General features: G+C 59.0%; 44 protein-coding genes (1 of these 44 cut by a window edge). 21 read left to right on the plus strand and 23 right to left on the minus strand.

What is annotated here, in order from left to right; genetic code table 11:
* The 10 genes from CRD18_RS01175 to CRD18_RS01215 form a co-directional block, all read right to left on the minus strand.
* Positions 1-586 carry the 5' end (the start) of an ABC transporter ATP-binding protein gene (locus tag CRD18_RS01175; RefSeq protein ID WP_070602388.1) on the minus strand. Its footprint begins 806 nt before the window's first position, so only the first 586 of its 1,392 coding nucleotides appear in the window; the start codon lies at positions 584-586; its stop codon lies beyond the left edge, outside the window.
* Entirely contained in the window at positions 583-1,269 is a 687-nt protein-coding gene (locus CRD18_RS01180) for an energy-coupling factor transporter transmembrane protein EcfT (protein ID WP_070437217.1), read from the minus strand. Before CRD18_RS01180 ends, CRD18_RS01175 begins: the two co-directional genes overlap by 4 nt.
* Positions 1,262-1,858: an MptD family putative ECF transporter S component gene (locus CRD18_RS01185; RefSeq protein ID WP_070437219.1), complete on the minus strand. Its 597-nt coding sequence runs from the start codon at positions 1,856-1,858 to the stop codon at positions 1,262-1,264. Before CRD18_RS01185 ends, CRD18_RS01180 begins: the two co-directional genes overlap by 8 nt.
* A 34-nt stretch (positions 1,859-1,892) precedes the next feature.
* A complete protein-coding gene (locus tag CRD18_RS01190) occupies positions 1,893-3,641 on the minus strand; it encodes an ABC transporter ATP-binding protein (protein WP_070437222.1) in 1,749 nt (582 codons plus the stop codon).
* Positions 3,638-5,425, minus strand: a complete 1,788-nt coding sequence (locus CRD18_RS01195) for an ABC transporter ATP-binding protein (protein WP_070437316.1) — start codon at positions 5,423-5,425, stop codon at positions 3,638-3,640. The genes CRD18_RS01190 and CRD18_RS01195 overlap by 4 nt, the downstream gene beginning before the upstream one ends.
* Before the next feature lie 84 nt (positions 5,426-5,509).
* Positions 5,510-5,977 (minus strand): zinc ribbon domain-containing protein, encoded by a 468-nt coding sequence (locus tag CRD18_RS11070; protein ID WP_224433374.1) that lies wholly within the window; start codon positions 5,975-5,977, stop codon positions 5,510-5,512.
* Positions 5,978-5,992: 15 nt separating this feature from the next.
* Positions 5,993-6,382, minus strand: a complete 390-nt coding sequence (locus CRD18_RS11080) for a recombinase family protein (protein ID WP_070429408.1) — start codon at positions 6,380-6,382, stop codon at positions 5,993-5,995.
* Between the two features lie 91 nt (positions 6,383-6,473).
* Complete coding sequence (locus CRD18_RS01205; protein ID WP_187406443.1) at positions 6,474-7,145, minus strand: response regulator transcription factor; 672 nt, start codon at positions 7,143-7,145, stop codon at positions 6,474-6,476.
* Positions 7,142-8,311 carry a sensor histidine kinase gene (locus tag CRD18_RS01210; RefSeq protein WP_070437227.1) on the minus strand — a complete coding sequence of 390 codons (1,170 nt, stop codon included), beginning with the start codon at positions 8,309-8,311 and terminating at the stop codon, positions 7,142-7,144. The genes CRD18_RS01205 and CRD18_RS01210 overlap by 4 nt, the downstream gene beginning before the upstream one ends.
* Before the next feature lie 56 nt (positions 8,312-8,367).
* The gene (locus CRD18_RS01215) at positions 8,368-9,699 is read right to left on the minus strand and encodes an MFS transporter (protein WP_083280580.1); all 1,332 of its coding nucleotides are present in this window, start codon (positions 9,697-9,699) and stop codon (positions 8,368-8,370) included.
* 186 nt (positions 9,700-9,885) lie between these two features.
* Here CRD18_RS01215 and CRD18_RS01220 point away from each other — a divergent pair, with 186 nt between their 5' ends.
* The 3 genes from CRD18_RS01220 (at position 9,886) to CRD18_RS01230 (ending at position 14,376) form a co-directional block, all read left to right on the plus strand.
* Positions 9,886-10,365: a universal stress protein gene (locus CRD18_RS01220; protein WP_147719434.1), complete on the plus strand. Its 480-nt coding sequence runs from the start codon at positions 9,886-9,888 to the stop codon at positions 10,363-10,365.
* Positions 10,366-10,561: 196 nt separating this feature from the next.
* On the plus strand, positions 10,562-10,756 hold the full coding sequence (locus tag CRD18_RS01225) for a DUF2613 domain-containing protein (RefSeq protein WP_005510537.1): 195 nt from the start codon (positions 10,562-10,564) through the stop codon (positions 10,754-10,756).
* 29 nt (positions 10,757-10,785) lie between these two features.
* Complete coding sequence (locus CRD18_RS01230) at positions 10,786-14,376, plus strand: DUF3367 domain-containing protein (RefSeq protein ID WP_187406444.1); 3,591 nt, start codon at positions 10,786-10,788, stop codon at positions 14,374-14,376.
* A gap of 6 nt (positions 14,377-14,382) precedes the next feature.
* On the opposite strand, the gene CRD18_RS01235 is transcribed toward CRD18_RS01230, so the two are convergent.
* Complete coding sequence (locus CRD18_RS01235; RefSeq protein ID WP_049171762.1) at positions 14,383-15,663, minus strand: acyltransferase; 1,281 nt, start codon at positions 15,661-15,663, stop codon at positions 14,383-14,385.
* 196 nt (positions 15,664-15,859) lie between these two features.
* Here CRD18_RS01235 and CRD18_RS01240 point away from each other — a divergent pair, with 196 nt between their 5' ends.
* Both CRD18_RS01240 and CRD18_RS01245 read left to right on the plus strand, forming a co-directional pair.
* A complete protein-coding gene (locus CRD18_RS01240; protein ID WP_048734381.1) occupies positions 15,860-17,020 on the plus strand; it encodes a DUF3068 domain-containing protein in 1,161 nt (386 codons plus the stop codon).
* An 81-nt stretch (positions 17,021-17,101) separates the two neighbouring features.
* Positions 17,102-18,934, plus strand: coding sequence for a hypothetical protein (locus tag CRD18_RS01245; RefSeq protein WP_070549972.1), 1,833 nt, complete (start codon positions 17,102-17,104; stop codon positions 18,932-18,934).
* On the opposite strand, the gene CRD18_RS01250 is transcribed toward CRD18_RS01245, so the two are convergent.
* On the minus strand, positions 18,914-20,092 hold the full coding sequence (locus CRD18_RS01250) for a glycosyltransferase family 4 protein (RefSeq protein ID WP_069358925.1): 1,179 nt from the start codon (positions 20,090-20,092) through the stop codon (positions 18,914-18,916). The two genes, CRD18_RS01245 and CRD18_RS01250, sit on opposite strands and share 21 nt — an antisense overlap.
* A 93-nt stretch (positions 20,093-20,185) precedes the next feature.
* Here CRD18_RS01250 and CRD18_RS01255 point away from each other — a divergent pair, with 93 nt between their 5' ends.
* The 13 genes from CRD18_RS01255 to CRD18_RS01315 all read left to right on the plus strand — a co-directional run bounded on the left by CRD18_RS01255 (position 20,186) and on the right by CRD18_RS01315 (position 39,537).
* Positions 20,186-21,049, plus strand: a complete 864-nt coding sequence (locus CRD18_RS01255; protein WP_242451349.1) for a bifunctional 2-polyprenyl-6-hydroxyphenol methylase/3-demethylubiquinol 3-O-methyltransferase UbiG — start codon at positions 20,186-20,188, stop codon at positions 21,047-21,049.
* Between the two features lie 98 nt (positions 21,050-21,147).
* Positions 21,148-22,725 (plus strand): type I restriction-modification system subunit M, encoded by a 1,578-nt coding sequence (locus CRD18_RS01260; protein WP_187406445.1) that lies wholly within the window; start codon positions 21,148-21,150, stop codon positions 22,723-22,725.
* The gene (locus tag CRD18_RS01265) at positions 22,718-23,767 is read left to right on the plus strand and encodes a virulence RhuM family protein (RefSeq protein ID WP_187406446.1); all 1,050 of its coding nucleotides are present in this window, start codon (positions 22,718-22,720) and stop codon (positions 23,765-23,767) included. Before CRD18_RS01260 ends, CRD18_RS01265 begins: the two co-directional genes overlap by 8 nt.
* Complete coding sequence (locus tag CRD18_RS01270; protein WP_197977001.1) at positions 23,764-24,336, plus strand: restriction endonuclease subunit S; 573 nt, start codon at positions 23,764-23,766, stop codon at positions 24,334-24,336. The genes CRD18_RS01265 and CRD18_RS01270 overlap by 4 nt, the downstream gene beginning before the upstream one ends.
* A gap of 14 nt (positions 24,337-24,350) precedes the next feature.
* Positions 24,351-24,860: a restriction endonuclease subunit S gene (locus CRD18_RS01275; protein WP_083301603.1), complete on the plus strand. Its 510-nt coding sequence runs from the start codon at positions 24,351-24,353 to the stop codon at positions 24,858-24,860.
* Positions 24,857-28,066 carry a type I restriction endonuclease subunit R gene (locus CRD18_RS01280; RefSeq protein WP_049193179.1) on the plus strand — a complete coding sequence of 1,070 codons (3,210 nt, stop codon included), beginning with the start codon at positions 24,857-24,859 and terminating at the stop codon, positions 28,064-28,066. The genes CRD18_RS01275 and CRD18_RS01280 overlap by 4 nt, the downstream gene beginning before the upstream one ends.
* Before the next feature lie 283 nt (positions 28,067-28,349).
* A complete protein-coding gene (locus CRD18_RS01285) occupies positions 28,350-29,585 on the plus strand; it encodes an acetyl-CoA C-acetyltransferase (RefSeq protein WP_070841187.1) in 1,236 nt (411 codons plus the stop codon).
* 74 nt (positions 29,586-29,659) lie between these two features.
* Positions 29,660-31,891 carry a 3-hydroxyacyl-CoA dehydrogenase NAD-binding domain-containing protein gene (locus CRD18_RS01290; RefSeq protein ID WP_147766159.1) on the plus strand — a complete coding sequence of 744 codons (2,232 nt, stop codon included), beginning with the start codon at positions 29,660-29,662 and terminating at the stop codon, positions 31,889-31,891.
* A gap of 140 nt (positions 31,892-32,031) precedes the next feature.
* On the plus strand, positions 32,032-33,678 hold the full coding sequence (locus tag CRD18_RS01295; RefSeq protein WP_187406447.1) for a protein adenylyltransferase SelO family protein: 1,647 nt from the start codon (positions 32,032-32,034) through the stop codon (positions 33,676-33,678).
* A gap of 512 nt (positions 33,679-34,190) precedes the next feature.
* On the plus strand, positions 34,191-35,936 hold the full coding sequence (locus CRD18_RS01300) for an ABC transporter substrate-binding protein (protein ID WP_187406448.1): 1,746 nt from the start codon (positions 34,191-34,193) through the stop codon (positions 35,934-35,936).
* Positions 35,937-35,940: 4 nt separating this feature from the next.
* Positions 35,941-36,867, plus strand: coding sequence for an ABC transporter permease (locus CRD18_RS01305; protein ID WP_016421610.1), 927 nt, complete (start codon positions 35,941-35,943; stop codon positions 36,865-36,867).
* Positions 36,860-37,858 carry an ABC transporter permease gene (locus CRD18_RS01310; RefSeq protein WP_049171781.1) on the plus strand — a complete coding sequence of 333 codons (999 nt, stop codon included), beginning with the start codon at positions 36,860-36,862 and terminating at the stop codon, positions 37,856-37,858. Before CRD18_RS01305 ends, CRD18_RS01310 begins: the two co-directional genes overlap by 8 nt.
* Positions 37,855-39,537, plus strand: coding sequence for an ABC transporter ATP-binding protein (locus CRD18_RS01315; protein ID WP_187406449.1), 1,683 nt, complete (start codon positions 37,855-37,857; stop codon positions 39,535-39,537). Before CRD18_RS01310 ends, CRD18_RS01315 begins: the two co-directional genes overlap by 4 nt.
* A gap of 338 nt (positions 39,538-39,875) precedes the next feature.
* On the opposite strand, the gene CRD18_RS01320 is transcribed toward CRD18_RS01315, so the two are convergent.
* Positions 39,876-40,547, minus strand: a complete 672-nt coding sequence (locus CRD18_RS01320) for a YdhK family protein (protein ID WP_187406450.1) — start codon at positions 40,545-40,547, stop codon at positions 39,876-39,878.
* Between the two features lie 76 nt (positions 40,548-40,623).
* Positions 40,624-42,108: a YeeE/YedE thiosulfate transporter family protein gene (locus tag CRD18_RS01325; RefSeq protein ID WP_187406451.1), complete on the minus strand. Its 1,485-nt coding sequence runs from the start codon at positions 42,106-42,108 to the stop codon at positions 40,624-40,626.
* 224 nt (positions 42,109-42,332) lie between these two features.
* Between CRD18_RS01325 and CRD18_RS01330 the strand changes: the two genes are divergently transcribed.
* Entirely contained in the window at positions 42,333-43,325 is a 993-nt protein-coding gene (locus CRD18_RS01330) for a hypothetical protein (RefSeq protein WP_070429895.1), read from the plus strand.
* Here the strand turns inward: CRD18_RS01330 and CRD18_RS01335 are convergent.
* The 3 genes from CRD18_RS01335 to betT all read right to left on the minus strand — a co-directional run bounded on the left by CRD18_RS01335 (position 43,312) and on the right by betT (position 47,971).
* Entirely contained in the window at positions 43,312-44,079 is a 768-nt protein-coding gene (locus CRD18_RS01335) for a phosphatidylcholine/phosphatidylserine synthase (RefSeq protein ID WP_242458652.1), read from the minus strand. The genes CRD18_RS01330 and CRD18_RS01335 overlap by 14 nt on opposite strands.
* Positions 44,080-44,221: 142 nt before the next feature.
* Entirely contained in the window at positions 44,222-45,790 is a 1,569-nt protein-coding gene (locus CRD18_RS01340; protein WP_070429897.1) for an aldehyde dehydrogenase family protein, read from the minus strand.
* Complete coding sequence (gene betT / locus CRD18_RS01345) at positions 45,791-47,971, minus strand: choline BCCT transporter BetT (RefSeq protein ID WP_070429898.1); 2,181 nt, start codon at positions 47,969-47,971, stop codon at positions 45,791-45,793.
* Positions 47,972-48,309: 338 nt separating this feature from the next.
* On the opposite strand from betT, the gene betA reads away from it, so the two are divergent.
* Together betA and CRD18_RS01355 are read left to right on the plus strand one after the other, a co-directional pair.
* Positions 48,310-50,049, plus strand: coding sequence for a choline dehydrogenase (gene betA, locus CRD18_RS01350; protein ID WP_187406452.1), 1,740 nt, complete (start codon positions 48,310-48,312; stop codon positions 50,047-50,049).
* Between the two features lie 110 nt (positions 50,050-50,159).
* Positions 50,160-51,266 carry a nitronate monooxygenase family protein gene (locus CRD18_RS01355; RefSeq protein WP_187406453.1) on the plus strand — a complete coding sequence of 369 codons (1,107 nt, stop codon included), beginning with the start codon at positions 50,160-50,162 and terminating at the stop codon, positions 51,264-51,266.
* A gap of 115 nt (positions 51,267-51,381) precedes the next feature.
* Here CRD18_RS01355 and CRD18_RS01360 read toward each other — a convergent pair whose 3' ends face one another.
* The 6 genes from CRD18_RS01360 to CRD18_RS01385 form a co-directional block, all read right to left on the minus strand.
* The gene (locus tag CRD18_RS01360) at positions 51,382-52,578 is read right to left on the minus strand and encodes a globin domain-containing protein (RefSeq protein ID WP_187406454.1); all 1,197 of its coding nucleotides are present in this window, start codon (positions 52,576-52,578) and stop codon (positions 51,382-51,384) included.
* Between the two features lie 192 nt (positions 52,579-52,770).
* The gene (locus tag CRD18_RS01365; RefSeq protein ID WP_187406455.1) at positions 52,771-53,244 is read right to left on the minus strand and encodes an Rrf2 family transcriptional regulator; all 474 of its coding nucleotides are present in this window, start codon (positions 53,242-53,244) and stop codon (positions 52,771-52,773) included.
* 112 nt (positions 53,245-53,356) lie between these two features.
* On the minus strand, positions 53,357-55,192 hold the full coding sequence (locus CRD18_RS01370; protein WP_187406456.1) for a phosphoenolpyruvate carboxykinase (GTP): 1,836 nt from the start codon (positions 55,190-55,192) through the stop codon (positions 53,357-53,359).
* A gap of 298 nt (positions 55,193-55,490) precedes the next feature.
* Positions 55,491-55,916, minus strand: a complete 426-nt coding sequence (locus CRD18_RS01375; RefSeq protein WP_070549951.1) for a DUF6802 family protein — start codon at positions 55,914-55,916, stop codon at positions 55,491-55,493.
* 34 nt (positions 55,917-55,950) lie between these two features.
* On the minus strand, positions 55,951-56,979 hold the full coding sequence (locus CRD18_RS01380) for a hypothetical protein (protein ID WP_187406457.1): 1,029 nt from the start codon (positions 56,977-56,979) through the stop codon (positions 55,951-55,953).
* Positions 56,961-57,503, minus strand: coding sequence for a hypothetical protein (locus tag CRD18_RS01385; RefSeq protein ID WP_049193159.1), 543 nt, complete (start codon positions 57,501-57,503; stop codon positions 56,961-56,963). The genes CRD18_RS01380 and CRD18_RS01385 overlap by 19 nt, the downstream gene beginning before the upstream one ends.
* Positions 57,504-57,671 lie beyond the last annotated feature (168 nt).

Consider the following 57,671-nt stretch of genomic DNA (forward strand, 5'->3'; position numbering starts at 1 on the left):
TGGTGTGTCCATCGGCTTTGAGCCTGGCGATGAGTGTGGCGAGTTGGTCGATAACGTCAGCGGACAAGTTCGCGGTTGGCTCGTCAAAGACGATCAGCGACGTGTTGTTGCACATGGCGACGGAGCAGGCCACGCGTTGCATCTGTCCGCCTGATAGTTGTGTGACGCGGGATTCCAGCAGGTCGGCGATACCTAACTCGGCTGCGACCTCGTCAATGCGGGCACAGATCTCCTGCGGGTCGCGGCCGAGATTTTCTGGGCCGAAGGCGAGTTCTTGGCGCACGTGGGTGGTGTAGAACTGGGTGCGCGGGTTTTGAAACACTGTCGAACAGTGGTGGGCAAGGCGTGGCAGGTCTGTTTGTGCCACGTCAATGTCGTCGACTGTGACGTTTCCGGTAAGGTCGCCGTCGTGGAAGTGCGGGATGAGCCCGTTAAATAGCCGTAGTGCGGTGGTTTTTCCTGACCCGGATGCGCCACACAGCAAGGTGACGGTTCCGGGTGTGATGGTGATGGTTGCGTCGTTGATTGAGGGGTGGTCTGCTCCTCGATAGGTGAAGGTGACCCTAGTTGCTTGGGCTATTGTCATAGGACGATTCTCCATATCGCGAAGCCGATAACGATGAGCAGAATGACTGCGTCGACCACTCGGAATTTCACGACTGTGACTGAGGTGGGCTTTGCGGTTCCGCCCAGTCCGCGCACGAGGGCGGCCGATGCCAGTTCGTCCCCGCTGCGTACCACGGTCGATAGCAGAGGGATTGTGAAGTATTGCGCCGCACGCAGTGAGAGCACGGACATGCCGCGTAGTTTCATGGCATCTGAGATCGCTTTAACTTCGTGGCCGATCACGGGCAGCACACGTAACGCGACTGAGATCGGGATCGTGAAACAGGTCGGGATTCGTGAGCTGGCGAGTGCTTTTTGCAAGGTGGCGGGTCGGATTACGCCGATCGCGTAGGCTCCCATTCCTGCGCTGACGCTGAATCGCCACATCCACTGCAGAAACAGCACGAGGAACGCGCTGGCTGTTGATTTCCAGACCAGGGGTATCACGAAGACGAGTGTGCCGAGAGCCGCAAACGTGGCCAGGTAGACGGCCACCCAGCTCGGGCGCACGAGCGTGTTGGGGTTGATCGTAGCGCTCGTCAGCATCACGGCGGCGAATCCGCCCAGAGTACACACGAACCACGGCGAGTAGGCACTGTAGATCGTGGTGGAGACGATGACGAGCGCTGCGATAATGGTGCGCGGGTCGGGAAGTTTAGACAAGACCGGCCCGTTCAAAGTGTTTGCGCGCGACCCTGGTTCCCAACAGACCAGCAAGCCAGCCCACGATGAGCATCACGCCGAAGAAGCCCAGCAGAATCGGAATCGTGACGACCTGTGCCATCTTGGCGGCATACTCGGCACCCATTTGTTCGGCGATCTGCGACATATATGCGTCTTGGTTCATAAATAGCGGAATCCACGGGGAAACATAGATCGGCAGAATAAACAGTGCATATGCCAGCGGGACACGAACTTTCACGCTCTTCGGCCCCTTGGTGATCACCAAGTCAGCGAGCAGGCCGAACACAGCGGCGATCGCAATTCCTCCCACCCAGTGGCCGGTCACGAAGAAGAGGATTTCGATGATAATCAGCATGATTGTCAACGCCCCCATCTTCGGAGTGCGGGCAGTAAACAGCGCAAAGACGATGCCGTTAACGAGGATAGAAAGCAAGAAGCCGGCATACATGGCAGCCGGAATGAACCCGAGCATTCCGAATGCAAACACGATGACGAACATCAAGGCAGTGAAGACGCCGATATTGATGAAGTCGCGCGCGTTGAGGCGCGAGGATGTGGGTGTGGACATAGTTTTTCCTTTTATGTGCTGATATGCGCTGTGTTTAGACGAGTTGCCATCCGCCTGCGTTGATGCGCTCTTGCCAGAAATCGCGGTATTGACCCGGCTGGTTGACCAGCTCGTCGTGGCACCCGCGCTGGGCGATACGCCCACCGTGGGAGAGCACAATAATTTGGTCAGCTTGTCGAATGGTTTCAAGTTTGTGGGCGATCACGATCAGCGTGGAGTGCTTGCGTAGCTCATTCATCGCCGCAACAATATTGGCTTCATTTTCCGCGTCCAATGCGCTGGTGGCCTCATCGAAAAGCACGATCGGGGCCTTCTTCACCAAGGCGCGAGCGATAGAGACGCGTTGCCGTTCCCCACCTGACAGTGCACGCCCGCCAGAACCCGCCAATGAATTCCAGCCATCTGGGAGGCGGTTGACGATTTCCGTCACGCCCGACAGGTCAGCGGCCCACCTGATTTCTTCATCGGTGGCTTCTGGGTTGCCAAGGCGAATGTTGGCTTCGAGAGTGTCGTTGAATAAGTAGACGTCTTGGAAGACAAGAGACACCTGGCGCATCAAATCTTCGGTGGTCTGCTCGCGCACGTCCACTCCGCCAACGCGCACGCTGCCGGACTGCACATCCCAGAAACGTGCAACCAACCGGGCGATCGTCGTCTTCCCGCACCCAGATGGACCAACCAGGGCACACATGCCACCTTGCGGGACATGGAAGGAAATATCACGGAGAACCGGGGTGTCCGGATCGTAGCCGAAGGTGACGTCCTCGAAACGAACATCACCAGGGGCGTTTATCGGTGTAGAGGCATCGGGTTCGGACAGTTCGGGGGCATCCATGACCTTGTCGACGTGGTTCATCTGCTGGCGGCGTTCTTCCAGCCCGGTCATGCAGCCACCGATGTCTTGGAGCATGGTGGTGAACCGCAGGCACATGCCGATTGTGACCACGGCGTTCAGCGCATTCATTTGCCCGCCGAGGGCGAGTTGGGCGGTCAGCCAGATCATCACCACAATGAGCGCTTGAACGAACATCCCATTAATCAGGTTCGCTAGTGTTTCGATCCACAATGCTTTGCGACCCTTGCGGTCAGCCTGTTTGAATGCCCGATCAAGGGCCGGGTAGTCGTCGGCGACATGGCAGGAGCGCAGCGCGCCTTGGCAGGTGGCGAATTCGACCATGCGAGCCGCCAGCTCCGATTCGGCTGGTTCGGAAACCTTCTTGCCCTTATCGAGAAGCACACGGGAAATATGGAGGAAGGCAAGCATGATCGGGAACGCGATCGTCAAGGTCAGTCCCAGCCGCCAATCCCAGAACCAGGTTCCCACAGTGATCACCAGCACGGCCGAGAGTTTTTGGACGAGAGAGAAAATGAAATGTGCCGCCGACTCGCCCAAGTTCATCATTTCCTGGGTGACCATGCGCGACAGCCGTCCAGAGCTACCCGAATCGAACACTCCCAACGGTAGGCGGGCTACTTTGTTACCTACTGCCTGGTGGACGTCGTGAATGAATCCAAGCGCGCCGATATAGCCGGTGCGCATGCCATAAAACTCCGTGCCCACGCCCAGCACCGCGAACACCGCCAAGGCGATGAGCCAGCCCCAAAACGACAGCCCCCACACCGGCATTCCGGTCGCCAAGGCGCTTGCTGCAGGGAGTAGCGCGAGCAGGGCAAAGCCGTGACACAGTCCTGAGACCGCACCCCACGCTTGACCAACCGAAAGGTCTCGCCACGAGGCGGGTTCCATCAAACGCTTAAAGCGTGGCAGCAATAGTTGATTCATCGTGTCATCTCCTCGCATGCACCTTGGGCAAGAAGTGCCTGATAGTGCGCATTACCCAACAACTCGTCGTGTTTACCGACCACAGCAATGCCCCCGCGTTCCATGACGACAATCTGATCCGCGCCCCTGATCGAGGCCAGTCGGTGGGCGATCACAATCACGGTTCTGCCTTTGGCAAGAGTCGAGAGAGCTTGTTGGATTTTCGATTCCGATTCCGGGTCCGCCATCGCCGTCGCCTCGTCCAGCACCAACACTGGGGCATCAACCATGAGCGCCCGGGCGATCGCGATACGGGCTGCCTGCCCGCCCGAAACGTGGGTGTCCTCCCCCAACACAGTGTCGTAACCATCTGGCAGGCTCATGATGAACTCGTCGATCTGCGCTGCTCTCGCCGCCTGCCGCACCTGATCCAAGGTTGCGTCTCGCGCGCCCAGGGCAATGTTGTTGTGGATGGTGTCGCGAATAAGCTGTGCATCTTGCAGGACGAATGCGACCGTCGAATACAACACATCCTGGGAAATGCTCTTTAGATCAACCCCGCCGATGGTGATCGTGCCAGCGTCCGGGTCATCAAAGCGGGCCATCAAACTCGCCAACGTCGACTTCCCCGCACCCGACGGGCCAACCAGCGCGGTCACCGTGCCTGCCGGAATGCTCAGGCTCACCTCGTCTAATGCCTGGGTGTCGTCATAGGCATACGACACACCCCGAATCTCGATATCATGACCGTGTGGTGTCTGTGGCGCATCGGGCTGACTCAACGCCGGTAGCTCCATGACATTCACCAGCCGTACTGCCGCTGAACCTGCGAGCTGATAAGACCAGGCGATGGTTGCGACTGCCATCAACGCTCCCGGCAGCACCAAGGCAATCAACGTCGTCGCTATCACCTCGTAGATGCTCACCCAACCGGCGTTCATCATCAACGCGCCACCGCCAAGGTTCACGATCAACAACACCGGGATCGACACCCACGAAAATGAGGCGACCGACATCGACACCAGCGGCATACACCACGCCCGGTAGAACTTAGAAAACTCGTTAGCTGCATCTAAATAGGCTTTATGTGCTTGGCCAACCTTGCCGAACGCTTTCACCACTGAGATACCGGCAACGAACTCGGCCATCGTTGCCGAAACCTGAGCAAGCTTGGTGTCCATTTCCGCGGTCTTCTCATTCATCCCACGCATCGACATGCCATACATGCCCACATAAACCGGAATCGTCGCAATCGACAGCAGAGCGAGCCGCCAATCCACCACGAACGCATAGGCCAACAAGGCGAGCGGGGAGACGATTGCGTTCAGTTTCTCGATCGGCCCGTGTGCGATCACTGTGTGCACCGTGGCCGTATCATCCTGAATGGTCTTGCGGATCTTCCCTTCGCCCTCGCGGGTAAACCACGACAGCGGAGCAGTCGACATTCGGGCGGCAATTTGCCGACGCATCTGATTACGCAACGACAGGTCAATAAAATGCGTCACGCCCAACGCAACAAAATACAAAGTCAACCGCGCCATGTAAGCAGAAACAAGGAGCATCACGATCCAGTTCACCCGCGCCGGGTCCACCCGGTCTTGCATCAGCGCAGCTCCCAGCTCCACCAAAGCCACATAGGGTGCGATAGCCAACACCCCAGAGGCGAACGTTAAGGCCTGCGCGATAAACAGTTTGCCTTTCACCGGCTGCGATAGCTGACGGATCGCGTTCTGGCCAGCGACTGATTTTTCCTTCGCCGACCCATACTCGCCTTCAACAACCCGATCCGTTGCACTTTCGTTCACGTAAGCACCATCCTTCTTAGGCATGCCTAACCTTACTATATTTCTGGGAGGTGTGTCTACTGTGCACGTCAACTGATACGAACATCACCCTTTCAGGGCAATCCTCACCTGTTCACCGGTGCGGAACACGAACCGGATCGCGTCCTCGGTGACAATGGCGTGGTCGATAAGTGCGCTCCATTGTGCGGGGTGAAACTCGCTCACAGGTTCCCCTGTCAGATCATTCAGGGTTGTGGTGATGGCGGCGTGCTTGGCGGTGTTCGCTGCGATATCTTTTTCCAGGCTTGTTCTACGTGCGAGCGTCTTACGGTAGGTAGTATCGAGTTCGGCGTACGCGGATTGGCAGGCGTCCTGGTCGAGCGCACACCGCTGGTTTTCCGCAATCAGCGCTTCGATCTGCTCGTCTTTCACCGTCGCGCTGCTGCAGGGATGTTCGTCTGTGTATTTATGGTTGCATTGCCAAACTGCGTCTTTGCATTTCGTGTTCGACGCCCACGTTTTACGCCCATACCACGCCCCACACCGAGCACATTCCAGCCGGGTGGAGAACAACCCGACTTTCGCTGACTATATGTTGCCATGCCTGGTGGCGAGTTCGTATTGCATCTGATCCCAGATACGCGGTTCGGTAATCGGCTCATGATTACCTGATACATAGTATTGGGGTACTTCGCCTTCGTTGACCTTCATCTTCTTAGTAAGGAAATCGGTGGTGAACGTCTTTTGCAGCAGGGCGTCGTCCTTGTATTTTTCGTTGGACAGGATGGAGCACACTGTCGAGGTTGACCACACTTCTTTCCCGCGCGGGGTGAGAATCTTGCGGGCAGCGAGCTCGGTTTTAATCTCACTGATCGCTATCCCATCAAGGAACAGCTGGTAGATCAACCGCACGGTCGGAGCCTGCGTCTCGTCGATGACGAGGCTTCCACCCTCGCCTTTCTTATATCCGAGTAGCACCAATTACCCATAATCCCCACGCCGACTCCCGTTTCGAAGGAGTCGGCGCGGGGGCTTTTGCGTGGGTATGGAGCTGATTCAGGGGCGCAACCTAAGCCGACGGCGACGACGACGGCGACGGCGACGGCGACGGTGCAGTGTATCTCAGCCACCGCAACACTGCTTTAACACGACGGTTGCTATCCTCCGGCTGGAAGCCGAGCTTTAAAAACACATTCGCCACATGCTTACTCACTGCACCAGCGGTCAGCACCAGGCGCTTTTCCATTTCCTTATTACTAAGCCCCTGCGCCATCAGGTCGAGCACTTCGCGCTCGCGCGGGGTCAGCGCGGCGATGCCGTCCTGCTTTGCAGTAAGCAGCGTTGCGACCACTTCAGGGTCAACCACGGTACCACCACCACGCACTTCTTCCAGTGCTGCGACGAAGTGGTCGACATCCGAGACGCGTTCCTTAAGCAGGTACCCAAAGCCACCATGCTGCAGCAGGCGATCCAGATAACTGGCCGCTACGTATTGACTGAGCACCACAACCGGCTGGTCAGGGTTGTCCTGGCGAAGTGTGGAGACCGCGAGCAGTCCGTCGTCACGCATGTTCGGCGGCATCCGGACATCGGTGACGATGACATCGAACGCTTGCCCTTCGGCGGTGGCGAGCAGCTGATCCGCATCGCCGACGGCGACGACCTCGTGCCCCAGCGCCCGCAGCAGGCCGGTTAGCCCCTCGCGCAGGAGTACGGAGTCCTCTGCCAGCAGTATTTTCATCGTGTCCTTCCTTGGCGAACGGGCAGTTCCAACCGCAATTCGGCACCACCGTCGGCGTTGGTGAGCGACACGGTGCCACCGAGCGCTGCCGCCCGTTCCCGCAGGCCTGCAATGCCGGTTCCATCGTCATGCTTTACGAGGTCTACAGCGTCCGCCCCCGATGGTGCTTCCAGGCCTACGCCATTGTCGCGCACGGTGACCGTAAGCGTACCGAGATGGGACACGAGCGCCTTCTTTGGAGCCTGAACCGCAAGAGTGATCTCGGCGCTGTCGGCGTGACCATGTTTGGTGGCATTGGTCAACGCTTCCGCTGCACAGTGGTACGCCAGCAACGCTGTGGTCTCATCGAGCGGGCCGAAGTCGGAGACACCATCTTCATGGACGGCTACCTGCATTCCGGAGTGCGCGGCCAGTTCCTCCACTGCTGCCACCAGACCGTTTTCAAACAGTACCGGCGGAGCAATGCCAAGCACCACCGAGCGCAGCTGTGCAAGCGCCTGCGTTGCATTGTTATCGGCGGCGGTGAGCGCCTCGGCTACCTCTTCTTCAGTCTTACCCATGCGAGCAGCGGCAATGTTGAGTTTCAAGGCGGTCAGGTGTTGCTGAGGGCCGTCGTGAAGCTCGCGTTCGATGCGGCGGCGCTCGCCTGAGAAGGAGTCAATGAGCACGTCGCGGGATTGGGTAACTTCTTCGCTGGATGGTGCGAGGATGACGCGGGAGAGCCAAATGGACAGCAGGCCGGCACCGAAGTTGATGGCGATGGTCAGCGCCAAAAAGAGGATGGCGAAAACCCAGGCAACAGCAATTTTCTGTGTTGGGTCCGTCAGAGTCCAGCTGAAAAACTGCACTTCATCAACCAGGAAAGGTGCAGCGAAGAGCACACCGACAGTGAAGCCGCCGCCGACCCACGCTGTGAAGGTGACAAAGCCAATGGCCAACTGGACGAGCAAGTTGACGAAGTTGCGGATGTCGAACCAACGATTGGTCACGCGGTTGGCAATCGGGGTGCCGGACCACGATGCCACCCAGCGAGAGAGCCAGTCGGCACCTCGGCCGATGAGCGGAATCCACGGCAGAAGCACAACAGAGGCAATCAAACCCGGAATGAACAGCAGTCCGAGAATAAAACTCCAGGCCAGCGCGATTAAATTCTTTTTCTTTGTCATAGGTTCAAAGCTAAGTTGGCCCGGGTTCAAATGCAGTGGAGCTAACTCCCCTAAATTCAGTCGAGCTGAATACGCCCCGGCTTCTTTTCACCGATACCTCGGTCGGCCAGTTCGTCATCAATGTACGTTGGCCGACCGACAGCCAGCCCAAGCACTGCAAGCACGACCGTAGTACCAAGCAGTACGACCAGAATAGGTGTCCACGTTTCCGTCGTTCCAGCGGCCACACCCACCAGGAATGGCCCGACTGCGGAGAAAATGTAGCCGATTGGCTGCACGAAGCCGGACAGCCGCGCGGTCAGCTCATGGCTGCGCGTGCGGCCCGGAATCAGCGCGATAGCCATGGGGAAACAAAAACCACCCACGCCCAGCAGGAACGCAGCCCCAATCGCGTATCCAACACCAGTTTCCGCCGCTCCCCGCTGGTCGATCAGAATCATCAACGCGTACCCGAGGAAGAAAAGGCAGCCGAGACCAAAGGCGACGTAGGACATGGTGCGGAGCCGTGCAATCAGCGGTGGCATCAGCAGACCGCCGATGATGCCCAGCCCTTGAACAATCATGGATGCCGCGGTAGCTACGCTGACGCTGATGCCTGCGTCGATAAGCATTTTCGGCATCCAGCCCATCAGCACGTAAGCGTTCATCGACTGCACGCCGAAGAAAACTGCCAGCGCAATGGCTGTCGGAGACTTCCAGATTGGCGTGTTTGCCGAGGAGCTGACCGAGGCCTTCGGATAGTCGAATCCGATGCGCGCACGCAGCGGCAACCACACAACGAGCTGAACAAAGGCGGTGATCGCCCATACGGCAATCGCCCAGCGCCACATATCGACGCCACCTGTGGACGCTTCGGGTGAATCGCTAATCAAAAACGCCGTCGCCGGCCCCAGTCCGCCCCCGAGGGCGAGCATGCTCGAGTACAACATCATCAGCACGACGGCATGACGGCCGCCATGCACCTTGATCCACGCAGGTAGCAGTACATTTCCCAGCGCAATACCCGCAACCGACAACGCCGTAAACAGAAGGAATAGCCAGATGCTGCTCACCCACGGGCGCACCGCAAGGCCGACGAATAGCAACGTCGCAGACAGTGTGAGTGCACCGCTTAAGCCCATTCGCTTGCCGACGGAAACCGCGGACAACCCAATCGCGAAAAATGCGAGCCCCGGAATCGCCGTAATCAGACCACCAAAGGCGGAGGAAGCGCCAAGGTCGGATAGGAGCTGATCAAGCACCGGACCAATTGACGCGATACTCGGGCGCAAATTCAGCGCCGCGACGATTACGGCGATAACAAGAACGGGAACGCTGAGCGCGATGGCATTCTTCGAGGACCCAGCAGCCTTTGGCTGTGGTTGCCCTGGTTTTTCTTCTATCGCCATAACAATGGACGTTACCGCTTCCTGCTAATGACTCTCTAGCCGACCCGAGCCCGCTGGTTCGGGGAAGCTTAAAAAACTAGCGTGCTGAATGTTGCTGTTGTCCTATCCTGGACTACAACGACATCTCTTTTTCTTTATCTATTGACAGTCTTTCGGCTATCTCTGACGTAAGGATTGAACTCAAAAATGGTTGAACCGATTTCTGATTCCATGCTCATTGCCTACGACGGCTCCGACGAAGCCAAGCGGGCGCTGGCCTATGCCGGAAAACTGCTGCGCGTTAAGAAGGCCTACATTCTGACTGCCTGGGAACCCCTGCAGCGCGCTGCAGCGCGCACTGCTGGCGCCTCTGGCATGATGCAGCCCGACTGGGATGCCACGACTGAAGACGGCGATCCGGCTCACGACGAGGCCGTCCGTATTTGCCGTGAGGGTGTACAGATTGCCGCTGAGGCTGGCTTCGTCGCGGAGCCCTACTTGGTAGAGACTGAAACTACTATCTGGTCGGCCATCGTCGATGCAGCTCACGACCTCGATGCGGACGTGATTATCTCCGGCACTCGTGGTGTGACTGGTTTGCGTGGTCTGTTCACCGCCTCGACCTCTGACGCGTTGCTGAAGAATGCTGGCCGCCCGGTCCTCGTCGTTCCGGGGGAAAAGGAATAATTTCTAGAAAATTTTTAAAAACTTACTTAGCTGATAGAAAATGGGTTAATCTCTCAACTAAGAAAACTCAATGACCGCTGAAACCGCTCAAAATTCAAGGCGGGGAGAGAATCCCAGCTGTTCCACTGGTTTACAGAAGTCACAGAGTGTAGTTTTATAAACAGTATTGACTTAATGCACACGAGGAGTCCTCAACATGGCATACGAAACTGATTCCGAGCAGCGTCGTAGCGTTGGCCCTGCCCTGGCCTCGGCGCTCATTGGCGCCCTTCTCGGTGGTGCCGCTATCTTCGGCATCGGCCAGGCTCTGACCGAAGACCGAATTCCGGAAGCACAGGCTGTTTCCACCGATGACGCTCTGCTTGGCGGTGTCGAGTACGGTCAGCGTTAAGTCTTTAACGCTAACCCTCCTTTAACGCTATGCCCACCTTTGTTCGAGCGCGTAAGCGCGTGCTTGTACCTTGGTGGGTTTTGCTGTGCCTGCTGGCATTCATCCAGTCCCCCGGCAAGACTGTCGCTGACACAAAGCACGACCTGACAGAAGACCCCATCGGGTTTTTGTCCGCCTCGCTCAACATGTGGTCAGACACCATGCCGCTGGGACAGCTTCAAAACCAGGCATATGGCTATCTCTTTCCACAGGGCGCATTCTTCGCCCTGTTCAGTTTGCTGCCCGATGTATTAGCGCCCGGCTGGATCATCCAGGCGCTGTGGTGGAGTCTTACTCTCTGCTTGGCTTTTACCGGCGCATATCGCGTGGCTGAAGCTATAAGCGTCGGCACGCATACCTCTCGCGTACTGGCGGCGTTGTTGTACTCGTTGTCGCCGCGGGTGATTACGACGTTGGGCGCGATTTCGTCCGAGACCTGGCCCGTAGCGCTGGCACCGTGGATTCTGCTTCCGCTCCTGCGGGTCGCGGCCCGGCGCGAGGAACTGCCCTGGCGCGCGACTGCCCGCGCCGTATTGCTGTCCGGTCTAGCGGTACTGTGCACTGGCGCGGTCAATGCGGTCAGTACAGCGGCGGCTTGCATCCCCGCAGGTCTAATGCTGCTCTTCTTCGCTTTTACGGGGCCTCGTCGCGGGCGTGCGTGGGCGATGCTCGGCGGTTGGCTGGCTGCGTGTGCAGCGGTCAGCATGTGGTGGATTGTGCCTCTACTACTGCTGGGCAAGTACTCGCCACCGTTTACGGACTACATTGAGTCCTCCGGCGTGACCACTCGTTGGTTGAGTCTCGGCGAAACGCTCCGCGGCTCCACTTCGTGGACCCCGTTTGTCTCTTTCGAGCGAGTCGGCGGAAATGCTCTGGTCGCGGAGCCCATCCTCATTTACGCCACTCTGGCTGTGGCGGCGATTGGTCTGCTTGGCTTGGTCATGCGCTCACTGCCGCTGCGTCGGATGTGGCTGATGATGCTGCTGATCGGGCTTGTCATCGTGGCGGCCTGGACGGAGCCATTCGGGCTGGTGTGGGAATCGGCTCGAGAGGTGCTCGATTCCACGCTCGCAGCAGTACGCAACCTGCACAAATTCGACACAATTGTGCGCCTGCCACTTGTTATCGGCTTCGCTCATGCGACAGCCCAGCTGCCATGGCCGTGGCGAGAGCCGGCGAACGAGCACAAGAACGAGACGGCGAGCGATTCAGCAGCCACTGGCTGGCAGCAGTGGCTGCACCCTGAGAAGCACCCGCGCGCTATCGCATCGATGCTGGTTCTGGTGGTTATCGCCAGTGCCACCGCACCTGCGTGGAGCGCCCGTCTCGCTCCGGCAGGCGGTTTTTCCGAGGTTCCGGGCTACTGGCACGAAGCGGCCGACTGGCTGAATGAGCAGGGCGAGGACACCCGCACGCTGGTGATGCCGTCATCTCCGTTTGCTGATCAGACATGGGGCAATACTCGCGACGAACCGCTCCAGCCGCTTGCCGACGTGCCCTGGGCCGTCCGCGATACCGTGCCGCTAGTACCCCCAGAGGCGATTCGCGGCCTCGATGGTCTGCGCAATTCGCTGACTCGGGGCCGCGAGGTACCGGCACTGGATGCCACCCTGCGCAACAATGGCATCGGCTATGTGCTGGTCCGCCACGACTTGAGAGTTACCTCGAGGGGCGATTCGCCGCGCGCCATCACCTCCACGCTGCAGGACTCCCCGACCATGGAAAAGGTGGCGGAGTTCACGGACGAGGACGGCCATACCGCTATCCAGATTTGGGGCGCGGGCCCGAAGGAGCTGCGCAATCACGCCCTTTCGCCGCGGTTGGTGGACACTACACAGGTGCCGCTGGTCGCCGGTGGTCCTGAAGTGCTCCCGCGGCTTGATGAGGTCGATTCCGATGCCCCGGTGCGCATCCTGTCCGGTAAGAACGCCGGCACTGTCACCGACACTCCCGCACGCCGCGGCCGCAACTATGGTGAAGTCGTCGGAGCGGAGTCGGCAATCCTGGCCGAAGACGAGGACTCATATGTCCGCAACCTCGTTCCGGACTACCCCGTCGCGGGACTGCCACTGACGCAGACAGCAACGGGTCGCGCCACAATTGAGGTTTCATCGTCGGCCTCTGAGCCATACAACGTCGGTGGCGCATCGGCTGACCACTCGGTCAACGCAATGCTCGACGGCGACACCTCTACCTGGTGGGAACCCCTGGCGGGCAAGAGTCAGGCTGAGTGGGTCAAGCTGTCGTGGAAGGAACCGACTGATAACGCAGTGCTCAACCTGACCGGTGCTCGCGTTCCGGCGCAACTGCGCATCCAGACCGATACGGCTTCCAGCTCCGTACAGTTGGTCCCGGGTGAGACGACCCGCATTCCGCTGCCCGGCGGCAAGACCACATCTGTGCTCATCACAGCAAAGATTGCTCCTGTGGGGTTTGCTATCTCCGAGCTAGGACTGGTGATTCCAAAGCGGGACACTGGCTTCGACGCATTCGAATCCAGCAACCCCGATTCCGATGAAGAAGCGGAACTTTCCGCCGAGGATATAGCGGAGGACCTCACGCCGGTTCGTGTCCCGGTGGTACCGAATTCCTCGTCGCTGGCTCAGCGTTGGGTCTTTGGCCAGGAGATTCACGAGGGCACGCTGGTGCGCCTGTTCACCGTTCCGAAGCCGGTAAAGGTGAAGGTCGATGCTGATACCTGCCGCAGCAGCATCGGAGACCCGTGGGCCAGCCTCCAGCGCGGTGACGATTCTGATCACCGCGAGCTGACCTGTGGTGAAGAGATTGAGCTCTCGCCGGGGCCATGGCGCATCGATGCCAAGTCCGATTGGGTATCGCTCACCTCGACTGACTACTTCGCACCGTCAGCTGAGCAGCAGAAAGCCACGCCAATCGACCTGAACAATCCTATTGACGCTGCCGACCACGATCGCATCGTGTGGCTGCCAATCTCTGTCAATGCTGGCCACGAGCTTCGTGTCGGAGGTGCCCCCATGAAGCCGGTAACGGTCTCTGGTTGGCAGCAGGGTTGGACAATTCCGGCTGGAATTGGTGGTGCAGTCGAGCTGACCTATCCACCGCAGCAGACCTGGCGTACTGGAATCCTCGCAGGCGGCGCACTCGCAGCTGTGTACGCACTGGTCGCTGTGGGGCTGGCTTTCGCTTGGCGACGATTCGCTCTCACCACCCCGATTCCCGCATCTTCGCTGGGCAATGACTTGCCGCGGGCGGCTATTGGCATTGCGGCTGCCGCGACAGTGACCCTGGTATCCAGCTGGCCTGGCGTGGTCGTTGCCCTCGTGGTGGTTGCCGCTACCCTTGGTGCGGTTTTCTGGGCACGGAAGCGTGGGGACGTCGTCAAACCATGGCTGAACGTGCGAAATGCACTAATTGTGGCGCTTGCTGCGATGATGTCGATTGCGGGCTTGGTGCTGGCGGCGAACCCATGGCCAAAGGATGACTACGCCGGTGCCGGCTGGCCGCTTCAGTTACTGCTGACGGCGGCGCTGACGATCGTGGCGTGCTGCTCGATGCTTTCCGGTGGCGGTGCTGATGACGACACCGACAACACCGCTGATTAAAAGCCGTTAGCGGTTGACCCAGACGCGTGCGAAGAAGCGGCGGGCAGGTTCCTCGACGAGCGCGTAGGAGGCGGCGGCCACCGGAATCGACAGTGCGACCGTGACAATGGTGACACTGAGCAGATGTCCGGTGAACAGCTTCACGCCAAGCAGCGGGAATGCAATGGAGAGCATCGCCACGTGCCAGAGGAAGATACCGTACGACCAGCGCCCTAGCGCCTGCATGATGGGGTGTTCAAGGAAGCGAGACTCCGGCGCTATCGTCCAGGGGCCGATGATGGCGGCACCGAAGACCAGACCGCACAGCAGGCGGCGGGTGAATTCCCAGTTGGTGAGCTCGACTAGCCCTTCGGGACCCAGGTAGGAAGCCAGAACCAGCGCACCAACGGCGATCGCCAGCCACAGCGAACGGCGGCGTGCCCAGCGCTGCATGGTCTCCACCTTCGCGCGGGCGGCATCGGTATCGACGCCCTGGAGCGATTCCAGCTCGGCGAGAATCATGCCAGCTGCGAACCAGGAAAAGTAGGCAATCGGCTGAATATGCGGGTTAACGCCTTCTGGGTACGGCAGTGGCAGGTAGGGCCAGCCGAAGCTCAAGATCGCAAGCAGGGAAATTGCCACTATGCGGCGCCCCTGCTGGCGATGCGGGTCCAACCGGCTAAGCCCAATGGCAAACAGCGGCAGCGAGATGTAGAACGCGACCTCCACCGACAACGACCACAGGTGCGTCAACCCACCGTGCAGCGAGCCGGAGAAATACACCTGTGTCAGCGTCAGATTTGTTAGCCAAATCTTGAGATCCGCGCCGCGCCCCACCGGCAGTGCGATGAGCACAATAAGCACTAGCACCCAGTACGCGGGCATAATGCGCGCGACGCGCTTCTTGTAGTACTTCGCCCAGCTCTTCTTCCGTCCGCCGTCGGCATCGGACAATGCTTTACGACGGGGAATTCCGCCGTAACCCGAGCGGTGAGAACGCCACAACAGGAATCCGGACAGCACGAAGAAAACGGCCACGAAGAAGTCGAAGCGGCCGAGGATGCGCTCCCACAGGGCTCCCACATCATGCCCGGTCTGGAATGCGACGTGCGTGCCGATGATGCCCATCGAAGCCACAGCTCGCAGGCCCTCCAGCGAAGGCAGGAAGCCTGGGCGGAATGTGGTGGCAGAGCTCGATGCAGTGCTGGATCCCGAGCTGGATACAGTGTTCGGCGTAGAGTTCGGCACAGAGCTCGACACTGTGTCTTGCCCAGCGTTTGGCGCTGCCGCATATGCCTTGGACGTCATAGTACTTTCTTACACGGATACCGGAATGAGTAAAATCACTTGTATTTTATTATGAAATAAGTCCTGTTCAGGCCGGTTTTTCCAAAACTCTTTTGTTTTCCCGACAAGTTATTTTTAAAAAACACACCACATAACTCCTAACTTCCTGCTAGGTTTTGCAGCAGAAAGTTACGTACAGTTAAAGGACTATCCGCTGATGAAGAGAACTCTCGGACATGCACTGATTATTATCGGTGCTGCATTGATTGTCATTGCCGTCCTTCTGCCAACCTTCCTGGTGCCTCGCCTCCGGGTCATCCCACTTGACACTGTGAGCGATACCATCACGGAGGTGCGCGACGGCACTCTGTTGGACTCCAGCCAGCTGGGCAAGAATGAGCCAACGCCAAACCGCAAGAATGACCCGCGCTGCAAGGCAGAGACGGACGAAGAGAAGCGCGATCTCCCGGTCCACTGCTTCATCAACGACAAGACTCCGATGCAGTCGAAGCGCCACGTTGAGATTGAGGAGCCGGCTGACGACAAGATTGCAACTCTCCAGGTCGGTACCACTCTGCTGCGCGATGACCGCGAAGAGCCGAAGAACCTCATCAATGCGACCCTCGACCGCATCACTGTTGACCGCAGCACTGCGTACCCGGTAGATGACCCGATCTCCAGCGTTGCTATTAACGCACCGCAGGGTGGTTCGGACACCAAGCCGCCGACGTTCACCCGTCCGGGCATCCAGTACCAGTTCCCGTTTGGTGCTGAGAAGAAGTCCTACCCGTACTACGACGTCCAGGCGATGCGTAACTTCGAGATTGACTTTGTCGGTGAGGAAACTCAGGATGGCGTCAAGGTCTACAAGTACTCCATGACCATTCCGCCGCAGAACCTCTACGAGTCCCTGACCGAGCACTTCACTCGCGACGGCCGCAAGCTCACCGAGGCTGACAAGTCCTCGCTGGCTTCCATGCGCCTGAGCTTCCCGGCTCACAAGTGGGGCCTGGAGGGTGACGACGACGTCGAGCTGGATCGTTACTACACCAACGTCCGTACTGTCCGCGTCGAGCCGACTTCTGGCGTGATCGTCAACGGTACTGAAGAGATGTTCATGTTCTACGCCAAGGACGACAAGGAAGCTGAAGAAATTGCTTCCAAGGCTGGCCGTGAAAAGGAAGCCAAGGAGCAGAACCGTACCGCGATGAAGTACACCGCTCAGTGGGACGAAGGCTCCAAGGGCCGCCAGATGGACCGCGCTAAGGAAGCACGTAAGTCGCTGACTATCGGCGGCACTGTCGCACCGTGGATCCTCGGTATCCTCGGCCTGGTTCTCATCGTGATTGGCTTCCGTGTTCGCAGCAAGTCCGCCTAAGACGCCAAACTACGGTGCCACAGGCTCTCGCTTACCCTAAGTTTCACTGAGGAAAGCGAAAAATAATTTAATATAGGGCACGTGACACAACGTTTCCGCACTACTCTGACCCAGTCGGCTCGCTCTCATTCGGAGCGAGTCGCCTGGGTTTTTGTGTTGTCGTGGATTCTCCTGCTGACCGCTGCCGTGTGCTGGCCGCTCTTTGTGCCCCACAAGGCCCCGGCCGATGGTCGCTTTGGGGCACCGATGTTTCTGCTGCGCGACATGGTCATCCCCAATCACCCACCGCTTACCGACGCGGCCCTGGGACTCGGCCCCGCTGCGGCACGAGCTGTTCCGCAGGACACCGCACTGTGGGCACTGGGCTACTTTGTGGATGCCAGCCATTGGGTGCGCTTCGGCATGGTGGGCGCCTGTTTGATTGGTGGTCTTGCAGCTGCTGAGCTCGCCCGCAGGTTCACTCGCCACGGCTCGGGCACCAGTAGCGCATCCGGTGCGGGCCTTGTACCCATGACTCCGAGCTTGGCCAGCCAGCTGATTGCACCGACGATGCTGCTCTGGAACCCGTTTGTGGTCGAGCGTTTGCTCCAGGGACAGTGGTCACTGGTCATCGCCGTATTGCTGCTTCCGGCAGTTGTTCTGGCAACGCAGATGGGTAGTGCCTTGTGGCGCACCAGCGCAATTGCCGCTGCGGGTCTCACGCCGACCGGTGCCCTTTTGGCTGGTATCACCGGCATTGTTACCGCTCGCAATAACCGCGACCGCGCTTGGATTGTGGCCACAACAGTAGCGGTCAGTTCACCGTGGCTAGTGGCATCTTTGCTGAACCCGAGTGCAGCTGGGTCCTCCGATGCGGCTGGCGCTGCCGCATTTGCGGCCAGAGCAGAGGCACACGTCGGCACGCTCGGCAGCCTGTTGGGATTGGGTGGCATCTGGAATAAGCAGGCTGTGCCACTGACGCGCGAGGTTGGTTTTTCGGCGATTATGGTGCTGGCACTCCTGGTGCTTATGGGCCTGGGATTCCGTCGTGCCTGGCATTCGCAAGAGCGCTGGCGGGGGCTGATTATCACTGGCGCCACGGCCATCATGCTCGTCGCTCTCGCCGCAACAACGCCGGGCATTTTGATGATGGGTTGGGCGCTGGAGCACATCCCGGGCGCGGGCCTGCTTCGTGATACGCAAAAGTGGATCGCGCTCGCCGTCCCCGCCTATGTCATCCTCGCCGCAAGCGGTGCGGAATACCTGGCACGCCGCGCTCGCGGGACCACCGCCAACATCGGCCAGTGGTTGGCTACTGGCGTCAGCGCGCTCATCATCATCGCCGCTGTCCCCACGCTGCCCGCCGATGTCGCTCCACTCCGCCCCATTCCGTCATGGGAAGGCTGGTCGGCGGTTTCCGGTGTGGTCGCGCTTGACGACGATCGCGTTGCGGTTCTACCTGCCGGTTCTTACCGCATTATTAATGGGCGTCCTGTCCTCGACCCGGCTACGAAGATTTTGCCCGCTCCGGTGGTGAGCTCTGGCGAACTGATTGTCTCTGGGCAGTCGGTGTCTGGCGAGGGAGCCACAACCGTTGAGCGCACGCTGCTCGGTGGTGCGAAGAGACACGAGGAGCTTGAGTCTGCGCTCCAGAGTCTTCGAGACCAAGGCGTTGGCTGGGTCCTAGTGGAGAATTCGCCCGGCAACTTCGGCGACTCCGCTGACATTGTGGCAGCGTTAGACCCCGTCTATGAAACACCTGACCTGCAGCTATACCATGTCCCCGGCGTTATCGAGCCGGCCACACAACCAAGCCAGGGGGCCTATGCAGCTGCGTGGACAGCCTTTGGAATCTGGACTCTTTGCCTACTCGCTGGGCTGCTGGCGGGGCTACTGACTGGAGTAATGGAAGCGCTACTGCCCCGCCGCAGGTAGCAACTTATCCAGTGTTGGGTTTTCCAAGACATTCAGAACTGCCTCACCGGTCTTGTCCCAGCCAAATTCCGCGGCACGGGCGACGCAGGCCTTGGACATTGCGCGATGCAGTTCGCCGTTATCGAGAATCTGTCGTGTCTTGGCAATCAGGTCAGCTTCATCGCTGGCCAGCAGGCCAGTTTCGCCGTCGTTGACCGAATCGCGCAAGCCCGCCGAGGAGCGATAACCGACCGTCGGCACGCCGTGCTGCGCTGATTCGATGACGGCGAGCCCCCAACCCTCCTTGCGAGAAGGCATCAGGTGCAGACACGCCTTGGAGAGGATGCGGTGTTTGTCCGCCTCGGTGACCTGCCCGTGGAAGACGACGTGGTCCGAAACGCCCTTGTCACGGGCATATTCCACGAGGTTGTCGTGCCACCACCCCGAGCCAATAACATCGAGAATCGCACCTGGACGATCTTGTACAAGATCTGCAAGCACATCGATGGCGTGCTCAATCTGCTTATGCGGAACCAATCGCGACAGCGTCACCAAATGCGGTGCTGGACCGTCGCACTCGGATAGGTCCGCCATGATTTCGGTCGACTGCAACTCCTCCGGAATCGGGTCCACACCATTGCGGATTACCGCGATGCGCCCCGGCGACACTCCAAGTTCTACCAGTTCAGCGGCACTTGGCTCGGAAACTGTGATGTAGCGGCAGCGGCGGTGAATCATCGGCGACAGACGCGACTCGATGAACCACCCAAGCTTGCTAATAATCGGCCCTGCCACTGGCCACTGTTCGCGGTGGCAGTGATGTGTTAGCAGCACCGTCGGTGCGCCGGAGAAAATCCGCGCGAAAAAGGGGACACCGTTTTGGGTGTCGACCACGACATCCGGCTTGCCGCCGAGCACCTTGGCAATTGGGCCCACGCCAAATCGCGCACCCAGCATCGCGGTCCAGGAGCGCACATAGACGGAGAAGTTTCCACCAGCGCGGGAGAACGTCACGCCATCACGACGCGAAAGGGCTGGTGCGTCTGGGTAACTGGCCGTGCGGAACACCACGGTGTGACCTTGGTCGGCAAGGTAACCTGCGACGCGCTCCAAATAGCGCTCACTACCTCCACCTTCGGGGTGACCAGTGTCGCGCCAACACAACAGTAAGATTTTCATAACAATATGAGCCTAACGCTCGGCGCGGCTTTCGTTGCCGCTTTAGCTCAAATCCATACTCCCAAACCCAACCAGTCCATTAGATTGTTTGACGTGACCAGCTTTCGCTTTCCCGCTTTTATCGTCCCGCCCGCTCTGAAAGAGCTACGCAGCTTTGCTACGCTGTCGCGCTCATTCGGGCTGCTCAACGACTTCAAATACGAGCAAACCGATCCCGATATCTTCTACGGGCACCTGGCCGAGGACACCATCGGTCTCCTAGAAGGCATCGCAGCTGGGGCGGATGGTGCGGCGGGGTCGGCGGACGCCGGGGAGACAACGGGCGCGTCGTCAAGCGTTACGACGAATACCGCACTGCGCGGCAAGCGCATTCTTGATGTCGGCGGCGGCCCTGGGTACTTTGGCCGCGCATTTGCCCAGCGTGGCGTGGAGTATTACACCTGCGAGCCAGACGTGGGTGAGATGGCGGCGGCGGGGATCAAGCTGGAGTCGTCCGTACGCGGATCGGGGCTGGAGCTGCCATTTCGCGATGACGCCTTTGACCTCACCTACTCGTCGAATGTCGCCGAGCACGTGCCCGAGCCGTGGACGATGGGCGAGGAAATGCTGCGCGTGACCAAGCCGGGCGGGCTGGTCGTGTACTCGTACACCATTTGGTACGGCCCGTTCGGCGGCCACGAGATGGGGATGACGCATTACCTGGGTGGCGACCGCGCGCGGCGCATGTATGAGAAGAAGCACGGCAAGCGACCGAAGAACTATTTTGGCGAGTCCCTGTTCAAGGTCGGTTGCGGTGAAGGATTGAAGTGGGCGCGCGCTGCCGCGGAGGCCGGCGACTGCGAGCTGCTGGCCGCTTTCCCTCGCTACCACCCGTGGTGGGCCTGGTGGATGGTGCACGTGCCGGTGCTGCGCGAGTTCGCGGTGTCGAACCTGGTGCTGGTGCTGCGGAAGCGGTAGGGGCCAGTTTCTCTCGGAGCGTGCTCCCCTGACTTCGTATCGTCTGCCACTAGACTGGGAGCTCAAGCATTTTTACTGATTGAGCGGGGATTTTCACTATGAGTGACGCAGACCGGGCACAGCTGCACAGGACTATTTGGAACATCGCCAACGACTTGCGTGGCAGCGTGGATGGTTGGGATTTTAAGTCTTATGTGCTCGGCATGATGTTCTACCGCTTTATCTCGGAGAAGCTCTCCGAGTACATCGATGACGGCGAACGCGCCGCTGGAAATAAGGACGCGGATTACGCTTCCCTTTCTGACAAGGATGCTGAGTGGGGACGCACCAGTATCGTCGAGGAAAAGGGCTACTTCATTTTGCCCTCTGAGTTATTTACCAATGTCTGCAAGCAGGCGGCTGACGAACATTACCGCGAGAATCTCAATGAGCGACTGCAGCAGGTGTTCAAAAATATCGAGGCATCTGCAAAAGGCACCGCTAGCGAAAGCGATCTTCAAGGGCTTTTCGACGACATCAACCTGGACAGCAACAAGCTCGGCAACTCGGTCATCGAACGCAATAACAAGATCTACGATCTGATGAAGCATATCGGCAATATGCCTCTCACGGTTAAAGCCGATGACAACTCCATCGACCTATTCGGTGATGCCTACGAATACTTGATGGGCATGTACGCCTCTCAGGCAGGCAAGTCCGGTGGCGAGTACTACACGCCGCAGGAAGTCTCTGAGCTGCTGACTCGAATCACTGTGGTGGGCAAGAAGAGTGTGAACAGGGTGTATGACCCGGCTGTTGGCTCCGGTTCACTGCTGTTGAAGTTCAAGAAGGTGCTGGGCGTGGGCGGTGTCCGCGAGGGCTACTACGGCCAGGAAATCAACCTGACCACGTATAACCTTGCGCGCATCAACATGTTTTTGCACGATGTGAACTTCGACAATTTCGACATTGCGCTGGGCAATACACTCACTGAACCTGCGCACTGGGATAACCAGCCGTTTGAGGCAATCGTGTCCAACCCGCCCTACTCCATCAAGTGGGAGGGCGATAACAATCCTCTGCTGATTAACGATCCGCGCTACGCACCGGCAGGCGTCCTTGCGCCGAAGTCAAAGGCTGACTTGGCTTTCACGATGCATATTCTCTCGTGGCTTGCGACGAATGGCACAGCCGCAATTGTTGAGTTCCCCGGTGTGCTTTACCGCGGCGGCGCGGAGAAGAAGATTCGCAAGTACCTGGTGGATAACAACTATGTCGATACGGTTATTCAGTTGCCGCCGGATCTTTTCTTCGGCACCACCATCGCAACCTGCATCATCGTGTTGAAGAAGTCGAAGAAGGACAATTCGGTCCTCTTCATTGACGCCTCCGCAGAGTTCGAGCGCAGTGGCAACAAGAACCGACTGAATGACAAGAACCAGAAGAAGATTCTGGATGCCTTCACTGCCCGAGAGGATGTGGAGTATTTCACCAAGCTGGTGCCCGCTGAGGAGATTGCGGATAACGACTACAACATCGCAGTTTCCTCCTACGTCGAACCCGAAGACACCCGCGAGGTCATTGACATCGTGGAGCTGAATAAGCAGATCGTTGGCATTGTGGAGCGCCAGCGCCAACTGCGCGAGGCCATCGATGAGATTGTGGCAGATCTTGAGGGAACCCGCACCGATGTCTGACATGAACGGTGACATGAGCATGGCGTCTGCGGGCGAGCTGGTGATGTTCCGCACGGACGACGGTGCTACTCGCATTGAGGTACGGCTTGTCGACGAAACCGTCTGGCTCACCCAGGCCCAAATGGTGGAGCTGTTTCAGTCGTCGAAGGCGAATGTCTCCGAACATATTAGGAATGTGTTTGCGGAAGGCGAGCTGCCCAGGTCAGAGGCAACTGTTCGGAAATTCCGAACAGTTCGACTCGAAGGCTCAAGGGAAGTTTCGCGCGAGCGGGAGCACTACAACCTCGACGTGATTATCTCCGTGGGATACCGAGTGAGGTCCCTGCGCGGTACTCAGTTCCGACAGTGGGCGCTAGGTGTCTTGCGCGAATACCTGATTAAGGGCTTCGCCATGGATGATGAGCGGCTGAAAGAAGGCGGCGGCGGAACGTATTGGCGTGAATTGCTGGAGCGTATCCGCGATATTCGCTCTAGTGAGAAGGTCATTCATCGCCAGGTTCTAGATTTGTACGCCACCAGCGTGGATTACGATCCACGGGCCGCTGTGAGTAAGCAGTTCTTTGCCACGGTCCAAAATAAGCTTCATTTTGGTGCTCACGGCCACACGGCAGCCGAGGTGGTTTTCGAGCGTTCGGATGCCACAAAGCCAAACATGGGGTTGACCAATTGGAAGGGCGAACGCATCACCAAGGCCGAGGTGGAGATTGCCAAGAATTTCCTTGCCGAGGACGAGCTAAAACGCCTAAATACCTTGGTTTCTGCCTACTTCGATGCGGCAGAATTCCGTGCGCAGATGCACCAGCCGACGTACATGGCGGACTGGATGGATCATCTCACCACAATGATTGCGGCCATGGGAGGCAAGTCCTTGGAGGGAGCAGGAACGGTTTCCCACCGCCAAGCGGTACAGAAGGCCCATGAGGAATACGAGAAGTACAAAACTGTGATGGATGCCCAACCGAGTGGTGTGGAACGGGACTATCTCAAGGAAATCACTGCAGTTCAGAAGCAGATCCAGCAACCACCGAAGGAGCAGAAGTGAACCAGATCGAAAAACTCATCGAGGAACTCTGCCCGGATGGTGTAACGCATCTGCCGCTCGAAGACTTTCTGACAATTAGAAATGGTAAAGACCATAAGCACCTGGAGGATGGGGAGATTCCTGTCTACGGCAGCGGAGGAATCATGCGCCATGTAAATCAGGCAGCTGCTTCGGGCCCTTCAGTTCTCATTCCGCGAAAGGGTTCCCTGGGCAATCTTTTCTACGTTGAGGGACCTTTTTGGGTAGTAGACACTATTTTCAGAACAGAGATTAATGAAGATATAGCGTTGCCTAAATTTGTGTTTTACGAACTTCAAACTCTCGGCCTGGGCGAAATGAATCAAGCTGGTGGAGTGCCAAGTCAAACTCAAAGCAAGCTAAAAAAACTTAGGATTCCTATTCCACCTCTACCTATACAACAAGAAATCGTAAAAATTCTCGATACCTTCCAATCGCTGGAAGCGGAGCTGGAAGCGGAGCTGGAAGCGAGGAAAAAGCAGTATGAGTTTTATCGTAATCAACTGCTGACGTTTACCGAGAGAGAGAGAGAGTCCAGCGGACAACGCTAGGGGACATATTCGGAATGAAGGCCGGCAAAGCGATACGACGAGACGAAATCAGTCCAGTGCGTACTGCTTCTCACCCATTTCCCGCCTTTGGCGGAAATGGAGTTCGCGGCTATGTTCGGGAGGCATCGCATCCAGAAAGGGCTGTGCTGATAGGCAGACAAGGGGCTCTTTGCGGAAATGTAAATTGGGCTCCTGAAGATTTCTACGCAACAGAACATGCGATTGTTATGAACGCCCATGATTCAGTCAACATTCGCTGGGCCTACCACATGCTCAAATTTCTTGACTTAAACCAATACGCAACAAAATCCGCCCAGCCAGGTTTATCTGTGCAGCGGCTGAAATCAGTTCCAATCCCCATCCCTCCTCTCGAAGAGCAGGAGCGCATCGTGAATATTCTCGACAAGTTCGATGCACTCGTGAACAACCTCACCTCCGGCCTGCCAGCCGAGATTGAAGCTCGCCGGCAGCAGTACGAGTACTACCGGAATCAACTACTGACTTTTAAGGAATTGGCAGCATGAACCAGGACGGCGTCGGCAAGCGACGAGTAACCAAGTACGACCCGATTGCTGTCGGTGAGCAAAGCACCGTCGTAGCGGAGTACAAGGCCGAGGAGCGCATCTCGGAGGACTACCAAACCGAGGCGCAACTGGAGCAGGAACTCATCGACATCCTCCAGTCGCAGGCCTACGACTACCTGCCCATCCACAGCGAAGCAGACCTCGTTGCCAACCTGCGCCGTCAACTCGAAACTCTCAACCACGTCACATTTAGCGACGCGGAATGGGAACGGTTCTATCGCACCTGCGTCACCAGCGCCAACGACGGAATCAAAGAGAAGACCCGTCGCATCCACGAAGACCACATTCAGGTTCTTACGCGTGACGACGGCACGAGCAAAAACATCCGACTGCTGGATAAAGCAAATGTCCATAACAACCGGCTGCAGGTCATTAACCAGTACGAGGTTGGAAAGGGCGAAGGCGGTGCGAAACACTCCAATCGTTACGACGTCACCATCCTGGTCAATGGCCTTCCCATGGTGCACATCGAACTCAAGCGCCGTGGCGTAGATTTGCGTGAAGCCTTTAACCAGATTAGGCGCTACCAGCGCGACTCTTTCTGGTCCGGTGACGGTTTGTTCGATTATGTGCAGCTGTTTGTCATCAGTAACGGCACGCTGACCAAGTACTACTCCAACACCACCCGTGAACTACACATCAAAGAAACGGGAGGAAAAGGCCGCCCGGCGCGCGGTGCTAAGAGCTTTGAATTCACATCGTGGTGGGCTGACGCAAACAACAAACCCATCCGGGATCTTGTTGGCTTCACTAAGACATTTCTGTCCAAGCACTCGCTTCTCAATATTCTGACTAAGTTCTGCGTCTTCACTGCTGCGGAAGAACTACTGGTGATGCGCCCATACCAGATCGTCGCCGCTGAGAAGATTCTGCAACGAGTTGAGATTTCCAATAACTATCGTGAACGCCTTGGCACCACGGAGGCTGGCGGCTACATCTGGCACACAACCGGTTCGGGGAAAACCCTCACCTCATTCAAAGCCGCACAGCTGGCTAGCAAACTTTCGCATGTAGATAAGGTTCTCTTCGTCGTCGACCGTAAAGACCTCGACTACCAAACCATGCGTGAGTACGACCGCTTCCAAAAGGGCGCTGCGAACTCCAACACCTCGACCGCCGTGCTGAAGAAGCAGCTGGAAGACGACGACGCATCCATCATCATCACCACAATTCAGAAGCTGTCGAACTTCATCGCAGGCAACAAACACCACGATGTCTACGGCAAGCACGTGGTCATCATCTTCGACGAATGCCACCGCTCCCAATTCGGTGACATGCACACTGCCATCACGAAGGCGTTCAAGAAATACAACCTCTTCGGTTTCACCGGAACGCCCATCTTCGCCGACAACTCCACCAGCGGAACCAAAGCCAACCTCAAAACCACCGAGCAGGCTTTCGGCAAACGACTCCACTCCTACACCATCGTTGACGCCATCAACGATAAGAATGTCCTGCCCTTCCGGATTGACTACGTCAACACCATCTCGGTTGGAAGCGTTAAGGACAAGGAAGTCGCAGGCATCGACACCGAAGGCGCACTCCTGGCGGAGCCACGCCTGAAAAACGTCGTCGACTACACGCTCGAACACTTCGCTCAGAAAACAAAGCGGGAAACCTTCTACGAACACCGCGTTGTCGAGAACGTATCCGCCTCAGCAAAGGCCCGGCACCGCGGTCGGATTAAGGAAATAAAGAAAGAACAACGAGTTCGTGGCTTCAACGCTATCTTCGCCACCGCTTCTGTTGAGGCTGCCTACACTTACTACAACCTCTTCAAAAAAGCGCAAGTATCACTGCCAGAAGCAGAGCGCCTGAAGATTGCCATGATTTACTCATTCGCACCAAATGAGGCCGAAAAGGATGAGTCACCGACGATTCCGTCGTCAAGCGAAAAGAAAAGCGATGCGGCAGCTACTGCCGTGGCCGACGAGGCAGGCCTGCTCCGTGAAGAAGGCATGGAGCCCGAGCAGCTACCCAAGGTTGCGCGCGATTACCTGGAAGCGGCGATTGCCGACTACAACGGGTATTTCAAGACCAACTACGACACCTCCGCCGAGAAATTCCAGAACTACTACAAAGACCTCTCCCTGCGAATGAAGAACAGGGAAGTCGATATGACCATCGTGGTCAACATGTTCCTCACCGGATTCGACGCCACTACCTTGAACACGCTGTTCGTGGACAAGAACCTGAAATACCACGGGTTGATTCAGGCATTCTCGCGTACCAACCGAATCCTCAATTCCGTCAAGACGTACGGCAACATTGTCTGCTTCCGAGACCTCGAAGACGCCACAAATCAGGCGCTGCGGCTCTTCGGCGATACCAAGGCGCAAAGCGTGGTACTGCTTAAGCCCTACGCTGAGTACTTTGCCGAATATGCCAAGCTAGTGAAGCGACTGCTCCAGGAATACCCGCTGGATAAGGTCATTGTTGGCGAGAAGGCGAAGAAGGAGTTCATCAAGCTCTTCGGCGCGATTCTGCGTGTCCAAAACATCCTGACTTCCTTCGACCAATTCGCTGATGACGCGCTGTTGACGCCGCGCCAGGAGCAGGATTACCGCAGTATCTACCTCGACCTTTTTGCGGAATTCCGTACTGAAAGCGACGGGGACCGGGAGTCCATCAATGACGATGTCGTCTTCGAGATGGAGCTAATCAAGCAGGTCGAGATCAATGTCGACTACATTCTCATGCTCGTCGAGCAATACCGTGAAACCCACGGCAGCGACGAGAGAGAAGAAATTCGTGCCCAGATTTCTCGTGCTGCAAACTCCAGCCCATCGCTGCGGAACAAGCGCGACCTGATTGAAGAGTTCGTCAGCACCGTGAGCCTGACACAGCCCGTTGATGAGCAGTGGGAGGAGTTCATCAGGACCAAACGCACGGAAGAACTCAATGCGATCATCACGGAAGAAAGACTGCGGATGCCCACTGCGCAATCTTTCATTGAAGAGGCGCTGACCACCGGCATTGTCAGCACGCTTGGCACCGGAATTGTTCGAGTTCTTCCACCAATGTCGCGGTTTACCCCAGGTAATGAGCGTGAAAAGGTCAAGACGCGGGTGCTGCAGCGCATCCAGGCCTTTGTCGAACGCTATCAGAACTTGGGGTTCGCCGAGGATGATGGAGAGGCGGCATGATGGTTGCGGGCGGACGTTTGCGGGGGCTGGAGGGGCTGACGGAGTGGCAGCTGGGCGGGCGTAACGGTTAGGCCTTCACATAGCAGACCGTTACCGCCTCACTTCCGCGACTCCACGCCCCAAACTACTTATGTAATTACCCCCGGTTTCTCCCATAACCCCAGGTGAGAGACTACGGCAAGTTAACTTTCTCCCCAGTACCCCTCAAATCACCCCCGGCAATCCGGCATTCGTTATAGAGTGACGCACGACACTTTACGACGAATCTGTGAGGTAAAAACACATGACTTCCGCCACCATTCAGCCGGGCGGCGAAGCCTTCATCTACGAGGCAATTCGCACCCCGCGCGGCAAGGGCAAGAAGGACGGCTCCCTCCACGAGGTACGCCCGGTATCACTTCTCGTCGGCCTCATCGACGAAATTCGCAACCGCTTCCCGGAGCTGGATGAAGAACGCATCAGCGACCTCATCGTTGGCTGCGTCAGCCCGGTCGGCGACCAGGGTGCGGACATTGCCCGCACCGCAGCACTCACCGCAGGTCTGCCGTACCGCACCGGCGGTGTCCAGATCAACCGCTTCTGCGCTTCAGGCCTCTCCGCCATCAACTTGGCTGCTCAGAAGGTCCGCTCCGGCATGGACGAGCTCGTCCTCGCCGGTGGCGTCGAATCCATGTCCCGCGTGCCAATGATGTCCGACGGCGGCGCAATGGCAATGGATGCACAGGTCTCGTTCGCAACTGACTTCGTCCCGCAGGGTATCTCCGCTGACCTAATTGCATCGCTTGACGGCTTTGACCGCGAGTCCCTCGACGAAATGGCAGCACTCTCCCACGCCCGTGCCGCAACGGCTTGGTCTGAGGGTCGCTTCGACCGCTCCGTCGTCCCGGTCAAGGACGCTAACGGCCTGACCATCCTCGACCGCGATGAGACCATCCGCGAGGGCGTCTCCGCAGAGTCCCTGGCCGGCCTGCGCGCAGCCTTCACCATGATGGGTGAGCAGGGTGGCTTCGACGCAGTTGCACTGAAGAAGTACCCGCAGCTCGAGCGCATCAACCACGTCCACCACGCAGGTAACTCCTCCGGCATCGTCGATGGCGCTGCACTGACCCTGGTTGGTTCTGAGAAGGCTGGCGCAGACATGGGGCTGACCCCGCGCGCACGCGTTGTCGCCACCGCCGTCAATGGTGTCGAACCGACCATCATGCTCACCGGTATCGAGCCAGCCGTCCGCGAGGCTCTGGCCAAGGCCAACCTGACGGTCGACGATATCGACGTGTGGGAAATCAACGAGGCGTTTGCCGCCGTCGTCAAGCATGCTCAGCAGAACCTGGGCATCGACTACGAGAAGCTCAACATCAACGGCGGCGCGATGGCCATGGGTCACCCGCTGGGGGCAACCGGTGCCATGATCACCGGCGCCGCAATCGATGAGCTGCACCGCACCGGTGGCCGCTACGCCCTCATTTCGCTCTGCGTGGCTGGCGGCATGGGTGTTGCAACCATCATCGAGCGCGTCTAAAGCAAACCGGAACGAAACTCACAGCGACAATTACCGCGGCCACACCGCGATAACCACAAAGGACTGACTGATTTATGAGCACAGATAACATGTTCCGGTGGGATCAGGACGACGCCGGAATCGTCACCCTCACCATGGATGACCCGAATGCACCGGTCAACACCATGAACAAGACTTTCCAGGACGACATCCGCGCCACCGTGGAGCGCCTGGAAAACGAAATTGGCGACGGCTCTGGGACCTCCATCAAGGGCATCATCATCACCTCTGCGAAGAAGACCTTCTTCGCAGGCGGCGACATCAAGCAGATGTCCAAGGCCACTGAAGACGATGCAGCTGACATGTTCGGCATGGTCGAGGACATGAAGGCCTCCCTGCGTCGCTTGGAGAAGCTCCCGGTGCCGATTGTTGCTGCCATCAATGGCGCAGCACTGGGCGGCGGCCTCGAGGTCGCGCTGGCTGCTAACCACCGCGTTGCTGCCGATGTCCGCGGTTCCAAGATTGGCCTGCCAGAGGTCACCCTCGGCCTGCTGCCGGGTGGCGGCGGCGTTTCCCGCGTCGTACGCATGCTGGGCATTCAGGACGCGCTGATGAAGGTCATTCTGACCGGCGCTCAGATGAACCCGGGCAAGGCTCTCGCAGCTGGCCTCGTTGACGAGGTTGTTGCTCCGGAGCAGCTCATCGAAACCGCTCGTGCATGGCTGACCAGCGAAGACGCCAAGGCCGCACAGCCGTGGGATGAGAAGGGCTTCAAGATCCCGGGCGGTGACCCGAAGACTCCTAAGTTCGCAATGAACCTGCCGTCCTTCCCGGCAAACCTGACCAAGCAGCTCAAGGGCTCCCCGATGAAGGCTCCGCGCCTTGCGATGCAGGCTGCCATCGAGGGCTCTCAGGTCGACATCGACACTGCACTGCGTATCGAGTCCCGCTACTTCACCGAGCTGGTCACCGGCACTCAGTCGAAGAACATGATGCAGGCGTTCTTCTTCGACCTCAATCATGCTCAGGGCGGCGGCTCCCGCCCGCTGCAGGCTGACGGCACCCCGTACCCGAAGCGCGAGTTCAAGAAGGTTGCCGTTGTCGGCGCCGGCATGATGGGCGCAGGTATCGCCTACGTGTGTGCAAAGGCTGGCATGGAAGTTGTCCTGAAGGACATTTCCCTGGAGAACGCCGAGCGCGGTAAGTCCTACTCTGAAGGTCTGGAGGCCAAGGCTCTCAAGCGCGGTCGCACCACTGAGGAGAAGTCCGCAGCGCTGCTGAACCGCATCAAGCCGACTGAGTCCTACGACGACCTGTCCGATGTCGACCTGGTCATCGAGGCCGTCTTCGAGAACACCGACCTCAAGCACAAGGTTCACGCCGAGATCGAGGCCGCAGTTCCGGAGACCTGCATCCTGGGCTCCAACACCTCCACCCTTCCGATCACCGAGCTGGCTTCCCACGTCAAGCGTGAGAAGGACTTCATCGGCCTGCACTTCTTCTCCCCGGTGGACAAGATGCAGCTGATCGAAATTATCTCCGGCGATAACACCGACCCGGCAATCCTGGCTGCTTCGCTGGACTTCGCTGTTGCGATCCGCAAGATTCCGATCGTCGTCACCGACTCCCGCGGTTTCTATACCTCCCGCGTCATCGGCACCGTTATCAACGAGGCTCTGCGCATGGTTGCCGAGGGCTACGACCCGGCCATCATCGAGGCCGCTGGTCGCCAGGCTGGTTACCCGGCACCGCAGCTCCAGCTTGCCGACGAGCTGAACCTCAAGCTCATGGAGAAGATCGCTGGCGAGACCCGCGCTGCCGCCGAGGCCGCAGGTCAGACCTTGGACGAGGGCGGCGTGCCGGCTCTGGTCGAGGCCATGCTGCACAAGTTCGAACGCCCGGGCAAGCTCGAGGGCAAGGGCTTCTACGAGTACGTCGACGGCAAGCGCTCCGGTCTCTGGCCGGGCCTGTTCAACGAGCTGCGCGAGGAGCTGAACATCACCCCGATCGCTCCGGAAGACACCGACCTGCAGGAGCTGGTCGACCGCATGCTCTTCATCGAGGCCATCGAGACTCAGAAGTGCGTCGACGAGGGCGTTCTGCTTCACGACGCCGACGGCAACATCGGCTCCATCTTCGGTATCGGCTACCCGGCCTGGACCGGTGGTACTCGCCAGTTCATCAAGAACTACGACGGCGCCACTGTCGTCGACCCGGCTGCAGCTCACCCAGAGCGCCGCGGTGTCGCAGGCTTCGTCGAGCGCGCCGAAGAGCTGGCCGCTAAGCACGGCGAGCGCTTCAACGCTCCGGAGTCCCTGAAGAAGTAGGACTACCCCGAGCGCACCCCGGTTGCTGGAATTGTTCCAGTAACCGGGGTTTTTCGCCTTCGAGGCCACGTCAACGGCGTAGCACCGCTGAACGCACCAGCGCGCCAACCCCAATTCGGCCTACCCGTTAAACTGCGCACATGGCTAGAAACGTCGCTGATCTGCCCACCGCACTGCCTGAACTCGCTATCGACCAGCAGGGGTTTGATGCCCCATCGCCGCAGCTGGTCATGCTTAACGACGAGCTCGCGACCCAACTCGGCCTCTCCCCGCAGTGGCTTCGCTCGGAGGCTGGCCTGAAGTTCCTCACTGGCCACGGCGCCGATCACGGAGTCGGCCAGGAAACCGATACCCCACTCGGCGCATACACAACCCCGATGGCCACGGCCTATGCCGGCCACCAGTTCGGCAACTTCGCAGGCCTACTCGGTGATGGTCGCGCGCTCTTGCTTGCCACAGTTGAGGTTGAACCGGGGCTGACTGGGCTGCACTGTCCGCCTAACCAGCCCGACTGCCCCAAAGAGACAACCCACAGCGACAACACCCAGGCCTACGAGATTCAGGCGAAAGGCACCGGCCCCACGCCCTTTTCCCGTGGCGGTGACGGCAAAGCCACGCTGACCTCCGCCCTGCGGGAGTACCTCATCAGCGAAGCCATGTATGCGCTCGGCATCCCCACCACCCGCGCGCTGGCGGTCATCAAAACCGGCGAAGAGATTTACCGCGGCTCGCAAACCCCATTCGACAACACCGACCCCACCACCGAACTTCAACCGGGCGGCATTGTCGTGCGCGTAGCATCCAGCCACCTGCGAGTCGGCACGTTCGAGCTGGTCGCACGCTCCGGAGCGGACACCGGAATCATGGACCGGCTCATCGACTTCGCCGCGCAGCGGCATGGCTACGAGGGTTCGGCGGAATCGGTTCTCCGGGACGTCGTCAAGCGGCAAGCCAATCTCGTTGCGGCGTGGCTGGCCTGCGGTTTTGTCCACGGCGTGATGAACACCGACAATGCCAGCATCGCGGGCGAGACCATCGACTTTGGGCCGTGTGCGTTTCTGGATGCGCACGATCCGCGGGCGGTGTTTAGCAGCATTGATCGCGGCGGTCGATACGCGTTCGGCGCGCAGCCAACAATCGCGGGGTGGAACATGTCGAAGCTCGCGGAGACTTTGCTACCGCATTTCGCAGGCACCCCGGAGGATGCCCTCGCACGCGCCCGCGACATCCTGGGAGAATTCGCCGACGAGTTCACCGATGCGCTCAGCCGCAGGTGGCTGCCCAAGTTGGGGATTCTCCCCTCGCTTTACGACGACCCGCTGGCCATCCCCTTGGTACAGCAGTGGCAGGCGTTGCTGGCGAAGTTTGGGCTCGACCACGCGAATGCTCATCGGGCGCTGATTGAGGCTCTGGCCGATGGTGATGGGCAGGATTTCACTGCGCTGACCGCGCTGACCAGGCTGTCTGATGATCCTGCGTTCCCCGCTGCTGCGACTGAGTGGGGGCAGTTGTGGCAGCGGACGCGGGAGGAGCTGGGAATCGACCAGACGACGGCCCTGGCACTTATGGAGGAAACAAACCCACTGTATATTCCGCGAAACTACCTGGTCACGGAAGCGTTAGCGAAGGCAGGGGCGACAGGAGAAGCAGGGGCGGGGGATTTGGCCTCCTACCGGCACCTGCTGGAGGCGGTAACCAACCCCTTTGAGTTGCAAGACGTCCCAGCGGGGTTCACTGAGCCGGCACCGCGGGAGTTGGGGGCTTTCCACTCGTACTGCGGGACTTAATGCGCTGGCTTGGCGGCGCTCCGGCGCCCCTCTACCAAGCCCCAAAGCCCACTTCACGACACGGGTGTCACCTCGTGCCAACTGTGGAGGTGGCATGAGGTGACATAGCTGTCGTGAAGTCGCGGATGGGGCCCGCGGACGGGGCCCGCGGACGGCCAAAACGCGGACGAAGCCTGGCTGAGCGCCAGCGTCGCGGAGAGCCAGAGGGCAACCCCTGCGGGGGTGCCAGGATGTTACAACGTTTCACCGCTGCACAGGATTAACTCCCCAATCGAGGGTAAAAGACGCCGTCAAATAGGGGATGGTTCGCCTGATCAATACTCATGTGTTTTTTGGACTTGTAAGGTTAGACACTGTATTGAACGGTCGTATCCAAACCTTAGAGTCCGTCACAACCAAAGGTTTCACCACCGCCATTGCTAAGCAGCTGGGAGGTGGGTATCTAAGTCGTTTGGAGTGAGCCGATCACCAAATTCATATCGCCTATCTGGCAGAATCTAGAAAGGCTCGCGATGCATAGACCCGTTGCCTCCGGCCCCTTCCACACCCGGCAGAAACTCCGGCGGAAGCTCCGACAGCGAGAGAAGTTCCGTGCCATAAAACTGCACGAAACAACGCCCCGCAGAAAAGGGCAGTTCACGCTGCATGTCCGCCAAATCCTGGTGGCTTTGCTGGCAATTGTCCTACCGGGCGCTGCACTTGCTGCCTGCAGCACTGACCAGCAACAGGTCGGCGCCGGGTTCATTGTGGTTCAGAACTCCGAACCGCAGTCGCCGCTGTACACCACTGACACCAATGAAACCGGTGGTGGCGATATCCTCCGCATGCTCTACTCAGGTCTGGTGCGCTACGACACCGACGGCTCCATGATTCTGGACCATGCGGCAGAAATTAAGCCCAACGAGGACTCGACCCATTTCGACATCACGCTAAAACCGGGCTGGACCTTCCACAACGGCGAACCAGTCACCGCGCAGAGCTACATCGATGCCTGGAATTACGCTGCCTACGGCCCGAACCTGCAGAAGCAGCAGTCCTTCTTCGCCAACGTGCAGGGTTTTGATGCTGTTTCGGGAGAAAAGGCCACGGAGAAAACACTCTCCGGCCTGAAAAAGGTCGATGACCTGAGGTTCACCGTGGATCTGACCAACCCAGATTCTTCCTTCCCGCTCAGCCTCGGCTATGTCGCGTTTATGCCGCTGCCGAAGGCCGCGTTCGAAGACAAGAAGGCTTTCGGTGAACACCCAATCGGCAATGGACCGTACAAGATGGCCGAAGGCCGCGCTTGGCTGCACAACAACCAGCTAACTGTGGTTCGCAATGATGACTTCGCCGGTGAGCACAAGGCCCGTAACAACGGCCTGGTATACCGCTTCTACTCGGACGTGGACACCGCATATGCAGACCTCCAGGCCGGCCGCCTGGACACGCTGCCACGCACAATTCCACCAACGGCTCTCGCCAGCTTCCAAACCGACTTCCCCGACTCCAGCGCAAATGTCCCGACCTCGTCTTCGCAGTACTTCGCAATTCCGCGAAATCTGCCAGGTTTTTCGGGTGAAGAGGGCAAGCTTCGTCGTCAAGCGATTTCTATGGCGATTGACCGGAAACTAATCACTGAGAAGATTTTCTTCGACACCCGCACCCCGGCGCGCGAGTTCAGCTCGTTGACGCTCGGCGACCTTGATCCGAACGTACCTGGCCAAGAGGTCCTGGAATACAACCCGAAGAAGGCCCGTCAACTGTGGGCCGAAGCCAACAAAATTGCGCCGTTTACCGGCTCGTTCGACATTGCCTACAACGCCGACGGCGGACACCAGCAGTGGGTCGAAGCGGTGACCAACATGATTGGCGAGACCCTCGGCATCGATTCCCACGGCAAGGCCTACCCGACGTTCAAGCAGCTGCGCGATGAAATCTCCAACGAGACCATCACCAGCGGCTACCGCACTGGTTGGGCAGCTGACTACCCATCTGTGGCCAACTACATGCTTCCGCAGTTCGTCACTGGTGGCTCCTCGAATGACTACCACTACTCCAATCCGGAGTTCGACAAGCTGATTCAGGAGGCTGCCTCGGCAAAGAGCGCAGAAGATGCCAAGCCGATTTATGTCAAGGCTCAGTCTGTGCTGATGGAGGACCTGCCAGCGATTCCGCTGTGGTACCCCAATGCTTCGGTGGCGTGGAACCCGAAGCTGCGCAATGCCGTAGTGATGTGGGACGGCATCTTGGACTACCCAATGATTGAGAAGGACTAGCACCATGGGTTGGTATATCGGAAAGAGACTCCTGCAGATGGTGCCGGTATTCTTCGGTGCCACACTGCTGATTTATGCAATGGTCTTCGCCATGCCAGGCGACCCCATTGCCGCACTGGCTGGCGATAAGCAGCTGCCACCGGAGCAGGTTGCAGCGCTACGCGCCCACTACCACCTGGATGAGCCTTTCCTCGTCCAGTACTGGGAGTACCTCAAGGGCCTGTTCACCCTGGATATGGGCGAGACCTTCTCCGGCCGCTCGGTCGGCGAGGAAATCGCGCTGGCTTTCCCTATTACGATTCGCCTGGCGCTGATGGCCGTTGCCATTGAGGCCATTTTCGGTATTGGCCTCGGCGTTATTGCCGGTATGCGCAAGGGCGGCTTCTTCGACTCCACCGTTCTGGTGATGTCCCTGCTGGTTATCGCAACTCCGACCTTCGTGCTCGGCTTCGTGGCCCGCTACCTCTTCGGTGTGCGCTGGGAGATCGTCTCCCCCACCGTTGGTAGCGATGCCTCCTTTACCTCCCTACTACTTCCGGCATTCGTGCTGGGTCTCGTCTCGGTTGCTTATGTTCTGCGACTGACGCGCTCCGAGGTCTCGTCGGCACGCCATGCTGACTTCGTACGCACTGCCCGCGCCAAGGGCTTGCCAACCTCTGAAGTCACCCGTCGCCACATCTTGCGCAACTCGCTAATTCCCGTTGTGACCTTCATCGGCGCTGATCTCGCGGCTCTGATGGGCGGCGCAATTGTCACCGAGGGCATCTTCAACGTGCCAGGTATCGGTGGCCTGATCTTCCACGCCGTCCAGATTGGTGAAGCTCCCACCGTGGTCAGCATCGTGACCATCCTGGTGGTTATTTACATGTTCGCCAACTTGCTCATCGACTTGCTCTACGCAGTCCTGGATCCGAGGATTCGTTATGCCTAAGCCAGATTCGACGCAGTTAGATTCGACTCAGCCAGAAAAGCAGGCCAACGCCGTGCATACCGGCACCGCGCAGGCCAACACCGCGCAGGCCCCCGCCGCACAGGCGACGAACCCCGACCACAAGCAGTTGCCGGATACCCCACCACTGGGGCTCTGGGGTTCGGCCTGGCAGAACCTGCGTTACCGCCCACTGTTCTGGGTTTCCGCATTCATTATTTTGCTCTCCATCGCAGTGGCCGCGTTCCCGTCACTGTTCACCTCTGTGGATCCGACGGCGGCAAACCTGCGTGACTCGCTGGCCCCGGCCCGCGACGGCCACCCGATGGGCTTCACTCAGCAGGGCTACGACGTCTACGCCCGTGTCATCTACGGTGCCCGCGCCTCGGTCATCGTCGGCATCGGCGTCACCCTGGCCGTGACCGTGGTGGGCATCATCCTCGGTGCCATCGCTGGCTATCTCGGCGGTTGGGTCGACGCGGTGCTCTCCCGCATCACGGACATGTTCTTTGCCATCCCCCTGATTCTCGCCGGCATCGTGCTGATGCAGCTGTTTACCGAACGCACCATCTGGTCCGTGGTCTTCGTGCTCGCTGCTTTCGGCTGGCCGCAGATGGCGCGCGTGGTGCGTTCCTCGGTGATCTCGGTGAAGAACGAGGAATACGTCACCGCCTCCAAGGCGCTCGGTCTGTCCAGCACTGGCATTCTCTTCCGCCATGTGCTGCCGAACTGCCTCGCCCCTGTCATCGTCATGGCCACGACCTCGCTGGGTATTTACATCGTCGCCGAGGCCACGCTGTCCTACCTGGGCATTGGCCTGCCGACGACCACCGTTTCCTGGGGCAACGACATCTCTGTCGCACAGCAGGTGCTCCGCCAGGCCCCGTCCAACCTGTTCTGGCCAGCACTCGCCCTGGCGATTACCGTTCTCGGCTTCATCCTCATGGGTGACGCTTTGAAGGATTCTCTCGACCCGAAGGAGCGTCGTCGATGAGCACCGACACCAATACTTCCGCAGCGCCCATTCTCACCTTGAAGGATGTCTGCATTGGCTTTCCGACGACCACAGCGTCCGGCCGCCGCAGTAAATCGTTGACCGATGTCGTGCATGACGTCGACCTTGAGGTTTTCCCCGGTGAGACGGTCGCCATTGTCGGCGAGTCCGGCTCGGGTAAGTCCACCACTGTCCACGCCGCGCTGGGGCTGCTGCCCGGTGATGGTGAAGTCACCGGTGGCACCATCACCTTCGATGGCCGTGACATCACACACCTGACCGACCGCGAGTTTGTTAGCATCCGCGGCAACGGCATCGGCCTGGTCCCCCAGGATCCGATGACCAATCTCAATCCAGTGTGGACCGTCGGTTCCCAGATTAAGGAGGCGCTGCGCGCCAACAACATCGCCACTGGCTCCGAGGCCCACAAAAAGGCGATTGAGCTGCTGGAACAGGCTGGCCTGCCGAACGCTAAAAAGCGTATCGACCAGTACCCGCACGAGTTCTCCGGTGGTATGCGCCAGCGCGCGCTTATCGCGATGGGCTTGGCCGCGCACCCAAAGCTGCTGATTGCCGATGAGCCCACTTCCGCTCTCGACGTGACCGTGGCGAAGAAGATCCTCGACCACCTCGACAAGCTCACTAGCGAACTCGGCACGTCCGTGGTGCTTATTACCCATGACCTCGGTTTGGCTGCCGAGCGCGCTGACCGACTCGTCGTTATGCAAGCAGGACGTGTCGTGGAGACCGGCCCTGCCCTGCAAGTTCTCACCCGCCCGCAGCATCCATACACCAAGCAGCTAATCGCGGCGGCTCCATCGCTGGCTGCCCGGCGCGGTGATCGCGTGGTGGCGGCGCCGACGACATCGGATGCGGACCAGAAGGAGATTCTGGTCGCGAAGAACTTGGTGCGCGACTTCGCCATCCGCGGCGACCGTCCGTGGCGCAAGGATTCCTTCCGCGCCGTCGATGACATCAGCTTTACGCTGCGTCGCGGTCGCACCATCGGAATCGTGGGCGAATCCGGTTCGGGCAAGTCCACTGTCGCCAACATGGCGCTGGGGCTGCTCGATCCGACCGAAGGCGAAGTGCTTTTCGACGGCAAACGCGTCCAGGGCCGGAATCGTAAAGAGGAGCTGGAGCTGCGGCGTCGCATTCAGCCGATTTTCCAGAACCCGTATGCGACGCTGGACCCGATGCGCACGGTGCATTCCTCCATCGAGGAGCCGCTGCGGATTCACAAGATTGGCACCAAGAAGGAGCGTGAGCAGCGCGTATTCGAGCTTCTCGACCGCGTCGCTCTTCCCGCGGAAATGGGGCGCCGCTTCCCCGGTGAGCTGTCGGGTGGTCAGCGTCAGCGTGTGGCGATTGCGCGTGCACTGGCCCTGAACCCTGAGGTTGTGGTCTGTGACGAGGCGGTGTCAGCACTCGACGTGGTGGTGCAGGCTCAGGTGCTCGAACTACTCGCCGAGCTGCAGGAAGAGATGGATTTGGCCTACCTCTTTATTACGCACGACCTCGCTGTGGTGCGGCAGGTGGCTGATGAGGTCATCGTGATGGAGCACGGCAAGATGGTTGAGCACCGCCCTACCGACGAGCTCTTCGACCACCCGGAGAAGGAGTACACCCAGCGGCTGCTGGACGCTATCCCGGGCGCTTCGCTGGATTTGGATCTGTAGCTGGGCGGTGCCGCGCCCCACTCCCCCCCCACACAGCACTTCACTCCACCCTCTGGGCTGGGGCAAATCGCACTTCACGACACCTATGTCACCTCGTGCCAGCTGTGGAGGTGGCATGAGGTGACACCTGTGTCGTGAAGTCGCGGGAGAGGCAGGCAGGAGAGCGGGAAGGCGGGAAGAGGAAAGCGCCCGGACGGTACCGCCCGGGCTCAGCAAGTCGTTTGGGAATACGAAAAACGGGCAGCGCGCCGGTATGCGCGCGACACCCGGTTTTGACTGATGGAGAGAAATCGCAGTGACCAGCTTCGAAGTAGCCGACTGATCAAACCGCCTACTAGTTAGTCCTCCGGTGCGAGCTCGCTTTCGGTAACCCACTTGTGGTTCTTCATGGTCATGCCATCTTCGTCGATATCAACCATGTAGACCGGCTCCTGCGTGGAGTAATCAACAGTGCCCTTGGCACCCTTCATGCCCGCCATGTGCTCGGCATTGATGGTGATCTCGGAGCCGTCGGCAAGCGGAGCCTCGACTGGGTTCTCCAGCTCCTCATGAACAACCCAACGGTGATCCTTCACCGGTTCACTGCCATCGGTCGGAGTGTAGGACACGGAGTACGTGGTGGTGTTGAAAACACCAACAACCTTGCCTTCTGCACCCTTCATGCCCGGCATGTGATCAGCCAGAACCTTCACTTCACTGCCGACCGGGAACTTCGCGTTGTCAGCCGGAGCCATTCCCTCGGGAGCCGGACCGCCATCGGCCGGGTGATCATGGCCAGCCATTGCATCGTCATCATGGTCGCCGTGCTCACCGTGGTCATCGGCATCGTCCATGTCATCCATGTCGTCCGTGTCCTCAGAGCTGGTTGCCGTTGCCGACGAGCTGGTCTCGCTAACAGTGCTGCTTGCTTCGGTATTAGTCGAATCATCGGAGGAGCAACCGGCCAGCGCAAGCACGCTGGCGGCACCTGCGGCTACAAGCGCATTAAGTGGTCGGATATTCTTTGCCATGGTCAAGCTCCTTTGTTGTTGATGTCAATCAATCTATGCCCTCACCCTACCGACGCTCCCCTAGCGCCACCAGGACTTATCGCCCTCGGCGGACGGAAATCGTCCAGCCGGCCTCACCGGTCTGCTCGAAGTTGGTGACCTCGTGTCCATCCTTCGCAGCCCAGCGCGGAATCGCATCCGTGGCCTGGGTGCAGTCGAATGGAATCACCAGCTCCTCGCCGACCTCAATCTTGTTGATTGCATCCTTGGCCTCGATCAGCGGGAATGGGCACACCGCGCCGACGGTGTCCAGCTCGTATCGCCCATCGCCCAGTGGCTTGAGCTTGCCGTCTTCCTGCTTGACGACGCTCCGGTCGAGCAACGCCACCGGAGCGACAGCAAAGGAACCGGCCAGCGGAGAGGCCTCGGTACCAGCGGCACCGGCACTGTCGCTACCCGGCAGGGACACAGGAGAAGTACCAGCCGAAGCGACCGGAGCAGTTGCCGATACCGCCGTGTCGTTGGTGGTGGAAGGGGCGCTCGGGACGTCGTTAAGCGAAGGCGCGGACGGCTTCAGCCAAAGCTTGGCGGCGATAGCGACACCTGCGGCGATGGACGCCAGTGCGAGCCAACCCTGGTAGCTGAACAGCGAAGTCTGGACCATGCCGTTGCCGACGGTGCAGCCGCCGGCCCACGCAGCGCCGACACCCATGAAGATGCCGCCGACGACCGAGCGAGCGCCCTGGGTGGCGTCCGGGACGCGGAGGCGGAATTCGCCAGAGGCCTTGGCTGCGATGAAGGAGCCAACGAGGATGCCGAGGACGAGGAGGACGCCCCAGTCGAAACGCTCGGTGTCACCAGTGACAACGTAGTTGGCAAGGTTGGAGGACGGAGTCGTGATGCCGAGGCCATCGTTGCGGCCGGTGGCGGCGGACAGTGGCCAAGCCAGAACGCCGAGCGCGCCGACGATAGCGGCGGTGGCGTACACGTGCCAGGGCTTCTCAGCCAGGATATGCGCGAGACCGGTCTTGCGTGGCGCCAGAGTTACCGGGCGCGGGCCGGAGAATTCTTCGCGCAGGAAGCGGACGGCGAAGTATGCCGTGACGGCGCTCAGCGCGATGACCAGTGGCCAAATGCTAATGCCGAGAGAGGCATGAATGCTGGTCAGGCCGACGGTGCGGTCCTTCAGGGAATTCTGCAGGCCACCCAGGAAGCCAGTCTTCATAGCAGCAGCGGATAGGGCGTAAAAGACCAGTGCGATCCAAGAGCCGATCAGGCCCTCACCGGAGCGGTACCAGGTACCCGAGGCACAGCCACCGGCCAGGACGATACCCAGCCCGAAGATAACGCCACCGACGATAACGGCCACCGGTGCCAGTTCGTTGTATTCGGGAGTAATCACGCCGGCGCTGGTCAGTGCGGCCAGGCCGATGGCGTGGACGGAAATAACAATCAGCAAGGCGACGAAGCCGCGCCAGCTGCGCTGAGTGAAGATATCGCGCAGGAAACCGGTGACGCAGAAACGTCCTCGCTGCATAACAAAGCCGAGCACGGCGCCCAGCGCTAGTCCTGAGATGAGCATGAAAGTAGTTCTCCTAAGTTTTGTGGACAGACCTGTCTATCTGGTGTTTAGGAAACTACTTTATACGCAGAGAAAAGTCCAAGTTTATTGCGTTTTTGCAGGATAACCGCACCCCCCCACTAGACAGACCGAACCGTATATAACACTGTCGCCCAGGAAGGATTCACCACTCCGAGTTCCACTTTGTGGCAGTGTGGAAAGTTGTGAGTGTAAAAAGTTTCGCGATGACCCCGATACAGCGATTCCTTGTGCTGCGCTCCATAATCGATCTGCCTTTTACCCGGACATTCGCCATCGACGCGGAGCAGGTCGTCGAAATCTCCGGCGTCGCTCGACTCAGCGAGCTCAACGCCAAAAATGCCGTAATAATCGACAGCTTGCGTTCACTCGCCCACACCAACACACAGGACTTTTACGCCATCGATGATGCCGCCGAGGCGCTGGGCACCGCGCTTCGCATGGCAGTGTCTTCCAGGCAGCTACTGTGGCTCAGCTCGCTTCCCAAAAGCGACGTGGACAAGGTGCGCGCAATCCTCGGTGATGACCTGGTGCACGTGGTGGGCCCAGCACTGGCCGTCGACAAGCTCAACGACGACATCCTGGAGGTTCCCGACGCACTGAAGCGCCGCGGCGAACCGCTTGTTCCCATTGCACTCTCGCCGACTGCGCTAGTGCACGCGTGGGCACATGGCACGCATGAGCAGCAAAAACTGCTGGCGTACCTGCTCGAAGGCACCAACACATTGGTGATGGAGAGCAAAAATCTGCATGCGCTGCGCAAAGTCGGGGCGAACCTCATTGAACGCAACCTGATCTGGCGGCTGCTCTACAACCCCAAGGTGCTCGCGTATCTGGTGGTGCTGATTTACTCATCTCTGCGCGCGCTACCAGTAGTTTTTGTCCCCGGCTTCCACGGCAATGTCTGGGTGCTCTGGACTATCGACATCATCACGGCAATCCCCTACACCTGGGGAATTGTGGAGATGTTCACCGGCAGCTCATTCTGGCGCCGAATGCTGGGACTGCTGGTCACACTGGTGACTTTTATCTCGCCGTATGTCTATTTCTGGTTCAACGGCCGCGACTATCCCGTGTGGGTCACCGCATTCGTCATCGCCATGATCGTGGGCGCCTTCGCCGTCGAATTCATCCGCTGGCTACGCGACCGCCTCATCCACACAATCCTGCACCAACTGCCCGCCGCTACCGGCCGGTAAACGAGCGACGCACACCACCGACAATCAGCCACGCACCGGCGGCAACGTTGACGGCCACCATCGCATGGCTCACCGTCAGGCTTAACGACGCCGCTTTCGTCACAATTGCGATAAGCAGGCCTGTCGTGACAATCCAGACAAACGTTGCAGCAATGTTGCCCACCTTGCCGCGTTGCACGCGGAACGGGTGCGTGTAGTGCAGCGGTACCAGCGTCATTGTGCTGAAGATAACGATTGCGGCGATACACACTGCCATCGGCGCATTCCACACCCATAGCAGGACTGCCACAATATTCCACGCCGCCGGGAAGCCCACAAAGTAGTAGTCCCCAGACTTGGCGGCTTCGTTGGCATAACAGAACATCGAGGAGACCAACACTACGATGGCCAGGAGAATCGCCAGCGGACGTGGCCCCAGCGGCAGGTACATAACCATGAACGCTGCAGGAATGGCCGTCCACGTGAGGTAGTCGACAATATTGTCCACCACCGCACCGTTAAACCAGGGCACGACTTCCTTGATGTGGTGCTTACGCGCCATGTTGCCATCGACACCGTCGACGACAAGCGCGATACCCAGCCAGAGCCACATCCATTCCGGCTTGCCGTCGAGAAGCGCCACTACCGCCAGCGTTGCCCACACCAAACCGGTCAGCGTGAACCCGTGAACCGCCCAGGCGATAGCATGCTGCCTCCGCGTGAAGGTCTGGGGAGCAGCAGAACTGGCAATGTCAGAGCTAGTAGAAGCGTTCACGGCAGATGTCCTTTAGAGAACAAAATGCGCACAACTGCAAACCTTTATCGCAGTTGTGCGCAGAGTCGATTTTTTCAATCGGTGAGTATAACGGCCGATGGGTCGTTTTCCCGTATTTTTGCTCGGGCTTGTGCCGAGTTATTTAACGACGATCCTCAAACCAACCGGTAACAGCCGGTGCTGTGTTCTCGTAGACCAGCTTGGCTTCGGTGTACTCCTCCAGGCCGGTCGGGCCCAGCTCGCGACCAATACCGGACTGACCAAAGCCACCCCACTCGGCCTGTGGCAGGTAGGGGCCAAAGTCGTTGATCCAGACGGTACCGTGACGCAGCTCGCGGGAAACGCGCTCAGAAACCTCGCGGTTGGATGTCCACACCGCACCGGCCAGGCCATATTCGGTGTCGTTGCCAATCTCGATGGCCTCGTCAACCGTGGTGAAGGTCTCCACCGTCACCACCGGGCCAAAGGCTTCGTCGTGAACGCAGTCCATTTCGCGGGTGACCTGGTCAATCACGGTTGGGAGGTAGAAGTAGCCGTCGGCAAGCGAGGCGGAACCGTCAGCGGTGGCGCCGGTGGCAACCTCGCCGCCAACGCGCACGCGAGCGCCCTGCTCACGCGCCCGATCGACGTATGCCGCGACCTTATCCAGGTGCTGCTTCGAAATCAGCGCACCGGTCTCGGCCTTCTCATCGAGTGGACCGCCGAGCTGGATGTGCCCGGCGCGCTCAACCAGATCGTCGACGAACTTCTCGGCGATGGACTCCTCCACAATCAAACGAGCGCCCGCCGAGCAGACCTGACCGGAATGCAGGAACGCAGCATTGAGGGCATTGTCCAAAGCAGCTTCGTAGTCAGCGTCGGCGAAGATGATGTTCGGGTTCTTGCCGCCGAGCTCAAGTGCGACCTTCTTCACGGACTTGGCTGCTTCACCAGCAATAATCTTGCCAGTGGCAAGACCACCGGTGAAGGAGACCATGTCCACCTTCGGATGAGAGGACAGCGGTGCGCCCGCTTCGGCGCCAGCGCCGGTGATGAGGTTGGCAACGCCCGCCGGAACACCCAGGTCATCGATAACGTGCATGAGCAGGATAGCCGTGTGCGGAGTCAGCTCCGCCGGCTTCAACACAAAGGTATTGCCCGTGGCCAGGCACGGTGCGACCTTCCATGCGGTCTGCAGCAGTGGGTAGTTCCACGGCGTGATCAGGCCACAGACACCGACGGGTTCACGCACAATGCGCGCGACGACGGTCGGGTCATCCGCATCCACGAGACGACCGGCATCATTGCCTGCAAGCTTCCCGAAGTACTCAAAGCAGGCGATGATGTCATCCATATCGGCTGCCGCCTCTGGCAGGCGCTTACCGGTATCCATGGCCTCTGCCCAGGCAAATTCGTCCTTGCGCTGCCTGATGGCAGCACCGATGTCGAGTACCAACTTGCTGCGCTCAGCTGTGCTCCAGGATGCCCAGGAACCTTCCCCGGTACGTCGGAAAGCGGCGTCGGCGGCGGCGATGGCGCGCTCGGTGTCGGTCGCATCTGCTTCCGCAACTTCGGCGATGAAAGAGCCATCGGCCGGGCACTCGATAGTGCGAGTGTTGCCAGCGGCTGCAGCGGACCAGGTGCGGTCGATAAACAGCGTGGCCGCGCCTTCGTGGGATTTGGCGGTCTCGGGTGCGAGGGCCTTATCAGTAGTTGAAGGCTTAAAGGTCATTTAGGAATCCTCCTTGGCGTAGTCATCAGACCATTCGCGGACAGGTTCGGCATTATCGGACAGATCTGAGGTGCCCGGGAGATCAGACTGCATGTGCAAAAACTCCAAGTGCCGTTCGTAGAGGTCGAGGACGTCGGAAATCAGCTGCTCTTGGGTGTAGCCATAGACGTCGTAGCCGAGCGAACCGGTAAGCGTGAAGACCTCGAGGCGGTAGTAGTAAATATCAGCATCACTGTCCAGGTGTACCAGGCCAGCAAAAGACGGCGTCAAGTGTTCAACCGGATAGACCTGGTAGCGGAAGCTCATCTCCTCGCCGAATCCGACCTGCAGGTCAATCTGGTCGATGCCGACTTCTTCTGCTGGTTCACGGTGCAGCGTCACTTCACCGCCACGTTCCCTGATAGCATCTGCCACCTGTTCAAGTGCGGGCTGCACCACTCGGTCGAGGTAGCGCATGACTGGCTTCTTGCCCGGGAAGGACATGGAGCGGGCAAGTCGATTGCGCCAGTCACCCTGTTGGCCATCCACGGCGCGGCCCGACATCGCCCCGTGGAGGGCTCGACGTGTCGAATCCTGTTGCAACAGCTCCAGTCGCAGCGACTTAAACAGGCCATACATCACCAGATAGATGACAAAGGCAAACGGCAGACCCATCACAATCGTTGCCGACTGCAGCGTCGGAATACCACCGACATAGAGCATGGAGATGGTCAGCACACCGACCACGACAGCCCAGAAAATACGGGTCCACTTCTTACCGTCCTGCTGTGTGTCGGTGATCTTCGAAGTGAAGTTACTCATCACCAGTGCCGCCGAGTCCGCCGAGGTGATGTAGAGCAACAGGCCAATCAGAGATGCGACTGCAGCCACCATCATCGGCGCCGGGTACTGCTCCAGCAACAGGTAGAAGGCACGCTCCGGGTAATCCAGTGCAGTCTGGCCAAACTCCGAATCGCCATTGATGACCAGGTCCAGCGCCGAGTTACCGAACACCGACACCCACATCAGGACGAAGAGGAATGGAATGGTCAGCGTGCCGACGACAAACTGGCGCAGGCTACGGCCACGGGAAATACGGGCCAGGAACAAACCGACGAACGGTGCCCAGGCCACCCACCAAGCCCAGAAGAACAGGGTCCAGGAATTCAACCATTCCTGCGCTCCGGAGAACGCGTAGGTATCCATAGTCATGGATGGGAACTTGGAGACGTACTCGCCGACGTTCATCACCAGGGCGTCAAACAGGAACGCCGTGCGACCAGTGACCAGGATGTAGAGCATCAAGCAGATGGCCAGGCCAACGTTGAGCTCCGAGAGACGGCGAATCCCCTTGTCAACACCGGAAACCGCGGAGGCGATAGCCACCGATACAGCCACGACGATCAGAGCGATCTGCCAGGACGTACTCTCATCCACCCCGAACAGCACGCGCAGGCCGTAATTCAGCTGGACGACGCCGATACCCAGCGAAGTTGCGACACCGAAAACGGTACCGAGCATCGCTGCGATTTCGACCGCTTCACCAGCGGGGCCGTGGATGCGCTTGCCAATGATTGGGTAGAGCGCCGAGCGAATGGTCAGTGGCATGTTCAAGCGGTAAGCGAAGTAGCCGAATGCCATGCCCATCAGCGCGTAGAGCGCCCAACCGGTCACACCATAGTGGAAGAGCGTGAACACCACTGCCTGACGCGCGGCTTCGATGGTCTCCGCATCTCCGATCGGCGGGCCATAGTACTGTGCCACCGGCTCTGCTACCGAGAAGAAGAGCAGGTCAATGCCGATACCTGCGGCAAAGAGCATAGAGGCCCAAGAAAACAGGCCGAACTGAGGTTTGGCGTGATCGGGGCCGAGCTTAATCTGCCCCGTTCGCGAGATGGCGATGTAGAGCATGAAGAGCACTGCCACCGTCGCGGTCACGATATAGAACCAACCGAAGTTCTTCGATACCCAGGCGACAATGCCGGCTAGGGTGTCCGCTGCATTGTCCGGGGCAAAAATAGCCCACAGGGCAATGGCGAGAATACCAACGCCTGAAATAATAAATACAGGCCAGTTGACCTCAGGCTCAGAGGTCACACTCGCTTGCGCTTGTTGTGGAGGGACCGACTGCGATCGCTGCATTTCTTGCGACGATCCAGATTTTTCCTCCGTTACCTTCTCAGTTGGCGGAGTATCAGACATAGGAAAATCCTTCAGATTCGGGAACTAACCCAGCATACCTAGTTTGAATAATCCCTCAAGTCTTAGAATCGATTCAGAAGAATTCCTTAACCCCAATATCAACACCATTACCTGCATCTTTATCTATTTTTCACGGCGTTTAAAATCATTTCAACTGGAATTGAATGCCAATTGTATGCCATTCTATATATGTGAAGAGGATTTGAGATACGCCTCCGGCCACTTATTCTACTATCAATATATAGGCCCCGCCTTTAAATATCGCTTGAGGCTTATCGCAGTCCTTGAAAACCATTCCGATACACATCGGTACACAACCTACGGAGGTACACCAGAACATGGGAGCTTTCCCGGCTGTCTTCAACTTCGGTAAAAAGAATGGCAACACCACAGTCGAACACCGCGACGTCGTCATCGTTGGTGCGGGCTCTGCTGGCTCTGTGCTGGCTAACCGGCTGTCCGCAGACCACACTCAGCAGGTGCTCGTACTCGAGGCCGGCCGCATGGACTCCCTCTGGGATCTCTACATTCACATGCCTTCGGCATTCTCCTTCCCAATCGGTAACAAGTACTACGACTGGAAGTACGAATCCGAGCCGGAACCGGAGATGAACGGTCGCCGCATCTACCACGCCCGCGGCAAGGTCGTCGGCGGTTCCTCCTCCATCAACGGCCAGATCTACCAGCGCGGTAACCCCATGGACTACGACAAGTGGGGCGACACCAAGGGGCTGGAGAACTGGGGCTGGAACCACGTTCTGCCTTACTTCAAGCGCATGGAAAATGCGCTGGGCTCCGACAAGGATGACCCGCGCCGTGGCCACGACGGTCCGCTGCGCATGAAGCGCGGTCCGGCCGATTCTCCGCTGTTCAAGGCCTTCTTCAAGTCTGTCCAGCAGGCCGGCTACAACTACACCCCGGACGTCAACGGCTACCGCCAGGAGGGCTTCGGTCCCTTCGACGCGAACATCGACAAGGGCCGTCGCCTCTCCGCTGCCCGCGCATACCTGCACCCAGCCCTGCAGCGTCCAAATCTGGAGCTCCGCACCCGCGCAGAAGCCACCCGCATCCTCTTCGAGGGCACCAAGGCCGTCGGCATCGAGTACACCTGGAAGGGTCGTACACACCAGGTGCGAGCAGACAAGGTCATCCTCTGCGGTGGCGCTTTCAACTCTCCGCAGCTGCTCGAGGTCTCCGGCGTTGGCGATGAGAAGATTCTGAATGCCGCCGGAGTGAACGTCGTCAAGCACCTGCCTGGTGTCGGCGAAAACCTGCAGGACCACCTGGAGGTCTACATTCAGTACAACGCCACCCAGCCGGTGTCTTCACAGCCGTACCTGGAGAAGTGGCGTTGGCCGTTCATTGGCCTGTGGTGGCTGCTCACCCACAAGGGCCCGGTGGCAACGTCGCACTTCGAGGGTGGCGGTTTCGCGCGCTCCAACGACAACGAGCCCTACCCGAACCTGATGTTCCACTTCCTGCCGCTGGCCATGCGTTACGACGGCACGAAGATCGATAGCCCGCACGGTTTCCAGTTCCACGTTGGTCCGATGTACTCGGATGCCCGTGGCCATGTCCACATCACCTCCTCGGACATCAAGGTCAAGCCGTCGATCCTGTTCAACTACCTGTCCACTGATCAGGACCGCCGTGAATGGGTCGAGGCTGTGAAGGTCTCCCGTAAGCTGCTGGACACTCCGGCAATGAAGGAGTACACCGACGGCGAGATTTCCCCGGGTGCAGATGTGCAGACCGACGAGGAAATCCTCGAGTGGGTCCGCAAGGATGCCGAGACCGCACTGCACCCATCCTGCACCTGCAAGATGGGCCCGGCCTCCGACGAGATGGCCGTGGTCGATCCGGAGACCATGCAGGTCCACGGCACCGAGGGCCTCTACGTGGTTGACGCTTCGGTCATGCCGGGCATCACCAACGGCAATATCTACGCACCGACCATGATGATTGCCGAAAAGGCCGCTGACCTCATCGCCGGCAAGACCCCGCTGGCACCGCAGGACATTCCGTTCTACCGCGCTGGCCAGGGTATGCCGCTGGATCCGCCGGAGAGCAACAAGTAGTTCTTGAGCTCTTGAGGCGGTAGCGCGGCGCCTATTGCGCAACGCCGTACGTCGGCACCGGCCGGGTTCTCCCACGCGGGGGAATCCGGCCTTAGTGTTACTCTCGCCCTATGAGCAGTACGACCCCGAAATCTCCCGAAAGCCTCCGACGCTCATCAATCATTCTGGCACCGATGGCCGGTGGCCCATCCACGCCCGAACTCGTCGCTGCCGTTTCCAATGCTGGCGGGCTTGGCACCCTTGCCGCCGGCTATCTCACTGTCGAAAAGCTCACTGAACAGGCACAGCAGACGTGCACACTGCTTGACGACGGCAAAGGTTTCGGCATCAACCTCTTCTGCCCCAACACGGCTGACGCCGGTGTCGGAACCTCAGAGGAGGAACTTGCTCAGTGGACCGCTTTTCGTAATCGTCTGGCGCCGGCTGCTGCCCACTTCGACATCGATTTGCCTGACACTCCGACCTGGTCAGATGACTATTTCCTGGCAAAAGCGGAGGCAATTTTGGCGGAAGATTTTCTGCCCAACCCCGATGCGCTGGAGTTCGTCTCCTTCACTTTTGGCTACCCAGATAAAGAGGTCATTGCTCAGGTAAAGGAATCTGGCCGCAGCGTGGTGCTCAATGCGACCTCAATTGAGGGCGTACGAGCGGCAGCTGCAGCTGGCGCTGATCGCATTGTCCTGCAAGGACTAGCTGCGGGTGGGCACCGCGCATTTGTGGAGGGGAAGGATTCGTCCGACAGCATTGGGGCCTCTGTAGAAGAGCTTGCCCAAGCAGTCACCGAAGCATGCGCAGTGACCGATGTACCTATCATCGCCGCTGGTGGGGTGGGTAACCGAGAGGACGTCGTCAAGCTTATGGAAGCCGGCGCGGTGGCTGTGCAAGTTGGCACACGGTTCCTCACCACCGCGGAGGCGGGTACGAAGGAGACGCACCGACGGGCACTGCGTGATTTGGTGGAGCGTGCCACCGTTTTGACTCACGTCTTTTCCGGTAAGCCTGCGCGTGCCATCGAGAACACGTTTACTCGGGAGTTTTCTAGGGTCGCGCCGGAGCTTTACCCGCAACTGCACTACTTGACCACACCGATTCGCGGCGCGGCGAATAAGGCCGGTGATCCTGAATATCTCAACTTATGGGCAGGTATTGCTTTTTCTCAGTGCGAGAACCAAACTGCGGGCGATGTTGTTGCGGAGCTTTCCGGCTCAGCCGAGTAATACGAAGTCACCGAAGCCACAAACAGCACAATGACCAGCCCCGGACATATTTCGCGGCTGGTCATTCGGTTTTATTTGTGACGACGGCTTTTATGGCGACGGCGCGGTTGTGGCGCTAAGCGTCTAGCAGCCAATCGTTCGGGCTGAACAGCTCGAAGTGAACGTTATCGCGAGCAACACCGCGATCGGCGAGCTGCTGGCGAATAGCCTGCAGGAAGCCATTGCCACCACAGAGGTAGTACTGAGCGCCCTCCGGCAGCTCCGTATCCGCCAGATTCATCAAATCCGGCTCGTACCACACCTGCTGGCGAGCATTGGCCAATGCGGCGACAGCATTGTTGCGCTCTGCGCGCAGGGCATCTGCGGTTTCTGCGCGGTCCGCGTGGAGAACGACGACATCACGCTTGGAATCGGCAGCCACCAGGGCATCCAGCATGCCGATCATCGGAGTTGCGCCAATACCTGCGGAAATGAGCACCACCGGGTCATCGGACTTGGTGTCCAACACCAGGTCGCCTGCAGGCAGAGAGATCTCGATGGCATCGCCCGGCTGCACCTTTTCCCACAGCTGTGTGGAAACTTCGCCAGCCGGCAGGTCCTCAGAGGCATCGACACGACGAACCGCGAATGTCAGAACACCTTCCTTGCCGCCGACCAGAGAGTATTGACGTAGCTGGCCGGCGCCGTCCGGCATGGTCTGACGCACGGAGATGTACTGTCCCGGGAGGTAGGAAACGGGGGTTTCGCCGTCAAGCTTGACGGAGAATACTGCGACATCATCACCGCGCTCTTCGCGAGAGACGACGTGAGCGGCGCGGAAAACATCACCTGCTTCGACACCGAGGTCGTCATAGAGCCCCTTCTCGAAGTTGATGAGAACACGCTGCATCTCCAGGTAGACGGCATCCCATGCGTCGCGGACAGCTCCCTGAAAGACCTCTGGGGTGAGGATTTCCTCGATGGCATCGAAGAAGTGCTTGTGCACGATTGGGTACTGCTCCGGCTTGATACCAACGGAAATGTGCTTGTGGCCGATGCGGGAAAGCAGTTCCTCCGGGGCAGGAGCGTCTGGGTCGACCAGGGTAGCTGCGAAGGTAGCGACGGATGCCGCCAGCGCCTTCTGCTGAGCCCCCTGCTTCTGGTTGCCGCGGTTAAAGGTATCGGCAATGAGTTCGGGGTGAGCAGCGAACATCCGGTTGTAGAAGTTCGGCGTGATTTTCTCGATGTTGGCACCGACGACGGGCAGGGTTTGGGTGACGACTTCGGCCTGCTCTGGAGTCAGACCGTTCTTGTTGACATTCAGGTTTGGCATGACTTCACACTATCACTATATTGCGCATTTTGTTTGCGCAATATAGTTTGTTGGCGCCAAAATTAGTCTTTGCAGTTGCGAATCAACCGCTTTTAGCTGCAGAAACGGCGCCACCGAAAGTTTTGACAGACAGGCTTCGACAGCACCACTCTCAGCTCTTTTCGAATCGAAATCAGGCCTTCAGCTCTACGCCTAAACCGGACGAATATTCAGCCGAGAACCCTCGGGCGCGCTAGCTCCCTCGGGAGTATCACCATCCGCACCATCAACCGGCTTGGCGGGAATGAGATCCGCAATCAACACCGGATCCAGTGCGGCGAAGAACGCCTCCTGCGCAGCCGCTAACTTGCCACGCAACAGGCACGTCGGCAGTAATGGGCAGTCAGTGCCGACACAATCGACGACCTCGTTGTTTTCCAGAGTGCGCAGCAGCTTGCCGACGGATTTTTCCGTAGCCGACTCGCGCAGATAGATGCCACCATTGCGCCCCTTGACCGCTTCCAAGAAGCCGAGCTCCACAAGTCGCGAGACGACCTTGGAAACATGCGCGCGAGACGCATTGAGAGACTCCGCCACCTCAGCAGCGGTGTACTTCCGTCCCGGCTCCCCCATCGCCATCAAAGTGATGACACGCAGGCTCAAATCAGAGAAAAGCGTTAATTGCATTGCGTGTCACCCTTCATCGTTGTACTGCACAAACCACCCCCTTGCCAGCCACTTCGGGCAACAAGGGGGTGGTTCTATGTTCTAGCTTTTAGCAAGGCTAGCTAGCAAGATCTTAGTCCTGCAGGCTCTTCTCGATACGAGCCTTCAGAGCCTCGAACTCGTCCCAGACTTCCTGCGGAACGCGGTCGCCGAGGAACTTCAGCCACTCCTCGTTGTCCGGCAGGTCACCCTGCCACTTAGCAGCCGGTGCCTTCAGGGCTTCCTTGACATCTTCAAAGTCGATGTCCAGGCCAGTCAGGTCCAGGTCCTCTGCCTTAGCGGTGTGACCAACAACGGTCTCCTTGGCGCCAACACGGCCCTCAATGCGGTCGATGATCCACTTGAGAACGCGAGAGTTGTCACCGAAGCCCGGCCACAGGAAGCGGCCGTCTTCGCCGCGGCGGAACCAGTTGACCAGGAAGACCTCTGGCATCTTGTCGCCGCCCTTGACACCCATGTCAATCCAGTGCTGCAGGTAGTCACCGACGTTGTAGCCAATGAACGGCAGCATTGCCATCGGGTCATGGCGCAGGGAACCGACCTTGGCCTCAGCGGAAGCAGCGGTCTGGCCGGAAGCCAGGGTTGCACCGATGAAGGTTGCGTGGTTCCAGGACAGTGCCTGGGTCACCAGCGGCACAGTGTCCGGGCGGCGACCACCGAACAGGATGGCGTCGATCGGGACACCCTGCGGATCGTCGTACTCCGGTGCGGCGACCGGGCACTGCGAAATCGGGGTGCAGTAACGGGAGTTCGGGTGCGAGGACAGCTCGTCGGAATCCGGAGTCCAGTCATTGCCCTTCCAGTCAATGAGGTGCTCCGGCTTGCCTTCCATGCCTTCCCACCAGACGTCACCATCGTCGGTCAGCGCGACGTTGGTGAACAGGGTGTTACCGGCCTCCATGGTCTTCATGGCGTTCGGGTTGGAGGAGTAGTTGGTGCCCGGTGCAACACCGAAGAAGCCGTTCTCCGGGTTGACAGCGTACAGGCGACCGTCCTCACCGAACTTCAGCCATGCAATGTCGTCGCCGACGACCTCGGCCTTCCAGCCCTCGATGGTCGGAGTCAGCATAGCCAGGTTGGTCTTACCACATGCAGACGGGAATGCAGCGGCGATGTGGTAGGTCTTGCCCTCCGGATTAGTGAGCTTCAGGATGAGCATGTGCTCAGCCATCCAGCCCTCTTCCTTGGCCATGACCGAAGCGATACGCAGTGCGTAGCACTTCTTGGCCAGGATGGCGTTTCCGCCGTAGCCGGAACCGTAGGACCAAATCTCCTTGGTCTCCGGGAACTGGGTGATGTACTTCTCATCGTTGCACGGCCATGCAACGTCCTCCTGGCCCTCCTCCAGCGGAGCGCCAACGGAGTGCAGAGCGTGGACGAAGTCTCCGTCCGGGCCAATCTTGTCCAGGGCATCCTGACCCATGCGGGTCATGATTCGCATAGAGAGAACCACGTACTCCGAGTCGGTCAGCTGAACACCCAGCTTCGGCTCCGGGTCGGTGATCGGACCCATGCAGAACGGAACGACGAACATGGTGCGGCCCTTCATGGAACCGCGGTAGTGCTCGGTCATTTCCTTCTTCAGCTCGACCGGATCCGCCCAGTTGTTGGTCGGGCCAGCGTCCTCTTCCTTTTCAGAAGCGATGAACGTGCGGGACTCCACACGAGCAACGTCCTTCGGGTTAGAGCGGGCAAGGAAAGAGTTCGGGCGCTTTTCCTCATTCAGCTTGATAAGAGTTCCCTTATCAACCAGGTCCTGGGTAAGGCGGTTCCACTCTTCTTCCGAGCCATCAGCAAAGACAACCTTGTCTGGCTGGGTCAGTTCTACGACCTCAGCAATCCAGCGCAGCAGTTCGGCGTTCTCGGTCGGGGCCTGGCCCTCGAGACCAGGAATAGAAGGTGCGGACATCAGTTCTCCTGACTCATTGATTCGCGTCTTAATTTAAGGCTACCGGGGGATACCGAAAGTTGCCGGGCCCCACATCGACAATCGGCTTGTTCCCGCATTTGCAAGCCGTTACATCACAGCTTTACAACAAATAATTTTCCTCGCCCCATTCTTGCGACCTGTTCATTTACGGCCATAACCAGTGAATAAGGCCAGCCTCACCACATAAATTTACAACCATTAACCCTTTGGGTGCAGTTACCCCCATTTGTAAGCAACCGAGACACGGGTACCCCCGCGCACCGTGGTTCCAAAGTCGTTAGTCCCAGCTGCCCCGAGCGGATTGCTCCCATGAGTACGCATCCCACTTCCCCGCGGCTGATGCCGGTTCCACTGCTGCTTCGCCCATCGCGTCAGCAGCCCTCACATCATCACTGCTCCAAGACTCCCAAGTGCCGTCAAAACGGACCGTCGTAACGTGATCCACCGTGCCGTCACCGTCCAGATCTGAATAGATTGACAACCCGGAATCGTCGGCAAGCGTAATTGACCCCTCGTCGTCGCCGAGGTCGTAGAGCTGCCCATCGACCTCCACAACCAGCCCGGCGCCACCAACGTCCACCGACTGCCCATCAATCGGTGTCGCCGCCTCCAAACCACACGGCGTAGCGGGCGAACGCGCCTCCACCCCGCCATCGGACGCGGGTTGATCGGAAAAGTACTGCAGTAAAGAAAACTCATCCATCGTGATATCCCCCTATTTCTCTTCGCTGTCACAGCTATCGTGCAGGCGTTCCGGTGTACTCCGCCAGCTGCTCTATTCGCCATCCCGGCCCCCGCGCACCAATGGCTTCGCGCACCGTCATCTCCACGGACTGTGTCCATTTTCGCCGCAGATGGGCAAGATAATTTGCCCGCCACTGCGCGGTGCGTTGGCGTGCGTTACGACGAATCGTTGCACCCACCGCCGCCACCGCAACACCGAGGCCTATTGCAAGTGCGACCAGCTGCGCCGCAAGCGTCGGCACCCCAATCCACATCAGCAATCCGTGGACGATCCGCACTGCGCCGACCGCCACGCCAAGCGATGCCACCGCCACCAGAGCGTCCATGGCATAACTGGGGCGAGCTGGGCTTGCTGGAGCGGGCACTGAGACTTCCACACGAAGACCCAATTCGTCGCCACACCGCTGTTGCAGCCGCGTCGCTGCGACCTCGGCACGACCCTGAAGTTCCGCCTGATCACCTGCGGGGCCGTCAGCCACTTCCTGGAGTGCATCCCGCACCGCGCTCTCAGCTGCCAACTGCATCTTCCGCTGCAATCGCGCCGCCGCCCCGGCTCCGCGCGATCGCTCCTGTGCCAGCTGAGCTCGCACATTTCGAGCCCGGCGCGCACTCAGTGTTTCCCCCGAGTTTCTGGGCGGGCCTTCTGCCAGCAGAACCAGGGTTCTGGCCATCCTCTCGTCCAGCGCTCCCATCGGGATTGTGCTGTCGATTTCCTGACGCCAGGCCTCGACATACTCACCATTGCCAATCAGGCCAACTGCAACGCGACCGGTGGCCTGGCTAATTGCTGCAACCGTGCTGACGCACTCCCGCGTGGGCTGCACCTCGCTGTCTGCAACATAGAGCACGACGGCGCTGCGTTTATCCACAAACTCCAGCCGACGTGGCGGCATCGCAGTGTCAACGATCTGCGAGAGGTCCGCGCGGTCCGCTGCATCCCCAGCTTTGGTGACAAGGAGCGGTGGCTGCTCAGACCCCTCCGCCGAGACCGGGCGTGGCTCAACTACGTCCGGTGTTGCCATAGCAACTCCTCCAGGCTGTCTCTAGCCGCGGGAAAGGCTGCCGCGATCTCAGTCAACTGCACTGCGAGTAGCCCGTCATCATCGCGTGATTCGTCTTCCGCACCGTAGCGTTCAGCAATCTTCCGCAACGCGGAGCTGAACAAAAAAGTGTGTTCAGCTGTCTCGTTTGTGGAGATGTCGCAATACTCGTCGGCAAGCGAATGGCGAATCGGTTGTTGCTCGATGACCAGCGCGACAGGGGCGGGCAGCTTGTCGGCCAGCTCCGCGTGACATTGCGAAAATGCCTCGCGCACAGCGGTTTCGCGCACGCCCCTGCGCAATCGCGCGCAGATTATCGGTGGCCGTTTCTCGCGCTCAAGCGCCTTGGCGACGCACACCTCCGCGCCGCTCGTGTTAGCGGTGTCCGAGTGCGCGGCCTGCCGTGATGACAGCCAGTCCACCACGGCAGCGCGCAACGACGACGATGTAGATCCCGTTGACGGCTGTGTTGTTTCCGTGACATCAGTTGCGGAAATAAGGTCCATTCGGCCTAGTCCCCTCCCATAAAGCCCCTGCGTGGTTTAGTTAAAACCTGCGTAACCCCCATACGGCCCGTGAGCCAGATTCCGCGCCCTGAAACGCTGCGCTAGGCAGACCCCAAGCGCCGCTTCAACCAACAAATAAGCGCGGCTTCGCGTTCAGCCTACAGCGGA

The sequence above is a fragment of the Corynebacterium sp. LK31 genome, assembly GCF_014335015.1.
In the GTDB taxonomy this organism is placed as follows: domain Bacteria; phylum Actinomycetota; class Actinomycetes; order Mycobacteriales; family Mycobacteriaceae; genus Corynebacterium; species Corynebacterium jeikeium_D.

Excerpts from the sequence above, each read along its gene's own strand:
- CRD18_RS01370 (WP_187406456.1), bottom strand. The coding sequence starts at position 55,192 with ATGTCCGCACCTTCTATTCCTGGTCTCGAGGGCCAGGCCCCGACCGAG.
- CRD18_RS01365 (WP_187406455.1), bottom strand. The coding sequence starts at position 53,244 with ATGCAATTAACGCTTTTCTCTGATTTGAGCCTGCGTGTCATCACTTTG.
- CRD18_RS01375 (WP_070549951.1), bottom strand. The coding sequence starts at position 55,916 with ATGGATGAGTTTTCTTTACTGCAGTACTTTTCCGATCAACCCGCGTCC.
- CRD18_RS01205 (WP_187406443.1), bottom strand. The coding sequence starts at position 7,145 with ATGAAAATACTGCTGGCAGAGGACTCCGTACTCCTGCGCGAGGGGCTA.
- CRD18_RS01340 (WP_070429897.1), bottom strand. The coding sequence starts at position 45,790 with ATGACCTTTAAGCCTTCAACTACTGATAAGGCCCTCGCACCCGAGACC.
- CRD18_RS01215 (WP_083280580.1), bottom strand. The coding sequence starts at position 9,699 with ATGGCGATAGAAGAAAAACCAGGGCAACCACAGCCAAAGGCTGCTGGG.
- CRD18_RS01185 (WP_070437219.1), bottom strand. The coding sequence starts at position 1,858 with ATGTCCACACCCACATCCTCGCGCCTCAACGCGCGCGACTTCATCAAT.
- CRD18_RS01280 (WP_049193179.1), top strand. The coding sequence starts at position 24,857 with ATGAACCAGGACGGCGTCGGCAAGCGACGAGTAACCAAGTACGACCCG.
- CRD18_RS01310 (WP_049171781.1), top strand. The coding sequence starts at position 36,860 with ATGCCTAAGCCAGATTCGACGCAGTTAGATTCGACTCAGCCAGAAAAG.
- CRD18_RS01240 (WP_048734381.1), top strand. The coding sequence starts at position 15,860 with ATGAAGAGAACTCTCGGACATGCACTGATTATTATCGGTGCTGCATTG.
- CRD18_RS01190 (WP_070437222.1), bottom strand. The coding sequence starts at position 3,641 with ATGAATCAACTATTGCTGCCACGCTTTAAGCGTTTGATGGAACCCGCC.
- CRD18_RS01285 (WP_070841187.1), top strand. The coding sequence starts at position 28,350 with ATGACTTCCGCCACCATTCAGCCGGGCGGCGAAGCCTTCATCTACGAG.
- CRD18_RS01295 (WP_187406447.1), top strand. The coding sequence starts at position 32,032 with ATGGCTAGAAACGTCGCTGATCTGCCCACCGCACTGCCTGAACTCGCT.
- betT (WP_070429898.1), bottom strand. The coding sequence starts at position 47,971 with ATGTCTGATACTCCGCCAACTGAGAAGGTAACGGAGGAAAAATCTGGA.
- betA (WP_187406452.1), top strand. The coding sequence starts at position 48,310 with ATGGGAGCTTTCCCGGCTGTCTTCAACTTCGGTAAAAAGAATGGCAAC.
- CRD18_RS01305 (WP_016421610.1), top strand. The coding sequence starts at position 35,941 with ATGGGTTGGTATATCGGAAAGAGACTCCTGCAGATGGTGCCGGTATTC.
- CRD18_RS01320 (WP_187406450.1), bottom strand. The coding sequence starts at position 40,547 with ATGGCAAAGAATATCCGACCACTTAATGCGCTTGTAGCCGCAGGTGCC.
- CRD18_RS01275 (WP_083301603.1), top strand. The coding sequence starts at position 24,351 with ATGAAGGCCGGCAAAGCGATACGACGAGACGAAATCAGTCCAGTGCGT.
- CRD18_RS01220 (WP_147719434.1), top strand. The coding sequence starts at position 9,886 with ATGGTTGAACCGATTTCTGATTCCATGCTCATTGCCTACGACGGCTCC.
- CRD18_RS01225 (WP_005510537.1), top strand. The coding sequence starts at position 10,562 with ATGGCATACGAAACTGATTCCGAGCAGCGTCGTAGCGTTGGCCCTGCC.
- CRD18_RS01230 (WP_187406444.1), top strand. The coding sequence starts at position 10,786 with ATGCCCACCTTTGTTCGAGCGCGTAAGCGCGTGCTTGTACCTTGGTGG.
- CRD18_RS01360 (WP_187406454.1), bottom strand. The coding sequence starts at position 52,578 with ATGCCAAACCTGAATGTCAACAAGAACGGTCTGACTCCAGAGCAGGCC.
- CRD18_RS01290 (WP_147766159.1), top strand. The coding sequence starts at position 29,660 with ATGAGCACAGATAACATGTTCCGGTGGGATCAGGACGACGCCGGAATC.
- CRD18_RS01210 (WP_070437227.1), bottom strand. The coding sequence starts at position 8,311 with ATGACAAAGAAAAAGAATTTAATCGCGCTGGCCTGGAGTTTTATTCTC.
- CRD18_RS01355 (WP_187406453.1), top strand. The coding sequence starts at position 50,160 with ATGAGCAGTACGACCCCGAAATCTCCCGAAAGCCTCCGACGCTCATCA.
- CRD18_RS01330 (WP_070429895.1), top strand. The coding sequence starts at position 42,333 with ATGACCCCGATACAGCGATTCCTTGTGCTGCGCTCCATAATCGATCTG.
- CRD18_RS01315 (WP_187406449.1), top strand. The coding sequence starts at position 37,855 with ATGAGCACCGACACCAATACTTCCGCAGCGCCCATTCTCACCTTGAAG.
- CRD18_RS01265 (WP_187406446.1), top strand. The coding sequence starts at position 22,718 with ATGTCTGACATGAACGGTGACATGAGCATGGCGTCTGCGGGCGAGCTG.
- CRD18_RS01385 (WP_049193159.1), bottom strand. The coding sequence starts at position 57,503 with ATGGACCTTATTTCCGCAACTGATGTCACGGAAACAACACAGCCGTCA.
- CRD18_RS01300 (WP_187406448.1), top strand. The coding sequence starts at position 34,191 with ATGCATAGACCCGTTGCCTCCGGCCCCTTCCACACCCGGCAGAAACTC.
- CRD18_RS01380 (WP_187406457.1), bottom strand. The coding sequence starts at position 56,979 with ATGGCAACACCGGACGTAGTTGAGCCACGCCCGGTCTCGGCGGAGGGG.
- CRD18_RS01325 (WP_187406451.1), bottom strand. The coding sequence starts at position 42,108 with ATGCTCATCTCAGGACTAGCGCTGGGCGCCGTGCTCGGCTTTGTTATG.
- CRD18_RS01250 (WP_069358925.1), bottom strand. The coding sequence starts at position 20,092 with ATGAAAATCTTACTGTTGTGTTGGCGCGACACTGGTCACCCCGAAGGT.
- CRD18_RS01235 (WP_049171762.1), bottom strand. The coding sequence starts at position 15,663 with ATGACGTCCAAGGCATATGCGGCAGCGCCAAACGCTGGGCAAGACACA.
- CRD18_RS01260 (WP_187406445.1), top strand. The coding sequence starts at position 21,148 with ATGAGTGACGCAGACCGGGCACAGCTGCACAGGACTATTTGGAACATC.